Source organism: Arenimonas donghaensis DSM 18148 = HO3-R19 (assembly GCF_000743535.1).
In the GTDB taxonomy this organism is placed as follows: Bacteria; Pseudomonadota; Gammaproteobacteria; order Xanthomonadales; family Xanthomonadaceae; genus Arenimonas; species Arenimonas donghaensis.
The window spans coordinates 1-57,021 of the sequence record NZ_AVCJ01000005.1 but is presented as its reverse complement, the minus strand read 5'-3'; the positions used below and the strand labels follow the sequence as shown (position 1 = coordinate 57,021).

At 68.6% G+C, this 57,021-nt stretch carries 47 protein-coding genes, 1 tRNA gene and 2 pseudogenes (1 of these 50 only partly in view); 35 read left to right on the top strand and 15 right to left on the bottom strand.

Annotated features, from left to right (window positions below; translation table 11 throughout):
* The 3 genes from N788_RS04410 to N788_RS04400 form a co-directional block, all read left to right on the top strand.
* A protein-coding gene (locus N788_RS04410) for an efflux RND transporter permease subunit (protein ID WP_034221479.1) crosses the window boundary here: on the top strand, positions 1–1,134 show its 3' end. Its footprint begins 1,980 nt before the window's first position; 1,134 of the gene's 3,114 nt are visible here — the last part of the coding sequence; its start codon lies off the left edge, out of view; its stop codon occupies positions 1,132–1,134.
* 5 nt (positions 1,135–1,139) lie between these two features.
* Positions 1,140–1,760 (top strand): TetR/AcrR family transcriptional regulator, encoded by a 621-nt coding sequence (locus N788_RS13760; RefSeq protein WP_051924356.1) that lies wholly within the window; start codon positions 1,140–1,142, stop codon positions 1,758–1,760.
* Between the two features lie 91 nt (positions 1,761–1,851).
* Positions 1,852–2,748, top strand: a complete 897-nt coding sequence (locus tag N788_RS04400) for an SDR family NAD(P)-dependent oxidoreductase (protein ID WP_084695884.1) — start codon at positions 1,852–1,854, stop codon at positions 2,746–2,748.
* 40 nt (positions 2,749–2,788) lie between these two features.
* Here N788_RS04400 and queD read toward each other — a convergent pair whose 3' ends face one another.
* Positions 2,789–3,148, bottom strand: a complete 360-nt coding sequence (gene queD / locus N788_RS04395; protein WP_034221477.1) for a 6-carboxytetrahydropterin synthase QueD — start codon at positions 3,146–3,148, stop codon at positions 2,789–2,791.
* 44 nt (positions 3,149–3,192) lie between these two features.
* A complete protein-coding gene (locus N788_RS04390) occupies positions 3,193–3,717 on the bottom strand; it encodes a hypothetical protein (protein ID WP_034221475.1) in 525 nt (174 codons plus the stop codon).
* A gap of 236 nt (positions 3,718–3,953) precedes the next feature.
* Between N788_RS04390 and recC the strand changes: the two genes are divergently transcribed.
* Genes recC through N788_RS04370 form a run of 4 tightly spaced genes read left to right on the top strand, consistent with a single transcriptional unit; the run spans position 3,954 to position 13,262 of the window.
* The gene (gene recC, locus N788_RS04385) at positions 3,954–7,349 is read left to right on the top strand and encodes an exodeoxyribonuclease V subunit gamma (RefSeq protein ID WP_084695883.1); all 3,396 of its coding nucleotides are present in this window, start codon (positions 3,954–3,956) and stop codon (positions 7,347–7,349) included.
* Complete coding sequence (locus tag N788_RS04380; protein WP_034221473.1) at positions 7,346–10,909, top strand: UvrD-helicase domain-containing protein; 3,564 nt, start codon at positions 7,346–7,348, stop codon at positions 10,907–10,909. The genes recC and N788_RS04380 overlap by 4 nt, the downstream gene beginning before the upstream one ends.
* Positions 10,906–12,636, top strand: a complete 1,731-nt coding sequence (recD, locus tag N788_RS04375; RefSeq protein WP_034221471.1) for an exodeoxyribonuclease V subunit alpha — start codon at positions 10,906–10,908, stop codon at positions 12,634–12,636. The genes N788_RS04380 and recD overlap by 4 nt, the downstream gene beginning before the upstream one ends.
* Positions 12,633–13,262, top strand: a complete 630-nt coding sequence (locus N788_RS04370; protein WP_051924354.1) for a glutathione S-transferase family protein — start codon at positions 12,633–12,635, stop codon at positions 13,260–13,262. The genes recD and N788_RS04370 overlap by 4 nt, the downstream gene beginning before the upstream one ends.
* A gap of 16 nt (positions 13,263–13,278) precedes the next feature.
* Here N788_RS04370 and N788_RS04365 read toward each other — a convergent pair whose 3' ends face one another.
* Complete coding sequence (locus N788_RS04365) at positions 13,279–14,178, bottom strand: LysR family transcriptional regulator (RefSeq protein WP_034221469.1); 900 nt, start codon at positions 14,176–14,178, stop codon at positions 13,279–13,281.
* 106 nt (positions 14,179–14,284) lie between these two features.
* On the opposite strand from N788_RS04365, the gene N788_RS04360 reads away from it, so the two are divergent.
* Positions 14,285–15,343: a zinc-dependent alcohol dehydrogenase family protein gene (locus tag N788_RS04360; RefSeq protein WP_084695882.1), complete on the top strand. Its 1,059-nt coding sequence runs from the start codon at positions 14,285–14,287 to the stop codon at positions 15,341–15,343.
* 42 nt (positions 15,344–15,385) lie between these two features.
* Here the strand turns inward: N788_RS04360 and N788_RS04355 are convergent, their stop codons facing one another.
* A complete protein-coding gene (locus tag N788_RS04355) occupies positions 15,386–15,769 on the bottom strand; it encodes a hypothetical protein (protein WP_034221467.1) in 384 nt (127 codons plus the stop codon).
* A gap of 56 nt (positions 15,770–15,825) precedes the next feature.
* On the opposite strand from N788_RS04355, the gene N788_RS04350 reads away from it, so the two are divergent.
* From N788_RS04350 to prpF, 6 genes are all read left to right on the top strand, one after another.
* Complete coding sequence (locus tag N788_RS04350; protein ID WP_034221465.1) at positions 15,826–16,908, top strand: aromatic ring-hydroxylating oxygenase subunit alpha; 1,083 nt, start codon at positions 15,826–15,828, stop codon at positions 16,906–16,908.
* Positions 16,908–18,971: an oxidoreductase gene (locus tag N788_RS04345; protein WP_034221463.1), complete on the top strand. Its 2,064-nt coding sequence runs from the start codon at positions 16,908–16,910 to the stop codon at positions 18,969–18,971. Before N788_RS04350 ends, N788_RS04345 begins: the two co-directional genes overlap by 1 nt.
* Positions 18,972–19,116: 145 nt before the next feature.
* Positions 19,117–21,726: a Fe/S-dependent 2-methylisocitrate dehydratase AcnD gene (acnD, locus tag N788_RS04340; RefSeq protein WP_034221462.1), complete on the top strand. Its 2,610-nt coding sequence runs from the start codon at positions 19,117–19,119 to the stop codon at positions 21,724–21,726.
* A 29-nt stretch (positions 21,727–21,755) separates the two neighbouring features.
* Complete coding sequence (locus tag N788_RS04335) at positions 21,756–22,424, top strand: nucleotidyltransferase domain-containing protein (protein ID WP_244444086.1); 669 nt, start codon at positions 21,756–21,758, stop codon at positions 22,422–22,424.
* Entirely contained in the window at positions 22,408–22,671 is a 264-nt protein-coding gene (locus tag N788_RS04330; RefSeq protein ID WP_084695881.1) for a hypothetical protein, read from the top strand. Before N788_RS04335 ends, N788_RS04330 begins: the two co-directional genes overlap by 17 nt.
* Positions 22,672–22,684: 13 nt before the next feature.
* Positions 22,685–23,866, top strand: a complete 1,182-nt coding sequence (prpF, locus tag N788_RS04325) for a 2-methylaconitate cis-trans isomerase PrpF (RefSeq protein WP_034221458.1) — start codon at positions 22,685–22,687, stop codon at positions 23,864–23,866.
* On the opposite strand, the gene N788_RS04320 is transcribed toward prpF, so the two are convergent.
* Complete coding sequence (locus N788_RS04320; RefSeq protein WP_034221455.1) at positions 23,856–24,419, bottom strand: hypothetical protein; 564 nt, start codon at positions 24,417–24,419, stop codon at positions 23,856–23,858. The genes prpF and N788_RS04320 overlap by 11 nt on opposite strands.
* 135 nt (positions 24,420–24,554) lie before the next feature.
* Between N788_RS04320 and N788_RS04315 the strand changes: the two genes are divergently transcribed.
* Entirely contained in the window at positions 24,555–25,244 is a 690-nt protein-coding gene (locus tag N788_RS04315) for an SDR family oxidoreductase (RefSeq protein WP_034221452.1), read from the top strand.
* Here the strand turns inward: N788_RS04315 and N788_RS04310 are convergent, their stop codons facing one another.
* Both N788_RS04310 and N788_RS04305 read right to left on the bottom strand, forming a co-directional pair.
* On the bottom strand, positions 25,245–25,907 hold the full coding sequence (locus tag N788_RS04310; RefSeq protein WP_034221449.1) for a hypothetical protein: 663 nt from the start codon (positions 25,905–25,907) through the stop codon (positions 25,245–25,247).
* 98 nt (positions 25,908–26,005) lie between these two features.
* Positions 26,006–26,503 (bottom strand): DUF3293 domain-containing protein, encoded by a 498-nt coding sequence (locus N788_RS04305; RefSeq protein ID WP_034221446.1) that lies wholly within the window; start codon positions 26,501–26,503, stop codon positions 26,006–26,008.
* Positions 26,504–26,550: 47 nt separating this feature from the next.
* Here N788_RS04305 and N788_RS14315 point away from each other — a divergent pair, with 47 nt between their 5' ends.
* From N788_RS14315 to N788_RS04275, 6 genes are all read left to right on the top strand, one after another.
* Positions 26,551–28,902, top strand: coding sequence for an alpha/beta hydrolase fold domain-containing protein (locus N788_RS14315; protein WP_084695880.1), 2,352 nt, complete (start codon positions 26,551–26,553; stop codon positions 28,900–28,902).
* Positions 28,903–28,985: 83 nt separating this feature from the next.
* Positions 28,986–29,660: an ABC transporter ATP-binding protein gene (locus N788_RS04295; protein WP_034221443.1), complete on the top strand. Its 675-nt coding sequence runs from the start codon at positions 28,986–28,988 to the stop codon at positions 29,658–29,660.
* Complete coding sequence (locus N788_RS04290) at positions 29,644–30,657, top strand: HlyD family secretion protein (protein WP_051924352.1); 1,014 nt, start codon at positions 29,644–29,646, stop codon at positions 30,655–30,657. Before N788_RS04295 ends, N788_RS04290 begins: the two co-directional genes overlap by 17 nt.
* Positions 30,654–31,622: an HlyD family secretion protein gene (locus tag N788_RS04285; RefSeq protein ID WP_034221440.1), complete on the top strand. Its 969-nt coding sequence runs from the start codon at positions 30,654–30,656 to the stop codon at positions 31,620–31,622. Before N788_RS04290 ends, N788_RS04285 begins: the two co-directional genes overlap by 4 nt.
* Positions 31,619–32,872 (top strand): efflux RND transporter periplasmic adaptor subunit, encoded by a 1,254-nt coding sequence (locus N788_RS04280; RefSeq protein ID WP_084695879.1) that lies wholly within the window; start codon positions 31,619–31,621, stop codon positions 32,870–32,872. Before N788_RS04285 ends, N788_RS04280 begins: the two co-directional genes overlap by 4 nt.
* Complete coding sequence (locus N788_RS04275) at positions 32,869–34,122, top strand: ABC transporter permease (protein ID WP_244444083.1); 1,254 nt, start codon at positions 32,869–32,871, stop codon at positions 34,120–34,122. The genes N788_RS04280 and N788_RS04275 overlap by 4 nt, the downstream gene beginning before the upstream one ends.
* Before the next feature lie 4 nt (positions 34,123–34,126).
* Here N788_RS04275 and N788_RS04270 read toward each other — a convergent pair whose 3' ends face one another.
* Entirely contained in the window at positions 34,127–35,311 is a 1,185-nt protein-coding gene (locus N788_RS04270) for an aminotransferase class V-fold PLP-dependent enzyme (protein WP_034221437.1), read from the bottom strand.
* Positions 35,312–35,346: 35 nt separating this feature from the next.
* Here N788_RS04270 and egtB point away from each other — a divergent pair, with 35 nt between their 5' ends.
* The 4 genes from egtB to N788_RS14595 all read left to right on the top strand — a co-directional run bounded on the left by egtB (position 35,347) and on the right by N788_RS14595 (position 38,983).
* On the top strand, positions 35,347–36,642 hold the full coding sequence (gene egtB / locus N788_RS04265) for an ergothioneine biosynthesis protein EgtB (protein ID WP_034221435.1): 1,296 nt from the start codon (positions 35,347–35,349) through the stop codon (positions 36,640–36,642).
* On the top strand, positions 36,639–37,610 hold the full coding sequence (egtD, locus tag N788_RS04260) for an L-histidine N(alpha)-methyltransferase (protein ID WP_034221432.1): 972 nt from the start codon (positions 36,639–36,641) through the stop codon (positions 37,608–37,610). Before egtB ends, egtD begins: the two co-directional genes overlap by 4 nt.
* A gap of 23 nt (positions 37,611–37,633) precedes the next feature.
* Positions 37,634–38,359, top strand: a complete 726-nt coding sequence (locus N788_RS04255; RefSeq protein WP_034221430.1) for a flavodoxin family protein — start codon at positions 37,634–37,636, stop codon at positions 38,357–38,359.
* A gap of 258 nt (positions 38,360–38,617) precedes the next feature.
* Complete coding sequence (locus tag N788_RS14595) at positions 38,618–38,983, top strand: hypothetical protein (protein WP_051924351.1); 366 nt, start codon at positions 38,618–38,620, stop codon at positions 38,981–38,983.
* A 67-nt stretch (positions 38,984–39,050) separates the two neighbouring features.
* Here N788_RS14595 and N788_RS04245 read toward each other — a convergent pair whose 3' ends face one another.
* Positions 39,051–40,466: a dihydrolipoyl dehydrogenase gene (locus N788_RS04245; RefSeq protein WP_034221427.1), complete on the bottom strand. Its 1,416-nt coding sequence runs from the start codon at positions 40,464–40,466 to the stop codon at positions 39,051–39,053.
* 141 nt (positions 40,467–40,607) lie between these two features.
* On the opposite strand from N788_RS04245, the gene pyrC reads away from it, so the two are divergent.
* Together pyrC and N788_RS04235 are read left to right on the top strand one after the other, a co-directional pair.
* Positions 40,608–41,651, top strand: a complete 1,044-nt coding sequence (gene pyrC, locus N788_RS04240; protein WP_034221424.1) for a dihydroorotase — start codon at positions 40,608–40,610, stop codon at positions 41,649–41,651.
* 219 nt (positions 41,652–41,870) lie between these two features.
* Positions 41,871–42,677: an MOSC domain-containing protein gene (locus N788_RS04235; protein ID WP_034221420.1), complete on the top strand. Its 807-nt coding sequence runs from the start codon at positions 41,871–41,873 to the stop codon at positions 42,675–42,677.
* A gap of 57 nt (positions 42,678–42,734) precedes the next feature.
* On the opposite strand, the pseudogene N788_RS15045 reads toward N788_RS04235, so the two are convergent.
* Positions 42,735–42,965, bottom strand: a pseudogene (locus N788_RS15045) (proprotein convertase P-domain-containing protein); the annotation flags it as partial.
* Positions 42,966–43,097: 132 nt separating this feature from the next.
* A pseudogene (locus N788_RS04230) lies at positions 43,098–44,801 on the bottom strand (S8 family peptidase); the annotation flags it as partial.
* A 562-nt stretch (positions 44,802–45,363) separates the two neighbouring features.
* Between N788_RS04230 and N788_RS04225 the strand changes: the two are divergent.
* From N788_RS04225 to N788_RS14300, 3 genes are all read left to right on the top strand, one after another.
* Positions 45,364–46,476 (top strand): serine hydrolase domain-containing protein, encoded by a 1,113-nt coding sequence (locus tag N788_RS04225; RefSeq protein WP_051924350.1) that lies wholly within the window; start codon positions 45,364–45,366, stop codon positions 46,474–46,476.
* 87 nt (positions 46,477–46,563) lie between these two features.
* Entirely contained in the window at positions 46,564–47,235 is a 672-nt protein-coding gene (locus N788_RS04220) for a hypothetical protein (protein WP_034221413.1), read from the top strand.
* Positions 47,236–47,477: 242 nt separating this feature from the next.
* Entirely contained in the window at positions 47,478–48,353 is an 876-nt protein-coding gene (locus N788_RS14300) for a Dam family site-specific DNA-(adenine-N6)-methyltransferase (RefSeq protein ID WP_084695875.1), read from the top strand.
* Positions 48,354–48,628: 275 nt separating this feature from the next.
* On the opposite strand, the gene N788_RS15175 is transcribed toward N788_RS14300, so the two are convergent.
* On the bottom strand, positions 48,629–49,090 hold the full coding sequence (locus N788_RS15175; protein WP_425476475.1) for an HNH endonuclease: 462 nt from the start codon (positions 49,088–49,090) through the stop codon (positions 48,629–48,631).
* A 939-nt stretch (positions 49,091–50,029) separates the two neighbouring features.
* Between N788_RS15175 and N788_RS04210 the strand changes: the two genes are divergently transcribed.
* A complete protein-coding gene (locus N788_RS04210) occupies positions 50,030–52,480 on the top strand; it encodes an AAA family ATPase (RefSeq protein WP_338022626.1) in 2,451 nt (816 codons plus the stop codon).
* A gap of 3 nt (positions 52,481–52,483) precedes the next feature.
* On the top strand, positions 52,484–53,773 hold the full coding sequence (locus N788_RS04205) for an McrC family protein (RefSeq protein WP_034221407.1): 1,290 nt from the start codon (positions 52,484–52,486) through the stop codon (positions 53,771–53,773).
* Between the two features lie 292 nt (positions 53,774–54,065).
* Here N788_RS04205 and N788_RS04200 read toward each other — a convergent pair.
* Both N788_RS04200 and N788_RS04195 read right to left on the bottom strand, forming a co-directional pair.
* Positions 54,066–54,142 (bottom strand) — tRNA-Met (locus tag N788_RS04200).
* Between the two features lie 78 nt (positions 54,143–54,220).
* A complete protein-coding gene (locus N788_RS04195) occupies positions 54,221–54,865 on the bottom strand; it encodes a hypothetical protein (RefSeq protein WP_152560370.1) in 645 nt (214 codons plus the stop codon).
* A 130-nt stretch (positions 54,866–54,995) separates the two neighbouring features.
* Here N788_RS04195 and N788_RS04190 point away from each other — a divergent pair, with 130 nt between their 5' ends.
* The 3 genes from N788_RS04190 to bfr all read left to right on the top strand — a co-directional run bounded on the left by N788_RS04190 (position 54,996) and on the right by bfr (position 56,504).
* On the top strand, positions 54,996–55,550 hold the full coding sequence (locus N788_RS04190) for an RNA pyrophosphohydrolase (protein ID WP_034221401.1): 555 nt from the start codon (positions 54,996–54,998) through the stop codon (positions 55,548–55,550).
* A gap of 132 nt (positions 55,551–55,682) precedes the next feature.
* Entirely contained in the window at positions 55,683–55,886 is a 204-nt protein-coding gene (locus N788_RS04185) for a (2Fe-2S)-binding protein (RefSeq protein WP_034221398.1), read from the top strand.
* A gap of 147 nt (positions 55,887–56,033) precedes the next feature.
* Complete coding sequence (gene bfr, locus N788_RS04180; RefSeq protein ID WP_034221395.1) at positions 56,034–56,504, top strand: bacterioferritin; 471 nt, start codon at positions 56,034–56,036, stop codon at positions 56,502–56,504.
* Positions 56,505–56,559: 55 nt separating this feature from the next.
* Here the strand turns inward: bfr and N788_RS04175 are convergent.
* A partial coding sequence (locus tag N788_RS04175) for an Hpt domain-containing protein (protein ID WP_211250681.1) occupies positions 56,560–57,021 on the bottom strand: 462 nt, incomplete at its 5' end.

Below are 57,021 nucleotides of genomic sequence, written 5' to 3'. Positions count from 1 at the left end.
ATGGTGTTCGCGCTGGCGCCGCCGCCGGTGACCGAGCTCGGCACCACGGGCGGCTTCAACCTCTACCTCAAGGACAACCAGGGCCAGGGCCACGAGGCCTTGATGGCGGCGCGCAACCAGCTGCTCGGCCTGGCCGGGCAGAGCTCGATGCTGAGCCAGGTGCGACCGAACGGCCAGGAAGACTCGCCGCAGTTCCGCCTCGACGTCGACAACGACAAGGCCGCGGCGCTGGGCGTGTCGGTGGCCGAGATCAACAACACGCTGTCGGTCGCCTGGGGCGGTCGCTACATCGACGACTTCATCGACCGCGGCCGGGTCAAGCGCGTCTATGTGCAGGCCGATGCGCCCTATCGCATGGTGCCGGAGGACTTCAACCTCTGGTACGTGCGCAACAACCAGGGCGAGATGGTGCCGTTCTCCTCCTTCGCCACCTGGCACTGGGAGTACGGTTCGCCGCGACTGGAGCGCTACAACGGCGTGCCGGCGGTGAACCTGACCGGCATGGCCGCCGCAGGCGTCAGCTCCGGCGACGCCATGGCCGAGATGGAGCGCCTGGCCGAAGGGCTGCCGCAGGGTTTCGGCATCGAGTGGTCGGGCGCGTCCTACCAGGAACGCGTGGCCGACTCGCAGGTGCCGCTGCTGTACGCGCTGTCGCTGCTGGTCGTGTTCCTGTGCCTTGCGGCGCTGTATGAAAGCTGGACCATCCCGACCTCGGTGCTGCTGGTCGTGCCGCTGGGCATCCTGGGCACGGTGCTGTTCACCTGGCTGCGTGGGCTCGAGCGCGACGTCTACTTCCAGGTCGGCATGCTCACCACGGTCGGCCTGTCGAGCAAAAACGCGGTGCTCATCATCGAGTTCGCCAAGGCCAACATCGAAAACGGCATGGAGCTGGTCGAAGGCACCCTGGCCGCCATCCGCGACCGCCTGCGGCCGATCCTGATGACGTCCATTGCCTTCGGCTTCGGCGTGTTGCCGCTGGCCATCGCCAGCGGCGCGGGCTCCGGTGCGCAGCGCGCGATCGGCACCGGCGTGATCGGCGGCATGCTGGCCGGCACCTTCCTGGGCATCTTCTTCATCCCGCTGTTCTTCGTTACCGTGCGCCGCATCTTCTACCGCAAGGAAGCCGCGTCGTGAGCCCGATGCCGGCCGGTGGCGGCGCCAAGGCGCGGGCGCGCCAGGAAGCCCAGCGCGAACGCATCCTCGAGGCGGCGCGTGCGTGCTTCTCCGAGGGTGGGTTCCACGGCACCGGGATGTCGGCGATCGCGCGCGCGGCCGGCATGAGCCAGGGCCTGATCTACCGTTACTTCACCAACAAGGCGGCGATCATCCGCGCCATCACCGACGAGCAGCGCGAAGAGCGCCGCGAGGCCCTGGCCGGCATCGCCACCTGTTCGGAGCTGGTCGACAAGCTGCTCGAGAAGATCGACGCCTGGCGCGAGTCCGGTCCGCGCGAGCCTTGCGAGGGCGGCTTCGATGCCGCGCTGTTCCTGGAGGTGTCGGCCGAAGCCACGCGCGACGCCGACATCGCCGCGGTGGTCACCGCCCAGGAGCCGCAGATATGGACGGACTTCGAGGACCTGGTCCGCCGCAGCGCCGAAGCGGCCGGCAAGCCGCTGGATGCCGCCACGGTGCGCCGTCGCACGGTGGTGATGCGCTGCCTCGTGGACGGGCTGATCCTGTGTTACGTCCGCGACCCCCAGCAGGACCGCGAGGTCCTGCGACACAGCCTGCAGGAAGCCATCACCGCGCTTTGCCTGTAAGGCTTCAAGCCGCCGGGGCCTTTGCCCAGCGCTTGCCGAGGCACCCGCCCAAGCCTAGTCTTGCCCCAGCCCATCCGCTGGAGCCCGTGCGATGCGAACCTCGCTGATCCGCCTGTTGTCCGCGGCCCTTGTGCTGTTCCCCGTGGTCGCGCTGGCCCAGACGTCCATCTCCTACGAAGGCAAGACGGTGCTGGTCACCGGCTCCACCGACGGCCTGGGTCGCGAACTGGCCCGCAGCTTCGCCGCCGAAGGCGCCCACGTGATCATCCACGGCCGCAATGCCGAACGTGGCCAGGCGCTGGTGGATGAAATCGCCGCGTCAGGAAAAGGATCGGCGCGATTCGTCGCCGCTGATTTCTCGTCGATGCAGGCCGTGCGCGAATTCGCCGACACCATCGCCGCCGACACGCCCGAGCTCGACCTGCTGGTCAACAATGCCGGCGTCGCCTTCAACGACGGCGAGCGCCGCACGACCCAGGACGGCTACGAAACCCACTTCGCCGTGAACTACCTGGCCGGCTGGATCCTCGTGCACGAACTGCGGCCGGCCCTGAAGGCCGCCGCCCCCTCGCGCATCATCAACGTGTCTTCGGGCAGCTCGGCGCCGATCGACTTCGACGACGTCATGCTTGAACAGCCTGGCGCCGCCGGTCGCGGCTACGGGCAGAGCAAGCAGGCCCAGGCGACGATGACCAAGGCGCTGGCCGCGTCCTTCCTGGCCGACGGCATCGTCATGATTTCCCTGCACCCGGCCACGTTGATGAACACGACCATGGTCGAGGGCCTGGGCATCCCGTCGCGCACGACCGTGCAGGACGGCGTCGACCACGTGATGGGGCTCGCCAAATCGCCGACGCTGCAGGCCGGCGCGTTCTATCTCGAAAAGGGCGAGGCCCGCGAAACGATGGACCCGCAGGGCCAGGATCCCGACGCCCAGGCCAGGCTGCTGGCGCTGAGCAAGGAGCTCACCGGCGTCCCGGCCGACTGATCCAGCCCCCTGCAGGTGGGGCTTCAGCCCCGAAGCGCTTTCAACCCGGCCCGGTGTACCTGCACCCCGAGGTGCAGGTCTCATGCACGACCACGGCCGACAGGCCGGGCAGGGCCGGCTTGAGCTTGTCCCAGATCCAGATCGCGAGATTTTCGCTGGTCGGGTTGTCCAGGCCGTCGACGTCGTTGAGGTAGTGGTGGTCGAGCTGGTCGTAGAGCGGCTGGAAAGCCGCCTTGATGTCGCTGAAGTCCATCACCCAGCCGGTGTCGGCGCCCACTTCGCCCGAGACGTGCAGCTCGATGCGGAAGCTGTGGCCGTGCACGCGTGCGCACTTGTGGCCGGCCGGCACGTTGGGCAGCCGGTGTGCGGCTTCGAGGGTGAAACACTTGAAGATGTCCATGGCGGACATTGTAGCCCCGGGCCGCAGCCCGGGGCCGGGAGGACTCAGCGGATGGCCACGACTTCCTCGGTCTCGCCGCCGTCCGCCAGGCCGTAGCCGAAGTTGCTGATTTCGCCGTCCGCGTCCAGGGACAGGGTGAAGGCGACGAAGCGGGTTTCGCTGCCGTCGAGCTGGGCCAGGCCGGACCCGTCGAAGCGTCGGCCGCCATGCTCGAGCCGGGTGGTCTGGGCCGACACCAGCGAAAACGCCACCTGGGTATCCGCGAGCTCGGCGCGCAGCTGTTCCTGCACCGTGTCCTGCACGGTCCAGCCCGGCGCCACCGCAGCCCGCTGCTCAGCGCCAGGGAGGGCGTCCGGGCTGCGCGGCGGGGCGGTGGCGCCGACGTTCGCCGACAGGGCCAGGGCCAGTCCGGCGGCCGCCGCGAGACTGCCCAGGCCCATGAGGGCACGGGACCGGCCACGCGCGGGGGAGGGCGGCGCGACGGCGGCTGAGGCAGGGCGGGGGGCGAAGGACTGGGCAGCCCAGGCCAGGTCGGCGTCGGTCAGGTCGTCACGGATCAGCAGGGTCATGGCCAGGTTCCGGCGGAGGAGGGACGCAGGGAAGACAGCAGCTTCCGTGCCAAGGCCTGCCCCGCGATGGAAGTTATTGATCGGACATGACAATTGCTCGCGACCGCTACCGGCGGGGCGGCAAAATGCCCGACCCGCCGGCTACCCTGGATTGCGAAATGCAGGCACGCCCGGCGTCTCGGTCCCTGCGACCCGCGGCAGGCAGTCTGGCCAGGGCAATCGGCTAGGCTGTAGGGATGCTAGGGGACTGGAAACAACGCGCCAGCGAAGGAATCACGGTGTTCCGGGCCAGCCGGCTTGAAGCGCTGCTGGTACCGCTGGACCATTTGCTGGCCACCCAGCCGCCCGATGCGCTGCTGGCGCCGCAGACCGTGGTCGCGGCCCACCCGGGCATGCGCCAGTGGCTGGCGGGGGCGCTGGCGGACAGGCGCGGCGTACGCAGCATCGTCGCCAATCTCGACATCCTGCTGCCCAGCGGATTCCTCGACCGCCTGGCCGGCGATGTCCTGGGCGAAGGTGCGACCTCGCCCGCCGCCTGGCGCCGCGAACACCTGCGCTGGCGCATCTTCGCCCTGCTCGAGACCAGCACCGATCCCACCCTGCGCGCCGCGCTCGACGGTGCCGACGCCGAACGCCGGCGCTTCCAGCTGGCCGACCGCCTGGCGCGCATCTACACCCAGTACATGGCCTACCGGCCCGAGTGGCTGGCTGACTGGGCGCACGGCCGCGGGGCTTTTGACGGCGCAAGTTTCCATCCGGCGCTGTGGCAGGCACTGCAATCGGCGATCGGGAAGACCCATCGCGGCGGCCAGTTGGCCCTGCTCGAGCGCAAGCTGCGCCAGGAAGGCGTGCGCGTAGCCGCCACCGACCCCCTGCATGTATTTGGCCTGGCCCACCTGGCGCCGGCGGAACTGCGCGTGTTGCACGCGCTGGCGGCGCACCGGCCGGTGGTGCTGTACGTGCCCGACCCCTGCCGCGAATTCTGGGGCGGCCTGCGCAGCGAAGCCGCGCATCTGCGCGAACTCGCGGCCGACCCATTCTCCCGCGACGCGGAAACCACCTTCCTCGACCAGAACCATCCGCTGCTGGCGGCCTGGGGACGTCTGGGCCAGCATTTCATGCTGCAGGTGCAGTCGTTGGACGCGTCCCTGGACATGCGCCACTACCGCGATGAAGCCGACCACGATCGCCCGCCCGGCCCGCTGCTCGAACGCCTGCAGGAAAGCCTGCGCCGGCTCGCGCCTTCGCTGCTGTCGGAGGATCCGCGCACGCCGCAAGCGCGACGCGCCGATGCCTCACTGCGGGTGCACGCCTGCCACACCCGCCTGCGCGAACTCGAAGCCCTGCGCGATGCCTTGCTCCAGGCGCGCAGCGACGACCCCGGCATTGCCCCTTCCGACATCGTGGTGATGGCACCCGACATCCGCGCCTACCTGCCGCTGCTGCCGGCAGTCTTCGGTGTGCCGGGTGATGCCCGCGCGCCCTTGCCCTTCCACCTGGCCGACGTGCCGGTGGCCAGTACGGTGCCGCTGTTCGCCGCCTTCCGGCAGTTGCTGGCGCTGCCCGGCTCACGCGAAACCGCGCCGGCCCTGCTCGATTTCCTGGCCCAGCCCGACGTTGCCCGTCGCCTGGGCCTGGACGCCGATGCCCTGGCCCTGCTCGAACGCGCCCTGGCCGAAGCCCGCGCCGCCTGGGGCCTGGACCCGGCTGCGCGCGCCGCGCTGGGCGTGCCGGCCATCGAAGAACACACCCTGGCCTGGGCGATGGACCGCCTGCTGGCCAGCCTGGTGCACGGCAACGAAGACAGCGACGACCTGATGTCGGTCGCCGGCCAGCGCCTGGCGCCGGTCACCGGCGTCGCCAATGCGGCCCTGGCCCTGGGCGCGCTCGACCAGCTGCTGCAGTGGCTGGCGACGCTGCGCGACGACGCCTCGCGGCCGCGCGCCGCAAGCGCCTGGGCGGCGCGACTGGAAACGGCGGTCGATCAACTTTTCCAGGCCAGGCCCACCGACCCCGATGCACAGGACGCCATGGACGCGCTGCGCGCCGTAGTACGCGGCCTGGCCGCGGAGCCGGCCGAGGCCGGCCTGGATCCGCTGCTGGCCTGGCCCGTGGTGCGCGCCTGGCTGGAAGAACGTCTTGGCGCCGTGCCGGGTCGCCAGCGTTTCCTGGCCGGCGGCATGACCGTTTGCGGCATGGTTCCGCAGCGCGCGATCCCCTTCCGCGTGGTCGCGGTGCTGGGCTTGAACGAAAGCGAGTACCCGCGCCAGGACCGCGACGCCGGGCTCGACCCGATCCGTCGCGAAGGCCTGCGCCGCCTGGGCGACCGCGACACCCGCAACGACGACCGCTACCTGTTCCTGGAAACGGTGATGTCGGCACGCGACCGCCTGCACCTGAGCTGGATCGGCTTTGATGCGCGCGACGGCAAGCCGCGCAACCCCGCCGCGCCGCTGGCCGAGCTCATGGCCGCGCTTCCCGCCGGTGCCGGCCAAACGCCGCCGTGGCTGGTCAGGCACGCGCTGCAGCCATTCGATGCCGCATATTTCGGCGACGACCCGGCGCGCCGCAGCTTTTCAGATGCCTTTGCCGGCATGGTCGGCGGGGATGGCGATTCGCCGGCGCTACTGTCGCCGCGGCCATCCCCGGCCAGCGAAGAAGCCGCCGAGGTGGAGGTTTCCCGCGTGCTGGCCTGGTGCCGCGATCCGGCCAAGCTCGCGCTGGCCGACGGGCTGCGCGCGCGGCTGGATGCGCTGGGCGACCGCCGCCTGGCCAGCGACGAACCCCTGGAAGCGCGCCTGGGCGTTTTCGACCGGCAGGCGCGGCTGCTGTGCGAACAGGCCTTGGCCGAACCCGGCGTGCCGCTTCCCGAATCACCGCCCGAGGCGCTGGTGCTCGGCGGCGTGCTGCCGCCCGGCGCGCTGGGCACGCAGGCCTGGGTCCGCGAACGCGACACCGCCGAAGCGCTCGTGGCCTCGGCGCGCGCCCGCAGCGAACTCGCCGGCTTGCTTGAACCGGACCTGGCGCCGGAAATCGTGCCGGCCATCGCCCGCCAGGTCGGGCGTTTCAGCATCGGTGGCGAACTCGACCGCGTGCGTGAACGCAATGGCGTCCTGTTCGTTTGCGACACCTTCGCGCACAAGGATTCCGAAGCGGCGCTGAGCTTCCGCGAACGCCTGCCCTTGTTCATCCGCTGGGCGCTGTGCCGCCTGGCGCCGGAAAACGCCAAGCGCCGCGTGCGCATCGCTGCGCTGGTGGCCAAGGCCGGCAAGGCGCCCTGGCAGTCCGCGATCGCGGACTGGGATGAAGCTTTCCTGCAGGCCGATGCTACCGAGCGCGAGTCGTTGCGCGCGCAGCTCGAGACCCGCCTGGCTTTCATCATCGATGTCGCCACGCGCCCGGCCACCGACCCCTGGCCCTATTTCCCGCGCACCAGCTGGGCCCTGGCCAATGGCAAGGACGACGCCGGCGACGAGTGGCGCCGCGAACTCGACTACGCGCCGGGCTACGCGCGCCTGCTGGGCCGCGGTCTGGCGCCCGATGAAAACGAGGACTGGCGCCTGGCCCTGGCCGATGCCGCGACGGCGCTGCTCAACGCCATCCGCCTGGGCGACGCGGAGGAAACGGCATGAGCGCGCCGGTCACCGTCGCACACTGGTACGAACTGCCGTTGAACCCCGGCGGGCGCGCCCTGGTCGAGGCCAGCGCCGGCACCGGCAAGACCTGGACCATCGGCGTGCTGTGGTGGCGTCTGCTGCTTGAGCCCGCGCAGGCGCCGGGCGTCGAGCGCATCGTCGTCACCACCTTCACCGAAGCCGCGGCCCAGGAGTTGCGCGAGCGCTTGCGCGCGCGTTTGCGCCAGGCGCTGGAACTGGCTGACACGCGACCCGCCATGGACGCGGGCACGCCCGGCGATACGGCCTGGCTGCTGGCGCGCTGGCAGCAGCAGGAGGTCTTCGTCGAAGACCGCCGTCGACTGCGCCTGGCGCTCGCGGATTTCGACCGTGCGCCCATCGGCACCCTGCACGGCCTGTGCCGCGGCATCCTGGCCGAGCACCCGCTGGAAGGCGGGCAGGGCATCGAGGTGGCCGAGGCCGCATCTGGCCAGGCCCTGCTTGAAGAACTGGCGCACGACGCCTGGCGCGTGCTGCGACAGTCGGACACCGATGGCCTGGCCGATGCCGGCGTCGGCGAGCTGAGCCTGGCGAAGTTCACCGGCACGCTGTCCACGCTGCTGCGCCCGGGCGTGCGGCTGCCGTCGGGGGAGACCTTCGACGAGGCGCGGGCCGACCTGGCGGCATCGCTGGCGGGACCGCTGCGCGCCGTCGCGAACGACGTTTCCTGGTTCACGCGCAAGAACGCCAAACTGCTGGCGTGCCTGTCCGAAATGGCCGACTGGCTCGCCGGTGCCGACTGGCCCAAGGCCGACGAACGCCTGGGCGTGTTGGCGGAGTTCCAGCTCGAGGGCCAGGTGCGCCCCGAACGCCAGTCCGATTTCATGATGCTGCCGGCCGTTTCGCGCCTGCTCGATGAAGTGCCGCGCCTGTTGATGGCCCGCCATGGCCACGTGGCGCGCTTCTGGGCCGAACAGGTCGCGCGCGTATCGGCCTGGCGCGACCAGCGCCTCGCCGCCCGCGGCCAGCTCACCTTTGACGAAATGATCCGCCAGGCCCACGCCGCCGTCAGCACCCGGCCGGCGCTGGCCGATGCGCTGTTCGCCGACTGGCCGTTCGCGCTGGTCGACGAGTTCCAGGACACCGACGACCAGCAGTACGGCATCCTCGACCGCATCTATCGCGACGCTGGCGGCGAACCGCGTGGACGACTGGTGATGATCGGCGACCCCAAACAGGCGATCTACGGCTTCCGCGGCGGCGACGTGCAGGCTTACCTGCGCGCGCGCGCCCATGCCGACCATCGGCTGGCGCTCCACACCAACCACCGTTCCGCGCCGAACTACGTCGCGGCAGTGAACGGCTTTTTCGCAGACGATGCCGCGGGCCCGGCGCTCGACGCGCGCGGCGAAGGCGCGATCCGCTACGAGCCCGTGCTGGCCAGCGACCGCCAGGTTTCCACGCCCTATTGCATTGGTGGCCAGCCGGTGCAGGCGCCCCTGGTACTGCATTACCTCGGCCAGCCACCGGCTTCGCAGCCCGAGCGCAAGCAGGCGGCGATCGATGCCTGCGCCGACCACATCGCGGCGCTGCTGGCAGATGCCTCGCACACCATTGGCCGCAAGCACGACGACACGGTGGTTCACGAACGCCTGCGACCCGGCGACCTGGCCGTGCTGCTGCCGACCAACCCCGACATCGCCCGCCTGCGCGAAGCGCTGGGCCGGCGCGGCGTACCCTGCGTGGGCGGCAGCCGCGCCAGCGTTTTTGATTCCGAATGGGCATTCGAACTGCAGGTCGTGCTGCAGGCGTTGGCCCACGCCGAAGACGAAGGCGCCGTGCGCGCTGCGATGCTGACGCGGCTCTGGGGCGGCAGCCTGCACGACGTCGCCGCCCTGGGCGATTCGCCCGAGGCCTGGGAGGCAGCCAGCAATCGGCTGCAGCAGCTGCGCCTGGCCTGGCGCGAACGTGGCGTGCTGGCCACCGTGCTGGCGCTGGCTGCGGCTGCCGCGCCGCGCTTGCTGGCACACGCCGGCGGCGAGCGCGACCTCACCGACCTGCGCCACCTGGGCGAGCTGCTGCAGCAGCAGGCCGACCAGGGCCTGGGTCCGCACGCCCTGCTCGACTGGCTGGGCGAACAGCGCCAGCACGAAGACGGCGAAGCGCCCGACAGCGACCAGCGCCAGCTGCGCATCGAGTCCGACGCCGCGCGCGTGCAGCTGATGACCCTGCACCGGGCCAAGGGCCTGGAGTTCCCGGTCGTGTTCCTGCCGCTGCTTTGGGCGCATGCCTTGAACGAAAACCAGGACGGCGCGCCCTGGCTCCTGCCCGAAGCGGATGCCCTGGGGCGCCTCGCCCGCTTTGATGCCGCGGCCCGTCGCCAGGCCCGGCACGAGGCGCAGGATGAACGTTTTCGCGTGCTGTACGTGGCCCTCACCCGCGCCATCCACGCCTGCCATGTTTATGCGCTGCCGCCGTCGCGGCCGGCGACGGCGAAGAAGAACGCCTCGCCGAAATCCGATCCCGAACGGGCACCGCTAGACGCACTGCTCGAACGACTTGGCGTGGAGCACGACTTCCCCGTGATTCCGCACCTGCACTGGCAAGCCGGATGGCCCGCCGCGGCGCCCGCGCTTGCCCGTGATCAAAAACCGCCGGCATCACGCGAAGCCCTGCCGATGCCGCCGCCCGCGCGCCTGCGCCAGCGCCTGAGCTTTTCGACGCTGGTGGGCGGTGCCCGGATCGGCGGCGAAGAAGACAGCGCCGCCTCCGACGAATCCGAACCGGTGCTGGCCGCGGCTGCCGCCGTGCCCGATGAAGCACCGCACCCGGCGCTGCTGGGCCTGTCGGCCCTGCGAGGTCGCGCATTCGGCAACGCGGTGCACGCCAGTTTCGAAAATCGCGACACCGGGAAGCCGATGGCGGCGCAAACCGGCCTGGTCGCGAAACAGCTGGCCGACTTCGGCGTGCGTGCGCGCGGCGAACCGCTCGAAGTGCTCTTGCCGCGCCTGTGTGAACGCCTCGACGGTTCGCTGGCCGCCGAACTGCTGCCCGGCCTTCGCCTCGGCGAGGTGGCCGTGGCCGACCAGCGCGCCGAGATGGCCTTCCATTTCGCACTCGACGGCGCACGGCTCGAAGCGCTGCGGCAGGCCTGCGCCGCGCACGGCGAGCCCGACCTGGTGCCCGCCTTGGGTTGGCGCGAACTGCGCGGCCTGATGACCGGCAAGATCGATCTGGTGTTCGAGCACCGGGGACGCGTGCACGTGCTCGACTACAAGGGCAACTGGCTGGGCGAACGCCTGGGCGATTACGCCGGAGCCGCCCTGGCGCAGGCGATGGACCACAGCCACTACCGGCTGCAGGCGCTGATCTACACCATGGCGGTGCATCGTTACCTTGCACAGCGTCGCGCCGACTACGATCCCGGTCAGCACCTTGGCGAAGCGATCTACCTGTTCGTGCGCGCGGCTGGCCTGGCGCAGGGCGTGGGTGTGTGGAGCCACGCCTTTGCGCCGGCACTGCTCGAAGCCGTGGACGAGGCCCTGGCGGACGGCGCCGTCGCGGAAGCTGCCGCATGAGCCACCTCGACTACCGCCCGCTGCCCTTGCCCGAATTCGACGGCCGTCCGGCCGAGCGTGCGCTGGCCCGCGCCATCACCCGCTGGGTGTTTGCCCACGGCGGCAGCCCGCGCCTGGCTGACCTGGCCGCCCGCGCCACGGTCGCCGAACAGCGCGGCGACACTGCACTTGGCCCGCTCGATGCCGATGTGCGCGCCGACGTTGGCGGAGAGGCGCTGGTCGGCGACGGCCGTGTTCGCACGCCCTTCGTGCTCGACGCCAACGGCCGCTTCTATCTGTGGCGCAACTACCGCTTCGAAGGCGAGGTCGCCGCGGCGCTGCAGGCCCTGCACGCCGATGCGCGCCCGCTGGCGATGGCCGATGACGACCTGGCGGCGCTCTTCCCCGGCGGTGACCCGGCCCGGGACGGCGCCCAGCGTCAGGCCGTGCGGGCCGTCGGCGGCCGGCGGCTGCTGGTACTCACCGGTGGCCCGGGCACCGGCAAGACTACCACCGTGCTGCGCATGCTGCTGCGTCTGCTGCGCGACGGCATCGCCGCGCGCGACGGTATCGCGATCGCCGCGCCCACCGGCAAGGCGGCCCAGCGGCTGGTGCAGTCGCTGCGCCAGGAGGCCGCGCGCCTGCGCGAACAATTGCCCGCAGCCTGGGCCGGTGCCCTGGACGCGCTGCCGACCGACGAGGCGCGCACCGTCCATCGCCTGCTGGGCTGGTCGCCGGCGCGCCAGGCGTATTCGCGCAACGCCGGCCATCCCATCGACGCCGGCGTGGTCGTGGTGGACGAAGCCTCGATGCTCGACCTGGCCCAGCTGCGTGCGTTGCTGCAGGCGCTTCGCCCCGGCAGTTGCCTGCTGCTGGTGGGAGACGCCGACCAGCTCGATTCGGTGGGCGCCGGTTCGGTGCTGATGGACCTCGTGGCGACGTTGGAAGCGGGGGCGTCACCGGCCCTGGTGCGCCTGCGCCACAGCTTCCGCGCCGTCGAACCGCTGGTCCGCCTCAACGAAGCCGTGCGAGCCGGTGACGCCGTCGCCGTGGACGCTGCCCTCGTGGCCGCGGGCGGCACCGCCCGCCTGCATCCCCTGGAAGACACCAGTGCCCTGGCGCGGCGGCTGCGCAGCTGGGCCGATGCGCTTGCCGAGGCCGGGCCGCCGGCGCTGTTGACGGATGTCGACCCGGCCGCAGCGGCTTTGGGAGCGCTGCAGGCTCTGCCGACGCGGCAGCTGCTGTGCGCACTGCGCGAAGGCGCCTTCGGTGCCGACGTCGCCGCAGCCGCGATCGAAGCCAGGCTGCGCCAGCAGTGGAACGTGCCGGCCGGCAGCGACTGGTTCCCCGGCCGCGTCGTGATGGTGACCCGCAACGACTACGGCGCGCGTTTGTTCAACGGCGACCTCGGTCTGTGCCTGGCCGATGCCGACGGCCGGCTGCAGGTCTGGTTCGAGGCGCCCGACGGGGGCGCCCGCGCCTTTTCCCCCGGCGCGCTGCCCGCGCACGATCCGGCCTGGGCCATTACCATCCACAAGAGCCAGGGCAGCGAGTATGGTCACGTCGCCGTGTTGCTGCCGCCCGATCCCGAGCACCGCATACTCTCGCGACAGCTGCTCTACACCGGACTCTCGCGCGCCAAGCGTTCGGTGGAGGTGTGGGGCCCGCAGGCCAGCCTGGACGCGGCCCTGGCCCGTGTCGTACGCCGGGCCGGCGGCTTGCGCAAGCGATTGGGAGACCTCGATTGATCACGATCCTCGGCCGGCAAAGTTCGCACTACACCCGCCAGGTGCGCATGCTCGCGCACGAGCTGGGCGTGGACTACACGCTGTCCCCCATCCACGACCTGCTGGGCGACGACCCGCAGGCCTACGGCGGCAACCCGGCGCTGAAGCTGCCGGCGCTGCAAGTCGGCGACACCGTGGTCTGGGGCAGCGGCAATGCCATGCGCGTACTGGCACGCCAGCGGCCCGGCGACGAAGCCCGCGTCGCCTGGCCCGAACAGTCCACCTCGACCCTGGCCATGAACGCGCACGAAGTGCTCGCGCATGCGATGGCCGCGCAGGTGGACGTGGTGTTGCACGCGTTCGTGGCCAAGCGTCCGCCCGATGCCGTGTCGGCAAAACGCCGGACGAGCCTGATCAACTGCCTGGCCTGGCTGGACGCGAACCTGGACGCCGTGCACGCCGAACTGCCGGCCGACCGCATCCGTTGCTTCGACCTGGGGCTGTTCTGCCTGTTCGAGCACCTGGCGTTCCGCAACCCGATCGATACCTCGGCCTGGCGCACGCTCCAGGTTTTTTCAGCAGCCATGGCAAGGCGCGACGCCGCGTTGGCCACGCCCTACCGGTTCGACCCGCCGCCCGGCGGCTGAGGCAGCGCCCCGGCGCTCAGGGTTTGGCGCGATGGCCCAGCCGCGGGTCGGACGACAACGCGTCGAACAGGGCATCGGTCAGGGCCTTGACCCGCGCGACGCGCTTGAGGTCCGGATGGGTCAGCACCCACACCTGCGTGTCGAAGGCCGCCAGGGGCTCGCGCAGTTGCACCAGCCCGGCGCGCTGGCTGGCCAGCGGGCACAACACCCAGCCGACCCCGGCGCCCGCCGCCACGGCGTCGGCCAGGCTCACCATCGTGTCCACGCGCAGCCCCACCCGTTCGGCGGGCACGTGGCGCCGGATCCATTTCGCCGAATCGAGTTGCGCCAGGGCGTCGACATGCCCCACCCACTGGTAGTCGCGCTCGTCGGCGCCCGGACCCAGCGAGGCGAGATAGTCGCGCGAGGCATACAGGGCCGTTTGCACCACACCCACGCGGCGCCCCACCAGGTGTTCGGGAGGTCGGTTCGACCCGCGCACCGCCACGTCGGCTTCGCGCTTGGTCAGGCTCAGGAAACTGTTGCTGATCACCAGCTCCAGGCCCAGCTGTGGGTGCTGCCGCCGGAAATCCGCCAGCGGCGCGAGCATCAGCGATTGCAGCAAGGCGTCGGGCGCGGTCAGCCGCAGCGTGCCGCTGAGCGCCAGGTTGGCCCCGGTGATCCGTCGCTCGGCCGCGTCCACCTGCTCCGCCAGCGGCGCGACGTCCGCCGCCAGCGCCTGGCCGTGCGACGTCAGCGCGTAGCCGCTGGGAAGCCGGTCGAAAAGCCGGACCGCCAGGCTGCGTTCGAGGCTGCCCAGGCGCCGGAGCACCGTGGAATGGTTGACGCCCAGGGTCTTGGCTGCGGCCCCGACCGACCCCTTCTCACAGACGGCCAGGAAGAACTGGAGGTCGGACCATTGCAGTCGCTTTTCCATCGCCGGCCTATGCGAATTTGCATACACGGAATGCAGATAGTGCCAGTTCCGGGGCAGTCCTGCAGGGAATAGCCTTTGCCTCCCCTACTGGCCCTCTGGAGCCGCCATGTCCCGCGTATCCCCGCTCGCCCCGCACACCCCGCCGGCTACCTACAGTGCCTACACCCTCGGCCGCGGCGCCGGGCCCGACGCCCTGCGCCTCGAACAGCGCCAGTCGCTGCCCCTGGGCCCGGACGAGGTCCGCGTGCGCGTCCGCGCCGTGGCGCTCAACCATCGCGACCTGATGTTCGCCGATGGTCGCGTCGGCAGCGGCGGGCCGGCCATCGTGCCCGGTTCCGACGCCGCCGGCGAAGTGCTGGAGGTGGGCTCGGCTGTGCGCGAGTTCCAGCCGGGCGACGCCGTCATCTCCAGCTTCTTCCCGCACTGGCTCTCGGGCCCGGCGAACCCGGAGGTCACCGCCGGTGCCCTGGGTGGCAGCCTCGACGGCGTGCTGGCCGAACAGCGGGTGCTGCCCGCCTCGGCCTGGGTGCCGGCGCCGGCCAACCTGACCCCGGTGGAGGCCGCGACCCTGCCCTGTGCCGGCCTGACGGCCTGGCATGCCCTGTTTGGCCTCGATCCCTTGCCGCCGGGAGCCACCGTGGCCCTGTTGGGCACGGGCGGCGTCTCGATCTGGGCGCTGCAGTTGGCCAAGGCCGCGGGACTGCGGGTGCTGGTCACGTCGTCCGACGACACCAAGCTGGCGCGGGTGCGGGCACTGGGCGCGGACGCGACGGTCAACTACCGCCAGCATCCGGAATGGGGGAGCGGGTTGCGCGATCTCGCCGGCGAACAAGGCGTGGCGCGTGTCCTCGACGTCGGCGGCCCCGACACCCTGGCGCAATCCATCGACGCCGTGAAGCCTGGCGGCAGCGTTGCCGTGATTGGCCGGCTGGCCGGCGCGGAGCCGGCGCGCATTGATCCCGCCGAGCTGTTCCTGGGGGGCAAGCGACTGATCGGCCTGATGGTGGGCAGCCGCGCCATGGCCCGCGACCTGGTGCGGTTCGTCGAACAGGCGAATATCCACCCGGTCATCGATCGCGTTTTCTCTTACGCCGACGCGGCGGCCGCCTACGCGTATTTGGCCGGCTCGCAGCACCTGGGCAAGGTGGTCATCCGCTTGGATTGACCGGGCACCGCCCGGCAACCCGGCCCGCTTCGCGCCGCAGGTTCAGCGGTGCCGCGGCGCGCCAAGCCACCAGCCCAACCCGACTTGCAAGGGCAGGGTCAGCAGCGCGAGTGCCGTGAACCAGACGGGGAAGTCGCCACCGACGCTGGCCACGGCCCAGCCCAGGCCCAGGCCCAGCAGCAGGCCGGCAAGCCCGGCGTGGGCGGCATGATGACGCGTGGCGAGGGCCGTGGCCGTGGCGACCATCGCGATGCCGGATGCCGCCAGCCAGCCCAGGTCCCAGGCCAGGCGGCCGGTGCCGCCGGGCGGCAGCTGCAACGCCGCGGCCAGCCAGCTGCCGGCCAGGTTGAGCGCGGGCACGACCGCGACCGCCAGAACCAGCGCCAGGCAAGAGCGCAACCACCAGGGAGGGCCGGAAAGGGACATCGCGCCATGCTAGCGCGCCGACGCACCAATGCATCGGGCCGCTTACACTTCGGGCCATGTCCCGGGTCCCGCCCATGTCCCTGCAATACGCCACCGCGCTGCCGGCCGGCTTCTACGCCGGCGAGGCGGCCCACGTGCGTGACCAGGTCGCGGTCATCGCGCGCAGCTGGCAGCTGTTGGCCCATGCCAGCCAGCTGGCCGACCCTGGCGACCACGTCGTTGACCAGGTGGGCCGGCTGCCGGTCATCGTGGTGCGCGGAACCGATGGCGTGCTGCGCGCCTTCGCCAACGTCTGCCGGCACCGGGCGGGGCCCCTGGCGCTGTGCAACGGCAAGGGCGCCCGCGCCCTGCACTGCAAGTACCACGGCTGGACCTACACGCTGGAAGGCCAGCTGCGCTCCGCGCCGGAAATGCAGGACGCAGGGGCCTTCGACGTCGTCGACATCCGGTTGCCCGCCCTGCGCGTCGCCGAGTGGCAGGGCCTGGTGTTCGTGGCGGCCAGCGACGAGGTGCCGGCGTTCGAGGCGGTTTATGGCGGCATCGCCGAACGCATCGCCCCCATCGATCTGACGGCGCTGCGTTTCGCCCGCCGCGACCACTATGACCTGGCCTGCGACTGGAAGGTGTACGTGGACAACTTCCTGGAGGGTTACCACCTGCCGCACGTGCATCCGGGACTGTCGAAGGTGCTGGACTACCGCGCCTACGACACCGAGCTGTCGGACTTCAAATCGCTGCAGCATTCCCCGCTGCGCGACGCCGGTGGCGCCAATGCCTACGGTGACGGCGAGGCTTTCTACTGGTTCGTCTACCCGAACGTGATGCTCAACATCCTGCCCGGCCGGCTGCAGACCAACCGGGTGCTGCCGCTGGGCCCGGGCCGCTGCCGGGTCGAATTCGACTATTACTACGCGCCGGGTCCGGCGGGGGAGGCCCTGGCCGCGGCCGACCGGGACTTCAGCGATGAGGTGCAGGCCGAGGACATCGCCATCTGCGAAGCCGTGCAGCGCGGACTGGACTCGGGCAGCTACGAGGCCGGGCGGCTGTGCCCGAAACGCGAGTCCGGCGTCTGGCATTTCCACAACCAGCTGCGCGCGGCCTATGCCGCCGACGCGATGGCCGGCGGCCAGCCCGGCTGATGCGCGATCCCCGCTACGACCCCCTGTTCGAACCCATCCGCATCGGCCCGGTGACGGCCAAGAACCGGTTTTTCCAGGTGCCGCACTGCAACGGCATGGGCCACGCGATGCCACTCGCGCACGCGGCCATGCGCGAAGTGAAGGCCGAGGGCGGTTGGGCGGTGGTGTCGACCGAAGAATGTGAAATCCACCCCAGCACCGACCTCACGCCCTATGTCGAGGCCAGGCTGTGGGACGACCGCGACATTCCGGCGCTGGCGCTGATGTGCGAGAAGGTGCACGCGCACGGTGCGCTGGCGGCGGTGGAGCTCACCCATAACGGCCCCGCGGCCTCGAACCTGTTCTCGCGCGAAGTGCTGCTGGCGCCGTCGCACCAGCCAACCAAGTACGGCTACCCGCATCAGGCGCGGGCCATGGACAAGGCCGACATCCGCGACTATCGCCGCTGGCACCGCGAGGCCGCCGTGCGCGGCATGCAGGCGGGCATGGACATCGTCTACGTCTACGCCGCGCACGACCTGTCGCTGGCCATGCATTTCCTGCAGCGCCGCCGCAACCAGCGCACGGACGAATACGGCGGTTCGCTGGAGAACCGCGTGCGCCTGTTGCGCGAGCTGCTCGAGGACACCCGGGATGCCGTCGGCCATCGCTGCGGCGTCGCGCTGCGCTTCGCCACCGAGGAGATGCTCGGTCCCGGCGGCGTCGAGCTGGCCGAAGCGCGCGACATCGTCGGCCTGCTGGCCGAGCTGCCGGACCTGTGGGACGTCAACGTCAGCGCCTGGCACAACGACTCGCTGCCGTCGCGCTTCGGTGCCGAAGGCGCGCAGGAACCCTTCATCGATTTCGTCAAGAAGACCACCAGCAAACCCGTGGTCGGCGTCGGGCGTTTTACTTCGCCAGACACGATGGTCTCGCAGCTGCGCCGGGGCGTGATCGACATCATCGGTGCCGCGCGGCCATCCATCGCCGATCCCTTCCTGCCGCGCAAGATCGAAGAAGGCCGCATTGACGACATCCGCGAATGCATCGGCTGCAACGTGTGCGTTTCGGGCGACAACACCGTCTCGCCCATCCGCTGCACCCAGAACCCGAGCATGGGCGAGGAATGGCGCAAGGGCTGGCATCCCGAGCGCATCGCGCCCGCGCGCAAGCCGTCAAAGGTGCTGGTGGTCGGCGCCGGCCCGGCCGGGCTGGAAGCGGCGCGTGCGCTGGGCCAGCGCGGCTTCGAGGTGTCGCTGGCCGAGGCATCCAGGCAGCTCGGCGGCCGCGTCAGCCGCGAGGCGCGCCTGCCCGGCTTGGCCGAGTGGGCGCGGGTGCGCGACTGGCGGGTGGGCCAGATCAACAAGATGGCCAACGTCGCGACCTACCTCGACTCCCGACTCGAGGCCGCCGACGTGCTCGCATTCGGCGCCGAACACGTGGTCATCGCCACCGGCGCCCGCTGGCGGCGGGATGGCTTTGGTCGCAGCCATGGATTGGGCATCGAAGGATTCGCGGACAATCCGGCCGTGTTCACGCCCGACGACCTGATGGACGGGCGCTTGCCGGAAGGCGACGTGGTCGTGTTCGACGACGACGGCGGCTACCACGCGACCGTGCTGGCCGAGTTGCTGGCAAAGGCCGGTTGCCGCGTGCATTTCGTCACGCCCGAAGACGTGGTCGCGCCCTGGGGCCAGTACACGCTGGAGTACCGGCACGTACGCAAGCGCCTGGCGGCGCTGGGCGTCAGCGTGCATGTCTCCAGGATGGTGGCTGGCTACAGCGGCCGCAGGCTACGCCTGCAGGATGCCTGGTCGGAGGCGACGTTCGAACTCGGTGCGGACGGGGTGGTTTCGGTCACCTCGCGCCTGCCCGACGAACGCCTGTTCCTGTCCCTGCGCGAGCGCGAAGCAGACTGGAAGGACGCAGGGCTGGTGTCCGCGCATCGCATTGGTGACTGCGATGCGCCGGGGCTCATCGCCCATGCCGTGTATGCCGGCCACGCGCTGGCACAGGGGCTGGGCGAGGCGGCTGCCGATACGGTGCCGTTCCGCCGCCACTTCCACCACGCCCTCGGCCCATAGCGAGCGCCACCGTCTCATTCACCGGCGCAGCGTGCACGGGGCCGACGGGTTGTTTCGGCCTGTTTCCCCGACAGGCGTGAGCCGGGGTGCCCCGGGTGGCCACATCCGGGATAATGGCGGGCTCCGCGTTCCCGAGCCCGCCGCCATGAATTCCCAGCACCGCAAGCCGCTTCCCGGCACCTCCCTCGACTACTTCGACGCCCGTGCGGCGGTGGAAGCCCTGCAGGCGGGCGCCTGGGACGGGCTGCCCTACGTGTCTCGGGTGCTGGCCGAAAACCTGGTGCGGCGCTGCGACCCGGCGACGTTGGACGCGTCGCTGCGCCAGCTGATCGAACGAAAGCGCGACCTCGACTTCCCCTGGTTCCCGGCGCGCGTGGTCTGCCACGACATCCTGGGCCAGACCGCGCTGGTGGACCTGGCCGGCCTGCGCGACGCCATCGCCGACCAGGGCGGCGACCCGGCCCAGGTGAACCCGGTGGTGCCGGTGCAGCTGATCGTCGACCACTCGCTGGCGGTGGAGTGTGGCGGTTTCGACCCCGATGCCTTCACCAAGAACCGCGCCATCGAGGACCGCCGCAACGCCGACCGCTTCCACTTCATCGACTGGACCAAGCTCGCGTTCAAGAACGTCGACGTCATCCCGCCGGGCAACGGGATCATGCACCAGATCAACCTGGAGAAGATGTCGCCGGTGATCGGCGTGCTCGACGGCGTTGCGTATCCCGACACCTGCGTCGGCACCGACAGCCACACGCCGCACGTGGACGCGCTGGGCGTGATCGCCATCGGCGTGGGCGGCCTGGAAGCCGAGAACGTGATGCTGGGCCGCGCCTCCTGGTTGCGCCTGCCCGACATCGTCGGCGTGGAACTCACCGGCAGGCCGCAGCCCGGCATCACCGCCACCGACGTGGTGCTCTCGCTCACCCAGTTCCTGCGCCAGCAGAAGGTCGTTGGCGCCTGGCTGGAGTTCCATGGTGAAGGCGCCGCGGCGCTGACCCTGGGCGACCGCGCCACCATTTCCAACATGGCGCCCGAGTACGGCGCGACGGCGGCGATGTTCTTCATCGACGACAACACGCTCGACTACCTGCGCCTGACCGGCCGCACTGACGAGCAGGTCGCCCTGGTCGAGACCTACGCGAAGACGACCGGCTTGTGGGCCGACGCCCTGGCCGGCGCGAACTACGAGCGCACGCTGCAGTTCGATCTCTCGTCGGTCGTGCGCACGATGGCCGGCCCGTCCAACCCGCACGCGCGCGTCGCCACCAGCGAGCTGGCCGCCAAGGGCATCGCCGGCGACCTCGCGGCCGGCCAGGCCCAGGAAGCGCAGGGCCTGATGCCCGACGGCGCCGTCATCATCGCCGCCATCACCTCGTGCACGAACACCTCGAATCCGCGCAACGTCATCGCCGCCGGCCTGCTGGCGAAGAAGGCCAATGCGCTGGGCCTGAAGCGCAAGCCCTGGGTGAAGAGTTCACTGGCGCCAGGTTCCAGGACGGTCGAGCTGTACCTGGAAGAAGCCGGCCTTAAGTCCGAACTCGAGTCCCTGGGCTTTGGCATTGTGGCCTTCGCCTGCACCACCTGCAACGGCATGTCCGGTGCGCTGGACCTCCAGATCCAGCAGGAAATCATCGACCGGGACCTGTACGCGACCGCCGTGCTTTCCGGCAACCGCAACTTCGACGGCCGCATCCATCCTTACGCCAAGCAGGCCTTCCTGGCCTCGCCGCCGCTGGTGGTGGCGTACGCCATCGCCGGCACCATCCGTTTCGACATCGAAAAGGATGCCCTGGGCCACGACGCGGACGGGAACCCGGTGACGCTCAAGGACCTGTGGCCGAGCGACGCTGAAATCGACGCCATCGTGAAGACGGCAGTCAAGCCCGAGCAGTTCCGGAAAGTGTACGAGCCGATGTTCAATGTGGTGGTCGAAAGCGGCGAAAAAGTCAGCCCGCTTTACGACTGGCGCGCGCAAAGCACCTACATCCGCCGTCCGCCCTACTGGGAAGGTGCGCTGGCCAAGCCGCGCACGCTCTCGGGCATGCGCCCGCTGGCGCTGCTGGGCGACAACATCACCACCGACCACCTGTCGCCGTCGAACGCGATCATGGCCGCCAGCGCGGCCGGTGAATACCTGGCGAAGATGGGCCTGCCGGAGGAAGACTTCAATTCCTACGCCACCCATCGCGGCGACCACCTCACCGCGCAGCGGGCCACCTTCGCCAACCCGAAGCTGTTCAACGAGATGGTCGTCGAGGACGGCAAGGTGAAGCAGGGCTCGCTGGCGCGCGTGGAACCGGAAGGCAAGGTGATGCGCATGTGGGAAGCGATCGAAACCTACATGGACCGCGGCCAGCCCCTGATCATCGTGGCCGGCGCCGACTACGGCCAGGGCTCGAGCCGCGACTGGGCCGCCAAGGGCGTGCGCCTGGCCGGCGTCGAGGCCATCGCCGCCGAGGGCTTCGAGCGCATCCATCGCACCAACCTGATCGGCATGGGCGTGCTGCCGCTGGAATTCGAGGCCGGCACCACGCGCAAGACCCTGGGCCTGGACGGGACCGAAACCTACGACGTGCTCGGCACCCCGGCGCCGGGCACACGGCTCATGCTGGTGGTGAACCGCCGCGATGGCAGTCGCGTCGAAGTCCCGGTCACCTGCCGACTCGACTCCGACGAAGAGGTGTCCATCTACGAAGCCGGCGGCGTGCTGCAGCGCTTCGCCCAGGATTTCCTCGCCTCCAGCCAGGCCGCCTGAAGCGGGCGGACCACTGGCGGGACTTGAAAATGCCCATTTTGGGCATTAAAGTGCCCGAAATGGGCATGAAACCAGCCAGCAGGGTCAGTGAAGCCGCGGCAGCGTACGCACGGGCGAACCTGTCGGACGCGCTGTTCACGCAGACGCAGCAGCGTGTCCTTGCCTGCCTGTTCGGGCGGCCTGGCCGGCGCTTGGGCGTCAGCGAACTGATCCAGACGACCGGCGCAGGTAGCGGCGCCGTGCAGCGTGAACTCGCGCGGCTTGCCGGCAGCGGCCTGCTGTTGGTCGAACGACAGGGCAACCAGAAGCTGTATCGCGCCAATCCAGAGAGCCCCATCCACGACGAGATCGTCGCCATTGTCCGCAAGACGTTTGGCCTGGCCGGGCCACTGCGTGACGCCCTTGCGCCGATCGTGGACGAGCTCATCGCCGCCTTTGTCTACGGGTCGGTCGCCAAGGGCGAGGACACGGCCGCCAGCGACATCGACCTGATGATCGTCTCTGATTCCCTGGGATATGCCGAGCTCATGGCCGCGTTGCATCCCGTCATTGGCCAGTTGGGGCGTGATATCCATCCGACGATCTACACGCGTTCCGAGCTGGCGCGGCGAATCGGCGATGGCAATGCCTTTGTAAGCAAGGTCATGGCACAACCGAAGTTGTGGCTGGTGGGGGCCGAGCATGTCCTCGCCGCTTGAGAATCTGGCCGGCTGCCTGGCCGCCCTGCGCCGGCACGGTTATCGCGCCCGACATCGATATATCGTTTTCCAGGTGCTGCCGCATACCCTGCAGCTGGGCCCCGAAGTCTGGCGGGTCCTGGACCATGCACACGGAAAACGGAACCTCGCGGAATACGAAGGCCACGTGGAGGTCGAGGAGCGACTGGTGATCGACACCGTCGCAGCTTGCCAACGCGTGGCAGATACCCTGGATGCATTCACGTAAACGGCAGTTATCCATGACCCACGCACCTCAAACCAAGATCCCGGCCACCTACCTTCGCGGCGGCACCTCCAAGGGCGTGTTCTTCCGCCTCGACGACCTGCCCGAGGCTGCGCGGGTGCCGGGCCCGGCGCGCGACGCGCTGCTGATGCGCGTGATCGGCTCGCCCGACCCCTACGGCAAACACACCGACGGCATGGGCGGCGCCACCAGCAGCACCAGCAAGTGCGTGATCATCAGCCGCTCCAGCCAGCCGGGCCACGATGTGGATTACCTCTACGGCCAGGTGTCGATCGACAGCGCCTTCGTCGACTGGTCGGGCAACTGCGGCAACCTCAGCACCGCGGTGGGCCCCTTCGCCATCGCCAACGGTTTCATCGACAAGGCACGCCTGCCCGCGAATGGCGTGTTCCCGGTGAAGGTCTGGCAGGCGAACATCGGCAAGACCATCGTCTGCCACGTGCCCATCAGCCACGGCGAGGTGCAGGAAACCGGCGACTTCGAACTCGACGGCGTCACCTTCCCGGCCGCGGAGATCGTGCTTGAGTTCATGGACCCGGCGGACGAGGGCGAAGACGGCGGCGCGCTGTTCCCGACCGGCCACCTGGTGGACACGCTCGACGTGCCCGGCGTGGGCCAATTCGAGGCGACGATGATCAACTCAGGCATTCCGACGATTTTCGTGCGCGCCAAGGACATCGGTTACACCGGCACCGAACTGCAGGACGCCATCAACGGCGACCCGGCGGCGCTGGCGCGCTTTGAAACCATCCGCGCCTACGGCGCCGTGCGGATGGGCCTGATCAAGGACGTCGCCGAAGCGCCGAAGCGCCAGCACACGCCCAAGATTGCCTTCGTCGCACCGGCCACCGACCACGTCGTCAGCAGTGGCAAGGCGATCGCCGCCGGCGACATCGACCTGTGCGTGCGCGCGCTGTCGATGGGCAAGCTGCACCACGCGATGATGGGCACCTGTGCCGTGGCCATCGGCACCGCCGCGGCCATTCCCGGCACCCTGGTCAACGAAGCCGCCGGCGGCGGCGTCCGCCAGGCCGTGCGTTTCGGCCATCCCAGCGGCACCCTGCGCGTGGGCGCCGAGGCCACGCAGGTGGACGGCCGGTGGCAGGTGCGCAAGGCCATCATGAGCCGCAGCGCCCGCGTGCTGATGGAAGGCGCGGTGCGGGTGCCTATGGGCTGAGGGTGAGCTGGCTCTGGTTGTCCACCGACACGCGATCCTTGCAGTCGGCGCGCGACTCCAGGCCGCACGTAACGTCCCACAGGCGCAGGCCGGTGACGTGTTCGCAGGACACGCCGGTCACCTTGCCCTTGCGTGACTTGGTTTCCCCCGCCGCCACCTTGCCGCCGTAGAAACGCTGGTCCCCGCGCGCGTCCACGGCGCTTTGGGCCGTGACGATACCGTCCACGACCACTGGCCGCCAGAATGCGGCGACGAACTTGATCGGTTCGGACAATCCGTTGCGCACCTGGAAATCAATCTCGCAGGAAGTCACGCCCGCGGCACCCTTGCCATCCTGCGCACCGGCGATCAGCAATACGATGTCACCGCTGCCGCCCGATGCGCTGCCGCCGGCTGCCGCCGCCGGCTCCGGGGCGTGAAGCGCAGTATTGTCACCGGACTGTTCGCCGGCCGCTTGCGCGTCGTTTGGAAGGGCGACGTCGGCGTTGCCACACGAGATCAGGGGAAGGGCCAGCAACAAGGTGAGCCCGTTGCGCTTGAGAATGTTCGGCATTCTTTTCTCCGTAGGCGATGCACAGGCGATGCGCCTGCTGCGAATGACCCTGGGAAAGTACGTACCAGGGCGCTGGATCCGGCCAGCCTGGAATCTCCGGTAATATCGGGCGATTGAATTTGCAGGAGCGACAAGATGTCCCTGAGTGGCAAGGTCTATGCCGTCACCGGCGCGTTCGGAATCCTGGGAACGGCCGTCGTCAAATCGCTGCTTGAGCAGGGCGCGACGGTGGCCGCCATCGACCTGGCGGACGCACCGCGCGAACCCAAGGCCCTGGGCAATGCCCATTTGCATGGCGGCGTTGATTTGGGTGATGCGGCGGCGACGCAGGCGGCTTTCGATGCCATCGCCAAGGCCCACGGCGGCCTGCATGGCGTGGTGAACATCGCCGGCGGCTTCGCCTGGGAGAAAGTGCAGGGTGGTTCGCTCGACACCTGGGACCGCATGTACCAGATGAACGTGCGCACGGCGGTCGCCGCCAGCCAGGCGGCGCTGGCGCACCTGCCCGACGGTGGTCGCATCATCAACATCGGTGCGAACGGCGCCGTGAAGGCCGGCGCCGGCATGGGCGCCTACGCGGCATCCAAGGCCGGTGTCATGCGTTTCACCGAAGCCCTGGCCGAAGAACTCAAGGACCGCGGCATCACCGTCAACGCGCTGCTGCCGAGCATCATCGATACCCCGGCCAACCGAGCCGACATGCCCGACGCCGATTTCGGCGCCTGGGTGCAGCCGGCGCAGCTGGCCGCGGCCATCGTGTTCCTGCTGTCCGACAACGCCAGCGCCATCACCGGGGTCCTGCTGCCGGTCACCGGGCGGGTCTGATCACTCAGCGCGCGGACGGAACAGCCACCGCGCGTCCCCCGGCACGTCGTCGGACACGGTGATGCGGATGTGCTTGGGATACTGCTTGCCCGACGGTCCGGCGCGCAGTTCGGTGATCTCGTTGCGCATCAGGTTCCAACCGGCCTGAAACTGCACGGCGTAGTCGGTGACCTGCTCGAAGTTGTCGTCGCCTTCGCCGGTGTACGTGGGCAGCATGCACTCCGCCTGCAGTGCCGCCGCCTGGGAGACATTCACGTACTGGTACCAGCTGCCTGCGGCCGCGTTGCCCTGGCCGTAGCTGGAACGCCAGTCCAGCACTTCCTGCGAGCTGACCAGCTCGAGGCTGCCAAGCTCTTCCACGGCATCCTCGTCGGCTGCCAGGAACAGGCTGGTCGGCGTGAACGAGGCCAAGGGCTCACTCACCATGGGTTCGCCACTCTCCAGGCACGACGGGAAGGTGTCGCCCAGAGTTTGTTCGCTACTGGGTACGGCCGGCAGCTTGAGTTCAACGCTGCCGTCCGCGGCGACCTTGCCCATCCGCAGCGGGCCCATCGGGCCGTAGCTGAAGACATAGGCCTCGCCGCCATCCCAGTCGGGGATCCGGTCGGAGGCGAGGGCGGGCTGCAGGGCAAGCAGGGCTAACAGACAGAGCGACTGGCGCATGGTGTGGGTCCTCGGTGGGTGCGACCGCGAACCGGCCGGCATCCTACTTAACGCAAGTTGGCCGGCGTACCCGCCAGCGCCGTGGCAGTCCTGCCCAGCTACGGGGATGCCGGGAGGATGCCGGCGGGCCAGCAGGGGGGATCGCCTTCGCCTGCCAGGGGATAGCGGCAGGGCGCCAGCGTGGGTATCCCGTCGGCATCGATGCGCACCCAGGCGGCCTGGCGGAACCGCCGGGCCAGCGAATCCATCACGGCGTCGCCGCCGCCGATCACCATAAAACCGGGCTCGTTCCAGCCGCCGTCTTCGCTGCCGCCGTCCGAGTCCACGCGGGCCAGGCCGTGGGCATCGATGGCTTCGCGCAACGCCTGGTTGGCGGTGGCGTTCTCTTCCGGCGACTGCACCTGGCCGAAGGGATTTTCGCCGGTGACCAGGCCGCCATGGCTAGCGCCATGGCGTGCCAGCAGCGCCGCCAGGGCGGGATTGGCGCGGCCAATGTACAGGGGGATGGCCCGGTCGCCGTCGTATACGCGGTACACGGCGTCGGCGAAGGCCTGCATCATCGCGGCCGGGGGCGGGTAGGTGCGGACGGGGTCCATCGCCAAAGCTTACCCCGCCGCGACGGCGCCTCCCTTATGCTCCGTGGATGCCAACCCGCGACTCCTTACGCGCCGCCGCGCTTCGCGCCACGCTCCGATGGCTGGTCAGGCCGGTGCTCAGCCCGCGATTCACGCCGGCGTTCCAGCGCCGATGGATGGACCTCCTGGCCGGCATCGGCCGGTTGCCGCATGGCATCGCGATGGCCCCCGCCCGCCTGGGCGGGGTGGCCGCGCAAACCTGGCGCGACGCGCGTGCAGCGCCGGTCCGCGAAGGCGCCGTGCTGTTCCTGCACGGCGGCGGCTATACCACCGGTTCACCGCGCACGCATCGCACGTTGGCGGCCTGGCTGGCGCATGCCGCCGGCGTGCCGGTGTCGGTCATCGATTACCGCCTGGCGCCCGAGCATCCGTTCCCCGCGGCGCTGGAGGACGCCTTGGCCGCCTATGCCGCGCTGGCCGCCGAAGGCCCCGTCGTGGTCGCCGGGGATTCGGCGGGCGGCGGCCTGGCGCTGGCCCTCGCCCTGAAGTTGCGCGAGACGGGCCAGCCGCTGCCGGCGGCCCTGGTGCTGCTGGCGCCGCTGGTTGACCTGCGCGCGGACACGCCGCTGCCACCGGTGCCGGGCGAGGCGCTGCTCAGCGAGGCCTGGGCCCGCGCGAATGCGCGCCACTATGCCGGCAACGACCTGGCCAACGCGCTGGTGTCGCCGCTGCTGGCCGACCTGCGCGGGCTGCCGCCCACCCTGGTGCAGTTCGGCAGCGACGACCTGCTGCGTCCGCAGGTGGAAGCGCTGCTCGAAGCGCTGGCGCGAGCGGGCGTGCACGCCGAGCGCGACTTCACGCCGGGTCGCTGGCATGTCTTCCAGCTGCATGCCGGGCAGCTGCCGAGCGCGGATGCCGCGGTGGCGAGGCTGGGTCGGTTCGTCGCGCGTGCGCTGGATACCTTCCCTCGTCCCGCGCGCGTCCACCACACCGTGATCCTCGGCGCCGGCATGTCCGGCCTGTGTGCCGCCATCGAACTGCAGAAAGCCGGGCTGCACGATTTCGTCATGCTCGAACAGAGCCAGGGCATTGGCGGCACCTGGTGGGACAACCGCTACCCCGGTGCCCAGGTCGACGTGCCGGCACCGGCGTACGCGTTCTCCTTCGCGCCCAACCCGCACTGGCGCCAACGCTTCGCCGAGGCGGCCCAGATCCAGGCCTACCAGCAGGCGCTGGCGGAAAAACACGGCCTGGGCGCACGCCTGCGCCTGGGCACGCGGCTGGCCGAGGCCCGGTATGACGAGGCCAGCGGCCACTGGCGGTTTCGCACCGAAGGCGGCGAGCGATTCGAGTCGCGGTTTTTCATCTGCAGCACCGGGCCGCTGAGCCAGCCACGCTGGCCGGACATCCCGGGCCTGGAAGACTTCCGTGGCGAGCGCCTGCACAGCGCCCGCTGGGACGAGGGCGTGGCCATGCGGGGCAAACGCGTGGGAATTATCGGCACCGGCTCCACGGCCGTGCAGCTGGTGCCGCCCATCGCCGCGAACGCGACCCGGGTGCACGTCTTCCAGCGCACCGCCAACTGGGTGTTGCCGCGGCTCGAGCGCAAGTACCGCTGGTTCGACCGCGTGCTGGCGCGGCTGCCGCCCTATGCCGCGCTGGTGCGCCGGTCCTGGGTGGCGTTCCTGGAACTGGGCCGGCGCGGCTTCGAGGACGGCACGCTGATGCGGCGTCTCCTGCTGTGGCTGGCGCGCCGCCACCTGCAGGGCCAGGTGGCCGACCCCGCCCTGCGCGCGGCGCTGGTCCCCGGCTACCCCCTGGGCTGCAAGCGCATCATCTATTCCAGCGATTACTACCCGACCCTGGTGCAGCCGCACGTGGAACTGGTGACCGCCGGCATCGAGCGTTTCACCGCCACCGGCATCCGCTGCGTCGACGGCAGCGAACGCGAGCTGGACGTGCTGGTCTGCGCCACCGGCTTCGACACCGTGCACCTGCTGCAGTCGATCCAGGTGACCGGTCGCGGCGGCCGGACCCTGGCCGGCGCCTGGCGGGATGGCCCGGAGGCCTGGCACGGCATCAGCGTGGCGGGGTTCCCGAACCTGTTCCTGCTGCTGGGTCCGAACACCGCCACCGGCCACACGTCGACCCTGCTCTACATCGAACCCGCGGTGCGCCATGCCATCGCCTGCATGCGGGCCGTTGATGCCGGCGGCCACCGCGCCATCGAAGTGCGCGAGGACGTGATGCGCGCCCACAACGCCGGCCTGCAACAGCGCCTGTCGGGCTCGGTCTGGGCGCAGTGCCGTAGCTGGTACCGCATGGACAACGGCAAGGTCGTGGCGATATTCCCGGGATTCACCGCCGAATACCGCCGCGGACTGCGCCACCTGGCCGACGGGGCCTACCAGTTTCGATAGGTCCGGGAGGTGGGAATTTTCGGACTTGCGCCCCGGTCGCTTATCCCGCATAAGACCGGCTAGTCGAACGACTCCCGGACGGCATGATCCACATCGAAGGCATCACCCGCACCTACTCGGTGGAGGGTCAGCACATACCGGCCCTGGCGGGCGTGGACCTGCAGATCGGCCGCGGCGAACACGTGGCCATCACCGGCGCCTCGGGCTCGGGCAAGTCCACCCTGCTCAACATCCTGGGCTGCCTGGACCAGCCCAGCGCCGGCCGCTACCGGCTCGAGGACGCCGACGTCTCGGCGCTCGACGACGACGCCCTGAGCGAACTGCGCAACCGCCGCATCGGCTTCGTTTTCCAGTCCTTCCACCTGCTGCCGCGGCTGACGGTGCTCGAGAACGTGTTGTTGCCGCTGCGCTATTGCCTCGAAGCCGTGCCCGGCGTCGAAGACCATGCCCGCCACCTGCTCGAACGCGTCGGCCTGGCCGACCGCATGGCGCACCGGCCCCAGCAGCTTTCGGGTGGCCAGCAGCAGCGTGCCGCGGTGGCGCGCGCGCTCTTGCTCAAGCCGGCCCTGCTGCTGGCCGACGAACCCACCGGCAACCTCGATTCAAAGTCCGCGGCCGACGTGCTGGGCCTGTTCGACGAGCTGCACCGCGGTGGCCAGACCGTGGTGCTGGTGACCCACGATCCCGACGTGGCCGAGCGCGCGCCGCGCCACGTGCGCCTGCGCGACGGCAAGGTGGACCATGATTCGGCGCGCTGAAACCCTGGTGCTCGGCGCGCTGCTGGCGCTGGCCCCCGCGCTGGCGCAGGAGCCGGCGCCGGACGCCGCCGCGCCGCGCACCGTCGTCATCACCGGCCAGGTGCACGCGCCGGGCGCCGAGATCATCTACGCGCCGATGTCCGAATCCAGTCCCGTCACCCTGCGCTTCCTGGCCGAGGAGGGCGCGCAGGTGCAGCCCGGCGATCCCCTGGTGCGCATCGATCCGGGCGCCACGCTGTCGCAGCAGGAATCGCTGAAGGTGCAGATCGCCCAGGCCCGCGCCCGCATCGACAAGGAACTGGCCGAGCTGGCCGTGCGCGAAATCGACGCCGAGCTGGCCCTGGTCGACGCCGAGGCCGCGCTGGCCAAGGCCGAGGTCGATGCCGCGATCCCGGCCGACTACATCGCCCGCATCGACGCCGACCGCCACCAGGGCGAGCTCGAACGCGCCCGCCGCGAGCTGGCGCTCAAGGCCGAGGAGCTCACCGCCGCCCGCACCGCCGTCGCCCGTCGTCGCAGCGACGGCGCGCTGGAAATCGCCAAGCTGCAGACCGACCTCGACTACGCCGAGGCCGTGATCGCCATGGCCGAGCAGCGGGCCGTAGGCAGCGGCGTGGCCACGTTCTACTTCAACGCCTGGTCTGGCCAGCGCTACGAAGAAGGCAGCGCCACCAACTCCGGCCAGGCGATCGGCGAACTGGTGCGACCCGGCGAACTGGGCGTTCGCGCCTACGCGCTCGAACCCGATCGGCGCGGACTGGCCGTCGGCCAGCCGGTGACCCTGCAGTTCGATGCCATTCGCGGGCAGTCGCTGCCCGGCCGCATCACCGCCATCGGCGGCACGCCCCAGGCCAAGGCCGAGTGGGGCAGCGGCCGCTACTTCGTCGTGGACATCGCCCTGCCGGCCGACTACGCGCTGCCGCTGCGCCCCGGCATGAGCGTGCGGGTCGCGGCCACGACCGGCCCGGCCGCCGACAGTGCGGAGACCGCCCCGTGAACCGGACCTGCCTGCTGCTGCTGGCCCTGCTGTCGCCGCTCGCGGCCACCGCCGACACCCTGCAGCTCGAGGGTGAAATCGCCGCCCTCGACAGCGCCACCATCGCGCCGCCGTCGGTGCCGGGCGTCTGGAATTTCCAGATCACCGCGCTGGCCACCGATGGCAGCACGATCAAGGCCGGCACGCCCATCGTCACCTTCGACGGCACCGACCTGCAGCGCCGGCTGGTGGAGGCACAGGGCCAGCTCAAGCAAAAACAAAGCGAGCAGGCGACCCTGCTGCTGAACCTGGCCGAGCGCGAACGCACCGATCGCCTGGCCACGGCCGAGCAGGTGGCCAACCTGCAGAAGGCCGAGCGCAAGGCCGACCAGCCGGCCGAGCTGGTGCGTTCGGTGGACTACCGCAAGCTGGTGATAGAACGCGAGCAGGCCGCCCGGCGCAACGCGCTGATGCAGCGCAAGGAGGTGCTGGCCCAGCGCCTGCGCGAAGCCGAACGCGACCTCGTCGCCTCGGACGTGGCGCGCGCGCAGTCGGACGTGGACGAACTGACGCGGGCCCTGGCCCAGCTCACCGTGGTCGCGCCGCGAGATGGCGTGGTGGTGGTGAAGTCGAACTGGCGCGGCGAACGTTATGAAGTCGGCAGCCAGGTGTTCATGGGCCAGTCGGTGGCGGAAATGCCCGATCCCGGCACCCTGGTGGTGCGCGCCACCGTCGCCGAGCGCGACATGCTTCGCGTGGAACAGGGCCAGGCTGCACGCATCCGCCTGCAGGGCGGCGCCGGGCAGCGCCTGCAGGGTACGGTGGCCGACCTGGGCCGTGCCGTGCGCAGCAAGTCCCGCCTGGCGCCGGTGCCGGTGCTGGACGTATTGGTGCACCTGCAGGGCGATACCCGCGGGCTCAAGACCGGCATGCCGGTCGTGGTGGAAGTGGACGTGCCCGCCGTGGGCACCGGGGTGGCGCCATGAAGCGCCCGGGACTGATCCTGCTGGCCGCGCTGGCACTGGCCGGCTGCGGCGACACGGGGCCGGGTGGTCGCGCGACGGAAGTCGTGGCCGAGGCGCCGGTCGAATTCTGGGTGCGTGCCGAAGGCGAGCTCAAGGCCGCCAAGGCCACCCCGCTGCGCGTGCCGGGAACCAACTGGGCGCGGCGGCAGCTGGTGTGGGTGCTGCCGGACGGCAGCCCGGTGAAGGCCGGCGACGTCGTTGCCCGCTTCGAAGCGCCGCAGTCGAAGCTGCAGCTGGACAAGGCGCTGATCGACCTGCAGCGCAACGCCCTGGCCCGTGCCGGCAAGGAAACCGAACTCGACGTCGGCCTGGGCCGGGTCGACGTCGAGCTGGCGCAGGCCGAGTCGGCGCTGACCATCGCCCGGCGTTACGCCCGCGCCGACTTCGAGGCCATCGCCCGCAACACCATCCTCGATGCCGTGCAGGACGAAAAATTCCTGAGCGAGAAAACCGGCGTGCTGCGCTGGCGCCAGGACCAGTCCAGCCAGCGCGGCGCCGCCGAACTCAACGTGCTGGGCGTGCAGCGCGGCAGCCTTGAAGCCGATGCGGCAACCAAGCGCGAGGACCTGTCGGCGCTGGAGCTGCGCGCCGCGCACGACGGCATCTTCATGCTGGTGCAGGGCTGGAGCGGCGAACCGCCGCGCGTGGGCGAGCAGCTCTGGGCCAGCGGTGAATTCGCCACGCTGCCCGATGTCGAAACCCTGGAGGTCGAACTGCGCCTGCCGCAGCAGGAGGCCCAGGGCCTGGCCATTGGCCAGAAGGTCGAATTGGCGCCACTGGGCCACCCCGGGCAGCAGGCGCACGGCGAAATCACCTGGATCGCCAGCGCGCCGCGCGCGGTGAGCCGCCAGAACCCGGCCAAGTTCGTGTCGGCCAAGGCCAGCGTGCCGGCCGAGGCCGCCCGCGGGTACGCCTGGGTGCCCGGCCAGGCCTTCAGTGCACGCATCCTGCTGCTGGTCGCCGACCAGGCCATCACCGTGCCCAACGTGGCCTTGTCGGGCAATGGCGAACAGGCCGAGGTGAACGTGCTCGAAGACGGTGAGCCGGTCGCGCGGCCGGTGGTCGTGGGCGTGCGCGGCCCCTCGCGCACGCAGGTGCTCGAAGGCCTGGTGCCCGGCGACCGGGTGCTGCTGGCCGGCGATGATCCCGTTGCCGGCGACGAAACCGACGCCGGCGTGGCCACCGACCATCCGGCGGAGGTGGCACCGTGATCCGCTGGCACCACCTCAATGATCGCCTGGCCTGGCGCGAGGCCTTCGAGGAACTGGGCCGCCGCAAGCTGCGCACCGGCCTGACCCTGCTGGGCCTGGTGTTCGGCGTGGGCTCGATCGTGGCCATGCAGGCGGTGGGCGAGGGTAGCCGGCGCGAGGCCCTGCGCCTGGTCGAAGGCCTGGGCCTGACCAACCTGGTGGTCGAAGCCAGGACCTTCGACGAAACCACGCTGCGCGAACTGCGTGCACGCAGCCTGGGCCTGACCCGCGCCGACGCGCAGGCCGCCCTGGACGTGGTGCCGGGCGCCATCGCCATGGCCACCGAGAAAAAGCTGCGCACCGATTCGGTGGCCAGCGACCACGGCGCCAGCGACGCCCAGGCCAGCGCCATCTCGCCGAGCTTCTTCGAACTCGGTTCGCTGCACGTCGCGAAGGGCCGCGCGCTCACCGACGATGACGATGCGGCGCTGGCCGCGGTGGCGGTGCTCGGCCACCAGGCCGCGGCCAGCCTGTTCCCGCAGGGCGGCGCGGTGGGCCAGTACGTCAAGGTCAACCACGCCTGGCTCGAGGTGGTGGGCGTGCTGGCCGACCGCGACCTCAGCGCCGACCGCTTCCAGGGCGTGCCGCTGGGCCTGGAAAGCAACCGCGTGTTCGTGCCGCTGGCGTCCGGCCTGGCGCGCTTCCGCCTGCAGCCGATGGAAGACGAGGTCGACCGCCTGCTGGTGCGCGTGGACGCGCCCGAACGCATCGACCAGGGCGCGCAGGTGCTGGCGGCGCTGCTCGAACAGCGCCATGCCGGCGCCGACGATTACACCCTGGTCATCCCGGCCCAGCTGTTCGCCCAGCACCAGCAGACCCAGCGCATCTTCCGGGTGGTGATGAGCGCCATCGCCGGCGTCAGCCTGCTGGTGGGCGGCATCGGCATCATGAACATCATGCTGGCCAACGTGCTCGAACGCCGGCGCGAAGTCGGACTGCTGCGGGCGCTGGGCGCGCGCAAGGCCGACGTGGTGGCGCAGTTCCTGCGCGAGGCCGCGGTTATCTGCGTCGCCGGCGCGCTGCTGGGCGTGGCCTTCGGCATCGCCCTGGCCTACGGCATTGCCGCCCTGGCCGGTTGGGGCGTGGCCTGGGCGCCGCTGCCGATCACCGTCGCCGTGCTGCTGTGTACGGGCGTGGGCCTGGCGTTTGGCGTCTATCCGGCCAAGCAGGCCGCGGAACTCGACCCCATCGCCTCGCTGCGCACGGAGTAGGGAATCAGGCCGCGCGCGCCGCGGCCTCGACCACGCGGGCCATGTCCGCCGGTGCCACGTGCAGGTGGGGCGCGATGCGCAGCAGGCCGTAACGATTCGTGCAGGCGATGCGGTCCTGCTTCAGGGCCGCGAACACGGCGTCCATCCGGTCGGCCGGCGGACGCAGTGCAGTGAGGTGGGGAGCGTGCCCCGGGCTTCGCCAGTCCGACAGTCCGGCCTGGACCAGGCCTTGGTCGAGCGCGTCGGTGCAGGTCTTCAATGCCGTGGCGATGTTTTCCGGCCGCCAGTCCAGCACCTGGTCGATGGCCGCAAGCGCCATGGAAAGCGGCACCAGGCCGTCGAGTCCGCCGGCGTCGAAGCGGCGCGCACCCGCCGCGAAGGGCGTGGGCGGCGCCAGCGGGAAGCGCCAGTCGGGGCCGGCATCGCGGCCGTACCAGTGGTGTTCGATCGGCGAGCCCTGCGTGCGCCAGTGCGGCGCGACCCACAAACAGGCCAGGCCGCGTGCGCCCAGCAACCACTTGTAGCCGACCGACGCGATGAACGCGGGATGCCAGCGCGCCAGGTCCACCGGCAGCACGCCCAGGCTCTGGCTGAGGTCGAGCACCAGCGCGATGCCGCGCGATTGCAGCAGGGCGCAGATGCGGTCGAGGTCGAGCGTGGCGCCGTCGTCCCACCGCACCTGCGGCAAGGCCGCGATGCGCAGGCGCGGGCTGCTTTCGATCGCGGCCAGCACGGCGCTGGTCCAGTCCTGGCCGGATTCGCGACGAACACCCCGCAGCGCTGCCCCGACGTCGGCGCAGCGCGCCTGCCAGCACATCAGGTTCGAGGGGAACTGGCCGTCGAGCACCAGCACTTCGTCACCCGGACCCAGCGGCAGGTTGCGCGCGGCCGTCGCCAGGCCATAGGCCGCCGACGGCACCAGGGCGATCGCGTCGGCCTCGCCGTCGAACAACCGCGCCAGCCGCTGGCGCAATTGTTCGCGCAGCGCCTGCGGTGTCACGGGTGGCGGATTCCAGGGGCGCGCGGTGAGTTCCATGGCCGCCATCGCGGCATCGTGCACGCTGCGCAGGCGCGGACCCTGCGCGGCGCAGTCCAGGTAGAGACAGCCCTCGTCGGCCAGGAACGCGTCGGATTCGGCGTGCGGGATCGGCATGCCCCCAACTGTACGCTGCGTGCGGCGCGCAATCATGCTTCGTTCACCTGCCGGGGTTATGCTTCGGACCAATGCGAGTGAACGACTCCGCGACCGCAGACATCCGGGAACCCCCACCCGCGAAGCAGGCGCTGGCCACGCGCTACCAGACCGTTCGCGCCTGCAGCCTGGCGCTGGCGGCGCCGCTGTCGGCCGAAGACGCCATGCTGCAGTCCATGCCCGACGCCAGCCCGGCGAAATGGCATCTCGCCCACACCACCTGGTTCTTCGAACGTTTCGTGCTGGGCGCCGACCCCGCTTACGACGCGGTGGAGCCGCGCTGGGACCTGCTGTTCAACAGCTACTACAACAGCGTCGGGCCCTTCCACGTGCGCGCGCAGCGCGGGCTGCTGTCGCGGCCGACGCTGGCGCAGGTGCTCGAGTACCGGGCCGAAGTGGACGCGCGGCTGCTCGAGTCGCTGGACGCGGGCCGCTTCGACGACGCCACGCTGCAGGTGCTTGAACTAGGCACCCACCACGAACAGCAGCACCAGGAACTCCTGCTCACCGATATCAAGCATGCGTTCTGGTGCCATCCGCTGGGGCCGGCCTACCGCAGCGAGCTCGTGCACGCGCCGGGCGAGTCGCGGTTGATGCACTGGATCGGCAGCGAGGAATCGGTGGTCGAGCAGGGCGCCGCGCCCTGGCCCGCGTCGGGACGCTTTGCCTACGACAACGAATCGCCGCGCCACCGGGTGCTGGTGCCCGCGCATGCGCTGGCGAGTCGGCCGGTCAGCAACGCCGAATTCACCGACTTCATCGCCGAAGGCGGCTACGAAGATCCGGCGCTCTGGCTCAGCGACGGTTGGGACCGGGTGCAGGCCGAGGGCTGGCAGCGACCGCTGTACTGGCACGAAGACGGCGCCCGCGAGTTCACCCTGGCCGGCTGGCGCGAGCGGGATCCGCACGCGCCAGCCTGCCACCTGAGCCTCTACGAAGCTGACGCCTTCGCGCGCTGGGCCGGTGCCCGACTGCCGACCGAAGCGGAGTGGGAGCACGCCGCCGGGGGCCAGGCCATCGAGGGCAACCTGCTCGATGCCCAGGCCCTGCATCCGCAGGGCCGTGCCCGGGACGAGGCCGGCCTGCACCAGCTCTTCGGCGACGTCTGGGAGTGGACGGCGTCGGCCTACACCGCCTACCCGGGCTTCCAGCCGCTGCCGGGTTCATTGGGCGAATACAACGGCAAGTTCATGAGTGGCCAGGTCATCCTGCGCGGCGGCAGCTGCGCGACGCCGGCCAACCACGTCCGCGCGAGCTATCGCAACTTCTTCCCACCCCATGCCCGCTGGCAGTTTTCCGGGCTGCGCCTGGCCAAGGATCTCCCATGAACGCGACTGCCGATGCCGTCGAACTGACCGACCTCCATCCCAGCCGCGACGACCTGCTGGGCGACGTGCTCGCCGGCCTGTCGGCCACGCCCAAGCGCCTGCCTTCGAAATATTTCTACGACCGGCGAGGTTCGGAACTGTTCGAGGAAATCACCCGCCAGCCCGAGTACTACCTGACCCGGGTCGAGCTTGCGCTCATCCAGGACAGCGGCGCCGACATCGCCCGGGCGGTGGGCCCGCAGGCGCACGTGGTCGAGTACGGCAGCGGCAGTGGCCGCAAGACCCGCCTGCTGCTCGACGCGCTGCAGGACCCGGTGGCCTACACGCCAGTGGAGATTTCCCGAAGCGCGCTGGTCGGCAGCGTCGAGCGCCTGGATGCGGAGTTCGGCCCCGTGCAGATGCTGCCGGTGCTGGGCGACTTCACCCAGGCCATCCCGCTGCCGGAACCTGAGCGCAGCGCGCGCCGGGTGCTGGTGTTTTTCCCCGGCTCGACCCTGGGCAACCTCACCGACGCCGAGGCCGTGCAGCTGCTCAAGGCCATGCGCGAAACCATGGGCCCGGACGGCCGCGCGCTCATCGGCATCGACCTGCAAAAATCAGCCGACCTGATCGAAGCCGCCTACAACGACGCCGCCGGCGTCACCGCCGCGTTCACCCTGAACTTGCTCACGCGCCTGAACCGCGAGCTGGGCGCCGACTTCGACCTCGCGGCATTCCGCCACCGCGCCGTCTACCTGCCCGGGGCCGGCCGCATCGAGACCTACATCGACAGCCTGCGTGAGCAGACCGTCACCCTGCACGGCAAACGTTTCAGCTTCGCCGCCGGTGAAGCCATGCAGGTCGAATACAGCCACAAGTACACCGACGAAGGTTTCGCCGCCCTGGCGGCGCGCGCCGGCCTGGCGGTGACCGAGGGCTGGAGCGATCCCAAGGACTGGTTCGGCCTGCGCCTGCTGCAGCCCGCCTGAAAACCGCAGCCACCGGAGGCCCCATGGCCCGCAAGGAACCCAAGCCGCCCGCGGACTACGACGACCTGCGTGCCCTGTTCCTCAACTGCACGCTCAAGCCGTCCGGCGAGGCGTCGCACACCGAGCGCCTGATCCACGTGGCCGCCGGCGTCATGCGCGCCAACCAGGTGGCCGTGGAGGTGTTGCGCCCCGTGGACCTGGTGCTGGCCCCGGGCGTGCAGCCGGACATGACCGAACACGGCGCCGAACGCGACGACTGGCCGGCGCTTTCCAAGAAGGTGATGGCGGCCGACATCCTGGTGCTGTGCACGCCGATCTGGCTGGGCGATTCCAGTTCGGTCTGCCGGCGGGTGGTGGAGCGCCTGTATTCGGAATCGGGCAAGCTCAACGACGCCGGCCAGTACGCCTACTACGGCCGGGTCGGCGGCTGCCTGGTGACCGGCAACGAAGACGGCATCAAGCACTGCGCGATGAACCTGCTGTACTCGCTGCAGCACCTGGGCTACGTCATCCCGCCGCAGGCCGACGCGGGCTGGATCGGCGAAGCCGGGCCCGGCGATTCCTATGGCGACAACGGCGCCGGCTACGACAACGAGTTCACCCAGCGCAACACCACCTTCATGGCCTGGAACCTGATGCACCTGGCCCGGATGCTCAAGGACGCCGGCGGCATGCCGGCCCACGGCAACCAGCGCAAGGCCTGGGACGCCGGCTGCCGCTTCGACCATCCCAATCCCGAGTACCGCTGACGGCCGGGCCACGCCCGTGCCTGCAAATTGAAACCCCGCCGCGTGCCCCGGGCTGCCGAATGCAAGGCAGCCCACCCGCGCCCGCGCGCGAGCCTGAACCGGCAGACGCCCCGGGCGCCTTCGCCCCCGCGCCGTTGCGCGCTGCGGCCGGAGGTTCATGAACCGTCGTGCTGGCGCCGGCCGCTGGCACGGGGATTGCTCCTTGTTCCTTGCACCCCCCGGCCATGAAGGCCAATTCCCCCCAAAAGGAGCAACACCATGAGCAACCAGAACGCCAAACCGACCAACGCCGAAGAGCGCAACCACAACCGCGACCCCCAGGCCGTCCCCGTGGACGCGAGCGAACAGGAGCGCTACTGGCGTGGGCAGTACGAGCGCGAGCCGTACTTCGAGAAGGACTACGGCTACGACGACTACGGCCCGGCCTACAAGGTGGGCTGGGATGCGCGGGCGCGCGCCGGCAACCGGTCCTTCGAGGACGCCGAGGCCGACATGCGCCGCAGCTGGGAGGAAACCAAGGGCAAGTCGCGCCTGGCCTGGGAAAAGGCCAAGGGCGCCGCGAAGGCCGCCTGGAACCGCGTCGAGCGTGCCATGCCGGGTGACGCCGACAACGACGGCAAATAAGCCATAACCAAGCACGCCCCCCGCTGGCCCGCGCCACCAAGGCGCGGGCCTTTTTTCGCCGGATCGCTCAGTCCAGGGCCTCGGTGCCCATGGCCGGGCAGTTGGCCAGGTCGCTACGGTCGGGGCTGTCATCAACCTGCTTGCCGGCGTCGCGCAGGGCGGTGCGCAGGCCTTCCTCGAGCACCGGGTGGTAGAAGGGCATGCGCAGCAGGTCGAAGACGGTGAGCTTCTGGTCCACCGCCAGGGCCAGCAGGTGGGCCAGGTGGTCGCCCGAGGGCGTGCACAGCTCGGCGCCCAGGATGCAGCCGGTGTCGTGGGCGGCATAAACGCGCAGCAGGCCTTCGTTCTTCTGCGCGGCGCGGGCGCGGCCCTGGCGGCGGAAGTCGACTTCGCCGACCACCGTGTCTTCGGGCAGGTCGGACAAGCGCCTGCCGACGAAGGCCGTGGTCGGATCGGAAAACACCACGCCCAAGGGCGTGCGGCGCTGGTAGCAGATCGGCTCGTCGGCCATGGCATTGCGACCGGCGATGAAACCTTCGTCCGCGGCCTCGTGCAGGATCGGGGCGTGGCCGTTGACGTCGCCGGCAATGAACACGGGCGTGTCGCCCAACTGCAGCCGGCCGGGCTCGAAATCGGGCCTGCCCTTGTCGTCCAGCGCCACCCCCAGGGTTTCCAGCCCCAGGCCGTCGAGGTTGGGGCGCCGGCCGATGGCCACCAGCACGGCGTCCACGTCCACTTGGGTCTTGCCGGCGACCAGCCGCACGCCCTCGCCATGTGCGTGCAGTTCGACCTCGGCGCCGGTGTGCAGAGTGAATTCCTGCGAAAGCTGCTCGCGAAGCACCTGGTTCACCTTCTCGTCGTGCAGACCGCCCAGCATGTCGTCGGTGGAAAAGGCGGTGACTTCGATGCCCAGCCTCGCCAGCGCCTGGGCCATCTCCACGCCGATCGCACCCAGGCCGACCACGCCCATGCGCCGTGGCAGGTCGCGCCGTTCGAACAGGTCGTCGGTGGTGAACACACGCTCGCCCAGCGCCGCCCAGGGCTTGGGCAGCACCGGTCGGGATCCGGTGGCGATGATGATGCGGCGGGCACCGTACTCGCGCCCGTCCACCGACACGCGGTCGGGGCCGAGCAGGGTGGCACGGCCTTCGATCACCTTGTCGCTGATGCCGTCGGTGGCCTTGAGCACGCCCGACACGTAGAAGTCGCGCAGCTTGCGCACGCGTTCGAGCACCGCCGGGATGTCCACGGCCAGGGCTTCGGCGCCGCCCACGCCGAACGCCGCCAGCCGCTTGCGGGCGTGGAAAGCATTGGCCGCTTCGATCAGCACCTTCGAGGGCATGCAGCCCACGCGTGCGCAGGTGGTGCCGAAGGGGCCGGCATTGACCAGCAGGAAGTCATCGGTGCGGCGACGCACTTCGCGCAGGGCGGCGAGGCCGGACGTGCCGGCACCGAGGATGATCACGTCTTTGGGGGAAGCCATGGGCAGCTCGCTGGATGGGGGGTGCCACCATCGTGACCGAACAGCCTGCATGCAGGCAAAACAGGGCAGGGACGGGCAGCTCCGGCCGCCACCGCGACTTCATGCGAAAATGGGCGCCTTGCCTTGCTACCCGTGGCCACGATGACCTCACTGACGATTACCCGCCCCGACGACTGGCACCTGCACTTGCGCGACGGCGACATGCTGGCGCGGGTGCTGCCCGACACCGCCCGCCAGTTCGCGCGCGCCATCGTCATGCCCAACCTGGTGCCGCCGGTGACCACCGTCGCCCTCGCGGGCGCGTACCGCGGGCGCATCCTGGCCGCGCTGCCGGCGGGCATGGCGTTCGAGCCGCTGATGACCCTGTACCTGACCGAACGCACCTCGCCGCAGGACATCGCCGAGGCCAGGGCCAGCGGTTTCGTGCAGGCGGTGAAGTGGTACCCCGCGGGCGCCACCACCAATTCCGACGCCGGCGTGTCCGACATCGACCGCTGCCACGCCACGTTGCAGGCCATGCAGGACCACGATCTGCCGCTGCTGGTGCACGGCGAAGTCACCGGTGCCGACGTGGACGTGTTCGACCGCGAGGCGGTGTTCATCGAAACCCTGCTCAAGCCGCTTCTGCAGCGCTTCCCGAAGCTGCGCGTGGTGCTCGAGCACATCACCACCCGGCAGGCCGCCGAGTTCATCGCCGCTGCGCCGGCCAACGTCGCCGCCACCATCACCCCGCACCACCTGCTGATGAACCGCAACGCGCTGTTCACCGGCGGCCTGCGCCCTCACCACTACTGCCTGCCGGTGCTCAAGCGCGAAGAACACCGGCGTGCGCTGGTGGCCGCCGCCACCGGCGGCAGCCCGAAGTTCTTCCTGGGCACCGACAGCGCCCCGCACACCCGCGGTGCCAAGGAATCGGCCTGCGGCTGCGCCGGCATGTACAGCGCGCACGCCGCGCTCGAGCTGTACGCCGAAGTCTTCGAAGCCGAAGGCGCGCTGGACAAGCTTGAAGCCTTCGCCAGCTTCCACGGCCCGGATTTCTACCGCCTGCCGCGCAATACCGACCGCATCACGCTGGTGCGCGAGGCGTGGACCCTGCCCGCCCAGCTGGGCGAGGGAACCGACGCGCTGGTGCCGCTGCGGGCCGGCACCGAGCTCGCCTGGCGGCTACAGTCGACGGCCGGCTGAAGCCGACCGCACCGGGGAGGGCTTCGAGCGCAGCTCGCTTCCCGGTTTCCGGCGCGTCTTCCGGCACCTGCTGCGCGATGCCGGCGAAGGCGCCGATACCGCGCTGTGGCTGGCCGCCACGCGACGGCAATCGGAACCGCTGATTCTGCCCGGGCCCCTGCGGGCCGCTGGCCTGGCTTCGGCTAAAGTGTGCCGACCTTTCCGCGAACCAGGACCGACATGGCCGCGCTGGCCGACATCTTCATCCACCCGGTGAAATCCTGCGCACCGCTGGGCGTGGAGCAGGCGAACGTGCATTCGCGCGGGCTCGAACACGACCGGCGCTGGATGCTGGTGGACGTCGACGGCAAGTTCGTCACTGCCCGGCAGCAGCCGCGGCTGCTGAGGGTGCATCCGGTCCCGACCGACCGCGGCCTGCGCCTCGAGGCGCCGGGCATGCCGGCGCTCACCCTCGAAGCCGCGCCCGCCGGCGAGACGCTGTCGGTCCGGGTCTGGAAGGACGAGGTGGATGCCCTGGCGGCGGATGCCGCGGCGGACGACTGGTTCAGCACCTACCTGGGCCGGCCGGTGCGCCTGGTGCACATGGATGCCAGCGTGGTGCGACGCAATGGCTCCTCGCACGCCCAAGCCGGCGACGAAGTCAGCTTCGCCGACTCGATGCCGCTGCTGCTGGTGTCGCAGGCTTCGCTCGACGCGCTCAACCGGCGCCTGGACCGCCCGGTGCCCATGGGCCGTTTCCGTCCGAACCTGGTGGTGGACGGCGTGGACGTACACGCGGAAGACAGCTGGACGCAGGTGACCATCGGCGACGTCGTTTTCGACGTGGCCAAGCCCTGCGTCCGCTGCGTGCTGGTCACCATCGACGCCTTCACCGGCGACAAGGACGCCGGCGGCGAACCCTTGCGCACGCTCACCACCTATCGCCGCGGCGAGAAGGGGGTGAGTTTCGGGCAGCTGCTGATTCCCCGCTCGGGCGGCCGCCTCCGGGTCGGCGACAGCGTGATCCCCAGCCAAACCAAGGCGTGAGCCAAAAAAAGACCCCGGCCGAAGCCGGGGTCCTGATTTGCCGGTGTCAGTCGTGGATCAGAACGTGACCGACCAGCTGTTGATGTAACCGGTGTCGCCCGCCGCGTTGTCGTTCACCCGCAGCTTCCAGGTGCCGTTGAGCGCTTCGGACGACAGGTTCACCGTGTAGGTGCCGATGATGTTGTCGGCACTGCCGCCGCTGCGGTTGTGCAGGTTGTACAGCGAGCCGTCCGGCGCCACCAGGTCGACCTTCAGGTCGCCCTTGTAGGTATGGACGATGTTCACCGCGACCGACGCGTTCGACGGGGCATTGCCGCTGCGGCCGGAGACCGAAATCGGGCTCTCGACGGTGGCGTTGTCCGAGATCGTGTAGTCCGCGGTGTTGCTGTAGGTCTGCGGCTGGCTGCCGCCGCCGGTGGTGTAGTTGCCCACCAGGCTGACACCGGAGAACGTGCTGTAGGCCTTCACGCGCACGTGGTAGGTGCCGGCCGACGGGGCCGCGATGGTGCAGGTCTCGTTGTTGCCGCTCAGGTACGGGCGGCAGACATACGAGGTGTCGGTCGGCGCGGTGCCGAACTGCACGTACAGGTCCGCGTCACCGGTGCCACCGGACATGGTGAAGGTCAGGTTGCTGGCGCCCGAGGGCACGGCCATCGTGTAGTTGAGCGAATTGCCGGTGCTGGCCGACAGGCCGGTCACGGCGACACCCTTGGTCAGCGTGCCACCACTCGGCGGCGGCGGCGGGGGCGGCGGCGTGCTGCCACCGGCCAGGTCCACCAGGGCGCGGGCATCGATGATGCCGGCACCGCAGCCACCCGAACAGGAACCCGACAGCGCGTAGGCGGTCGACTTCAGGTTGGCTTCCACCTGCGCAGGGGTCCACAGCGCCAGGCCCAAGGCCAGGCGGCGGCTCTGCGCCAGGGCGACGGCACCGGCCACGTGCGGCGAGGCCATCGAGGTGCCGTTGTACGAGGCATAGGACTCGCTGCCCGGACCCTGGGTGCCGCTGTTGAGCGTGGACAGGATGCCCGAACCCGGGGCCGACACGTCGATCGAGGTGCCGTAGTTCGAGAAGCTCGAACGGGCGCTGGCGCTGGTGACCGAGGCGACGTTGACCACGTTGTTGCAGCTGGCCGGCGTGAAGCCCGAGGCGTTGGCATTGCTGTTGCCCGCCGCCACGACCACGGTGGTGCCGCGGCTGACCGCGCTGTTGATCGCGTTCTGCGTGGTGGTGTCGCAGGAACCGCTGCCGCCGAGCGACATGTTGATGACGTCGGCCGCGTTGGCCGCGCTCAGGGTCGGCACGCCGGACACGGTGCCACCGGAAGCCCAGATGATGGCGTCGGCGATGTCGGACGTGGAGCCACCGCCGCGACCCAGCACGCGCACCGGCATCACCTTGGCGCCCCAGGCGGTACCGGCCACGCCCTTGCCGTTGTTGGTGACCGCGGCCACCGTGCCGGCCACGTGCGTGCCGTGCCAGCTGGACGGGTTGCCGCCGTAGTAGTCGCCCGGGTCGGAGGGGTCGGAATCGCGGCCGTTGCCGTCGCCAGCCGTGGTCGTGTTGCTGATGAAGTCGTAGCCGCCGACGATGTTGGCATTGAGGTCGGAGTGGCTGACGTGGCCGGTGTCGAGCACCGCCACGATGATGCCCGAGCCGTTGGCCACGTCCCACGCGGTGTTGGCGCGGATGCCCGCGTCGGCGTCGGTGTAGCCCCACTGCTGGCTGTAGCTGGTGTCGTTGGGCGTCAGCGTGTGCTTCATCACGCGGTCGATCTGGACGTATTCAACGTTCGGATTGGCGGCGATCTGGCGCATCAGGGTTTCGGCTTCGGCCGGGCTGAGCTTCTGCGACGCGGCCACGACGTCGGCGCCCAGGGACATGCGGCGGACGTGGCTGGCGGCCAGCGGTTTGCCGGCGTCACGGCCGTTTCGCTGCAGGCGGGCGGCCTGGACCAGCTGGTTGGCGTTGACCGCGGCGATTTCCAGCGAGCGCTTGAGCTCGGCCGGGTTGGACGCCTCGGGCGTGCCGGCCTTGTACTTGACGATGAACTGGTCGAACTGCGTGTCCGAAGCGATGGCGCTCAGGTCGACCCGAGGGGCGGGCTGGACGCCCGCGGCCATGGCTGCCTGCGCTGCAAGGGCGAAGGAAGTAGCCACGACGATACCGCGCAAACGAAGATTGCGAGTGTTGTTGCTCACGTTGGTGGATCCCCGAAAAAGGAAAACAGCGATTGCCGCAAAGCGGCCGTGTTTTGCATCCCTGCCCCGGGTCCCCTGGGCTGCCACCCGCTTACGTGAGCCTTGAAGGCTTCTCGTGTCAGCAGAAGGTTGCACGCCACCCCGGACGTGTAACGCAGAGGTCATCTGCATGACACGTGGCCGACGCTAGCCCGGGGAAATTTGGCCGTCAAGCCGCACTGCCGCAAAAGCGCCGGGACCCGGGCCGGGCGGGCAGGGAGGCTTCGCGGAGGCCTGAAATCAAGCGCTTTTCCACGCCCCCCGGCCGGGCCCGCCAAACCCGTCCGGGCAGGCGACGGCCGGCCCAGGGCGCAAATGCGCGAATCCGGGGCGCGCCACGGCTACCAGCGGCCCGGGCCGGCGGCAAGTGGCGTCGGCTGGCGTGCCGGGGTCGCGGGGCGTGGGTATGCTCCAGCGCACCCTCCCCCCCATTGCGAGCCCCTCGATGTCCGCCCTGCGCTCCTTGCCCCTCGTGCTGGCCCTGGCGGCCAGCCCGGCCTTCGCGGCCGACAGCCCCGCGCCGTTGCTGGCCTGCCTGGATGCGCAGTTCGCGGCCCTGCCGATGGACCCGGCTACCGACGTCGGCCTGAGCGTGGCGATGCTGCCCATGCATGACGATTGGTCGTGGCAGGGCGCGCGTGGCGTTGCGGACCGGGAAGCCGGCACGCCGCTGACGCCGGAGCATGGTTTTCGCATCGCCAGCATCACCAAGACCTTCACCGCCGCCGCGGTACTGCGGCTGGTGGAGCAGGGCCGGCTGGGGCTGCACGACCCGATCGCCAAACATCTCGATGCCGACGTCGTGGCCGTGTTGGAATCGGGTGGCTACGACCCGCAGGCCATCCGCCTGCGCCACGTGCTCAACCACACCTCGGGAATGCGCGAGCACGTCACCGAAGACTTCCTGGCGCGCCACGGCGACGGTTCCGGATACCAGAGCACCGCGCGCGAACAGGTAAAGCTGGCCATGGCGGCCGGGGCGCCGTTCGCCGCGCCGGGCGACGAGTTCCACTATTCCGACACCGGCTACGTGCTGCTGGGCCTGGTCATCGAGCGCCATACCGGCAAGCCGCTGCACGAAGCCCTGCGCAGCCTGCAGGCCTGGGAGGCCAACGGCCTGGCGCACAGCTGGTTCGAAACGCTCGAGCCGGCGCGGGCGCCGCAGGCCCACCAGTACTGGCAGGGTCGCGACACCCGCCCGTGGCACGCTTCCTTCGACCTGTACGGCGGTGGCGGCATCGTGGCGCCGCCGGGCGACACGGCCGCCTTCCTGCGGGTGCTGCTCAAGGGTGGCCTGTTCGAACGCCCGGGCTCGCTGAAGTTCATGCGCACGCCCGGCGTCACCGGCGCCTGGAACGACTACGGTGCGGGCCTGTTCAACCTGGAGGTGGACGGGGAAACCATGATCGGCCACAGCGGCTACTGGAACACCTTCGTCTTCCTGTCACCCGACGACGGCGTGATCTTCGCCGGCGCGGTGGGCGAAAAAACCGCGCTGCCCTACGGACCGCTGCTGGGCGCCTTGCGCACCGCCTACCGGACCTGCGCGCCGGGCTGAGGTCGGGCCGCAAGAAGAGGGGCTTCCTGCCGCACCGGGATTGAGCAATAGTGAGTCGCCCCGCGCTGGCGAGCCCTGGAGAGCCTGTTGGACAAGACCTTTTCCTCGCCGGCCCGGCGACACGCCTGGCTCCTGATGCTGGTCGCCGTGGCGTCCTGCAGTTCGCAGGACCTTCCTTTTGTTGCCGCGCCCTTGCCCGATGCCTCGCTCGCACGGCCTTACCCGGGCTGCACGATCGTCAGCGTGTCCCCCGCCGAGGCGCTGCCGGAAGAAGGTGGCCGGGGCGTGCGCCGCGCCCTGATGCGCCACGAAGCCGACTGCCTGCCGGATTTCCCCCAGCCTTCCGACTGGCACGAGCCCTACCGCATCACCTTCGAGCAGGAATTCAGCGAAGTGCGCCAATCCCCGGGCGGCGTGGACACCTGGGTGGGCGGCGAGACGCGCTTCCTCGACGACTCGGCCGGACCGAGGCGACAGGTAGAGGCCGCCACCGAAGGCATGGGAAAGAATTGCGCCCTGTTGCTGGACAAACTGCAGGCCGACGCCGCGCCGTGCATCACGGCGATCGACCCGGACACCGGCCGCCAGTTCCAGGCGGCGCTTGACGACTTCCGCGCGAAATTGAACTTCCAGATCAATGCGCACGGCGAAACGCATCTCGCGGCGATCCGCATGGGGCGTGACCAGTTCTGCCTGGAAAACTGGTGGCAGGTGCAGCGCCAGCTGGAGGGGCGATTCGACCAGTGTGTCGTGAAGTGAGTTAGTGCCCTTGGTGCAAGGGCCTAGAACGCGACACTAGTGGGGCGACTGCCTTTGGAATCTCACTGATTGACCTCACGACGTCGCTCAGGTTGAAAAGGATGCCCCTCTGAGTTCCTGGTGCGCTAGGTTCCTATCAATTCTTGGGGCGCTTCCTTACGCCGACTCAAGAGGAATGGATAGGGTCATCGCAGGCAAGGAGATGTAGAATCCACCAGAGTTGAGTCAAGGCAAGAAGGCAGATGAAGCCATTTCTTAAGTGGGCCGGAGGGAAGCACAAACTAGTGCCGCGAATCCGCGAATTGCTTCCAGACGGCAGTCGTTTAATAGAGCCTTTCGCAGGATCAGGAGCAGTTTTTCTCGGGACGGACTTCGAAGCAAACCTGATCGCCGATGTTAATCCCGATATCGTATCGCTCTTTACGCAGCTAAAATATCAGCCGGACGAAATTATAGTTGAAACAACGAAGCTTTTTATCCCAGAGCATAACTCTCAGGATGCCTACTACCAGTTGCGAAACGAGTTCAACAAGATTGAGGCCGGAGTTCGGAAGGCTGCGCTGTTCGTATACCTGAACCGCCACTGCTTCAATGGGCTCTGTCGCTACAACGCATCTGGCAAGTTCAACGTTCCGTTCGGTCGATATGCGTCACCAAGGCCTCCGCTAGAAGAGATGTGGGGGTTTGCTGAAAAGGCACAAAAGGCAGAGTTCATTTGCAGTGACTTTAGGTTAGTGCTCTCCCAAGCTCGAGACGGAGATGTCGTTTACTGCGACCCTCCGTACGTGCCGCTAACTGAAACTGCAAACTTCACGACTTACGCAAAGGGTGGCTTCGGTATCTCCGATCAACGAGAACTTGCCGATATGGCGTTGGCGCTGAGTCTCCGAGGGGTTTCAGTTCTTATCTCAAACCACGATAACGACGAAACCCGCGCTCTTTATAAGCACGCTCAAATTAGCGCATTTGACGTCCAGAGGTTCATTTCGCGAGACGCCCGCAATCGAAACATTGCGGCCGAGCTAATTGCCGTTTACGGAGATGGGTGTGGCGCAACTGTAGCGGATGAGTCGAAGTGCTCGGTGAAAAGCTGTTCAAGTAATCCAGCGCCCGCATAGGGCGCGAGGGTAGTGCCATGGGTGCCTGCACTTGGACTTTCTGCACTAGCTCGCTCTTTTGGTGAGGAGGTAAGCTAGTTCCGCAATCAACAAGCCTTCTGCGCAACTGTAATTTCATTGCAGACTCTGTCCGAAAACTATCAATCCTTGCCCACGGCTACCACCACATTAACCAGCGCTTGGGGATCGACTCTTGATGCTTACCACTTGGCGCGTGTAGTCGGCACATAAATGAACTCTTTCCTTTTCCTTGGTCAAAGCTTGCAGCAGCTAAACTATTCGCGCAGCAATTGGCGCAACTGCTCAATGTTTGAGACGTCTTCTAGGCGATGAATCATCCTGTGGCAATTGGGACATAAAGCGGCAAAATCGCCCGCGGCTACTGGTCGCGACTCACCCTCCGCTAGCTTGCTGAGCGGGATCAAATGATGCGCTTCAATGTATCCACTCCCAATTTCGCCATATCTGTCTTCCATTCGGATTCCACAGCACTCACAGGAATCTCCGAGACTTTTCTTAATTTGTCGGACGATGGATGGATCTCGTTCCAGGCGGCGGTGATGCCCAAAGCGCTTGATCTCTATCAAGTCTCGTGGCGGCCTCTCGACGCTGTCTCTGTCATTTGAGTAAGTGATTAGGTCCTCCTTGTATAGAGCCTGCTCCTCCACATAGTCACGAAAGCCGCGACTGTATGCGCAAATAGCGCACTTGTGCCTTCCTTGCCCGGCCTGGCTCATAGGAAGAGCGGCAAGCACTTCAACGGGAGCGCTCTCTCCTTCCGCGCATGCCTCATTGCGACCGGAGACAGGCGTTTCGCTTAGCGCGGCTGAACGCCCCGCTTCATACGCGCAAATAACACATTTGTGGCGCCCGCTTCCGGCTTGCGAGGTGTGCAGAAACTCTACTAATCCAAGAGGTGCGGACTTTTCGTGGTCACAGGTTTGCAGTTTCTGAGTCATGAGTTTGATCTCGGTACAAGATAATCTGTACTACTTCGAGGGTCAGTGGCTGTTTCGAAGTGCCGCGATGGGCGAGTTTATCGCTCTGGGTGGGCTTTGCGAATCCCTATTCCCGAGTGGTCCAGCGGCCTGTCGCCGACCAATTTGGAGGACAAGCTGGGCATCCAAATTCTAGTCCGGCCTGTTGATGGGCGAGCAAAACAATGTTGCCGTGAGCGGCAAATTAACCCCACCGGCGTAATGAGCTTGGTTGACGAGCATTGGCACGTTTCCGGCGACCAAGAATCTAGGGCCGGCTTGAACCAGTGGGCGTGACTAGCTCAGCTCGCCGTGAGTTGAGAAAAATTCTCACTCAAGCGAGGTTTCTAGATGTGTCTGGTGTTTCGACTGCGACTAGGCGTTAATCTCGTTCGCCAGCTGCGCTGTGGCGGAAGTCGCCCAAGAATCAAAATGCTACGCAACTTGGACTGTTTGGGTCACCTGAAAATTACTAGTGATTCGAGCCTACGATGCAGTATCGATCTCGTCAGCCAGGGGATCGATTTGCGGAGTAGGGCTAGTGGAGCCTGTTCGCGTATCGATTGGACTTTTGCCGAAAATTAGCAACTCTCAATTCAACTTGCTGTCTAACGGAGCGCATTTGAGATGGCCTTTAGCACTAACGATGCGCTTTGGGAGGATTTCCTCCAGACTTGGCCGATAGAACGCCTTCGCACAATGTCTCTGGCCGAATACACCGCGGTTGGAGACAAGGAGACTTTCACCTACTGGATGGAAAGCCGGCTGGACGAATACGGCAGTATCTGGGGCGGCTCGGCGTTCAAGTTCGGCATCTATTCGCGAAACGATACCACCGACAAGGAGGGCGATGCGTCGCTCGCCTACGACGCTCAGTACGGCTGGTATCGCAAGTTCGGCGACACCCCGCAAGCCGCCTTCGACGTAGTCCGAGGACACGTGGTCGCAGTCGCCGAGTCGGCGCGGGCCGGTCGGCTTGACGAAATCGACAAGAGCCCGCTCGGCGCCGCCTACCGCTGGAAGATCGCGTTCCACTACCAGTCACAACAGGCACCACTGGTGGCCTGCATCTACCTGCGCAAACCGCTACTGCATTTCTTGCAGATGCCGCTGTCGGACAGCGCCGCGCCGCAGAGCGTTCTGTACCGGATGCTGGCCGAGCACCGCAAGCCCGAAGAGGGCGTCGTCGCTTTCAGCGAACGGGTGTGGAAGGACTGGGTCTACAGCAACCCGCTGGAGATCAAGCTGAGCGAAGGCGCGGTCAAGAATGGCTACTTGACGGTCAACCTGGTGTCGGCGCCGTTCCCGGAGTCGATGTACGGGGGCGCCACCGATGCCGAGGCCGGCGACACAGCCCGTTTCGTAACCGACACCGGCCAGTTTTTCGACTCCGATATCCGGGTGACTGGTGCAGGCGGCAGCGGCCGCCTGCGCAAGCGCCTGAACGGCTACTTTGGCAGCATTGGCGCCAAGGCCGGCGACATCATCCGCATCCACCAGCAAGCGGACGGCAGCTACCGCATCGAGGCTAAGGCCGACGTGACGCCGCAGCCAGCCGCGATCGCGGGTGTACCTGCACCCATTCTTCAGTCGATCAAACCCAAGAAGCCGTCCATGACGCCGCTTAATCAAATCCTTTACGGACCGCCGGGAACCGGCAAGACCTTCGAGACGGTCGCCAAGGCGTTGGAGGTGCTCGATCCTGCCTTCCTCGCCGAGAATGGTGATCCGGATGATCGTCCGCAACTCAAGAAGCGCTTTGACGACTTGGTCAAGGAAGGGTTGATCGAGTTCGTGACTTTCCACCAGAGTTTCAGCTACGAGGACTTTGTAGAGGGCGTGCGCGCCGCAACCGACGAAGAATCGGGTCAGTTGCGCTACGAGGTGACCGATGGCGTGTTTAAGCGCTTGTGCAACTCGGCACGCACGCGCGTGATCAAGGAGGCCGGCCTCCCTATCGACCTTGCCGGACGCCGCATTTGGAAGCTGTCGCTAGGTGACTCCGCGACGGAAGGCCACATCTACGAGGAATGCGTCGAGAATGGCATTGCGCTGATGGGATTTGGCGGTGGCGCGGATTTCTCCAGTTGCCGCTCACGCGAGGAAATCCAGAGAGTTTTTAGCTCGGTCGGCGAGCCGTTGGCTTTGGGCGACTATCCGATCACCGCGATCAATACCTTCGTAAATCAGATGAAGCAGAAGGACCTCATCGTCGTCTCGGAAGGCAACCTAAAGTTCCGTGCGATTGGCGAGATCACCAGCGACTACCGGTGCATCGATCGAGACAATGGCGACACCTACGCGCAGTGCCGGAGCATCCGCTGGCTGCGCGTTTACAACCCGGCATTGCCGCTGGAAGCGCTAATGGAGAACCGCTTCAGCCAGATGACGGTGTACGAATTGCGGTCGGGTTCGATCAACCTTGACAAGCTGCGGACATTGCTGAAAGGGCGCGAGAGTGGCGAGGAGGCAGTGAAACCACGGGTCCTGATCATCGACGAGATCAACCGCGGCAATGTCTCGCGTATCTTCGGCGAACTTATCACGCTGATTGAACCTTCCAAGCGCGCCGGCGCCCCGGAAGCGCTGCAATGTGAATTGCCATACTCGAAGAAGCCTTTCAGCGTTCCGGGCAATGTCCATCTGATCGGCACGATGAACACCGCGGACCGATCACTGGCGGGCCTCGACATCGCCCTGCGGCGGCGCTTCGAGTTCATCGAGATGCCACCGCGCCCGGAGCTTCTGTCGGGTGTGGTCGTGGCTGGTGTGGACCTTCAGAGCCTGCTCGCCACCTTGAACCGTCGCATCGAAGTGCTTCTGGATCGCGACCATATGCTGGGGCACGCCTACTTCATGTCGCTGCAGAACGACGACGACCTGGCCAGCCTGGCGACTGTCTTCCGCAACCAGGTATTGCCGCTGCTCCAGGAATACTTCTTCGAGGACTGGCAGCGCATCGCCTGGGTGCTCAACGACCATCGCAAGCCCGCTGGATGCCGTTTTGTGGTGCCACCGCCATACAGTGCCGAAGCCCTTTTCGGCGCCGGGGCCGAGGTTCCCTCCGAGGCCAGGTTGTGGCGGCTGGATCCGCGAGCCTTTGGCCGGCCCGAGAGTTATTTCGGGATCATTGAGGCCGCGAAGGCCTGATCCATGCGATCGGTCGTCGTCCGCGAGTACGCCCGCCTAACGACTTCGCCATTGGCGCAGATGTCGCTCGACGAGGCTCATGTCCCGGACAGCGCGTTCGAGTGGTTGTGCAAGGAAAGTGCGCGTCTGCGTCAGTCCGGCGCCTCGCTCGTTCAGCTTGAGGATCGTCGCTGGCTGCGTCTGGACAACTACGTAGGAGTCCTCGAGACGCCTTGTGGTACGCGGATTGAGATCTTGCCAAAGTGCGTGGAAGGCATGGACGACGAGGAGCGCGCGCGGAGACTGCTGCGCAAGATGCTTGCGCGTTGCCTCAATCTTCCGACACGCGAAACTGGTCCGACGCACATTCAGACGTTCTCCGCTCCGCTGACGGAATGGGTGATGGGCCAGTTCCTCTCCGAACTCGACCGCTTGGTTAAGCGGGGAGTCCGCTTTGACTACCGATCGGTTCAGGAACAGCAACGTTTTCTGCGCGGTCGGTTGGATGTAGACAGGCAACTTCGGCAGCCGCCGGGACGACAACACCTGTTCCATATCGAGCATGATGTATTCGATGCGGATCGCCCCGAGAACCGCCTGCTGCGTACCGCTCTGGATCGGGTGTGCCGAATCACGCGGGATCCAAGCAACTGGCGACTGTCACACGAGCTCGCGACGTTCCTGGCACCCGTGCCGACCAGTAAGGACATGGCGAGTGATTTTCGTCGCTGGCGGGACGACCGCCTAATGGCCCACTACCGCCCGGCCCGCCCGTGGTGCTCGTTGATTTTGAACGAGCAAACGCCCATGTCGATTCTGGGCGAGTGGTATGGAGCAAGCCTGCTCTTCCCCATGGAGAGGGTATTCGAACGGTATGTGGAAGCCTGCCTACGTAGGATGCTTCCACCCGATGCTGTTTTGACCCCCTCTGCGTCGAGCAGGTATCTGTGCAGCCACAAGGGCGAGTCGTGGTTCCTGCTCAAGCCGGATTTCCTTGTCCAGCGTGGACAACAGCGCGTTGTGCTGGATACAAAATGGAAGAGACTGGACGAGTCGTTTGGCGGCAACGGGGACAAGTATGGACTCAGCCAGAGCGACTTCTACCAGCTATTCGCCTACGGGCAGCGCTACCTCGATGGGAAAGGGACGTTGGTTCTGGTCTACCCCCGTACGGCCACCTTCCAAGCTCCGTTGGATGATTTCGTCTTCGACGCGCAGCTCAGGTTGGTAGTGGCGCCATTTGATCTTGAGGAGGGGCGCCTTGCTGTCGACGCCTTGCCCTGGGAAGCCGGCTTCTCAGCGGATGCAGCCTGAGCTAGAAGCGGCGCCAAACTCGAAAGTATTAGGGCTTTCGGTCTAAGGTCGTGTGACGCACATGGGTGCTGGGGTCGTCACGGAGTCCCTAGCTCCGGGGGACCAAAGCACGTCGCCTGACAGGGTCATGTGGACAAACTGCTTGCCACAGAAGTGATGGAGTCGTTTCGGCTGGCCCCAGGGTGTCGACGCTGGCACAGAACTGCCACAGAAACTGTCACAGGCCTCTTTGGCATCGAAACCGGGCCGCGGGGAAGCCACAAAAAAACCCGCAAATTCGCGGGTTTAGTGATGGTGGCTATGGGTGGACTCGAACCACCGACCCCGTCATTATGAGTGACGTGCTCTAACCGGCTGAGCTACATAGCCAACGTGCCGCTATCCGTTGCGGATAGGGCCGCGAATTCTGGGGCCTCGCCGGGCCGCTGTCAAATTCCCGCCGCGTTTTCAGCCCTGGAATTGCCCCGGCCCGTCGGCCGGGCAGGCGGCCACCGGCCGCGGGTCTTCGGGCACCGGGCCGCTTTCAGCCTGCCAGCACTCGTCGAAGATCGAGCAATAACACATGCTCAGCACGGTGCCCGGGCGCCGGATGGCGGCCTGCAGGGCGCGCACCAGCGGCGGGTGTTGGGTTTGGAACACGGTGACGCTTTCGCCCGGGGCCAGCACCCGCTGGCTGATGAAATCGCGGCCGTAGGGGCTGTCGGCCGGCTGGTCCAGGCGGGTCAGCAGGCCCGGCCAGTCCGGCACGGGTTCGCCGTCCAGGGTCATGCGCAGGCTGCGAACCTTGGCCGGGCCGACCCCGGTATTTGTGAACGACAGCGACAGCGCGGCCGTGTCGCCCAGGTCGAAGTCGTTCATCTGCACCTGGATGTAGGGCCAGACGGCCGCGGCGGTTTGCCGGCGCACTTCGTTGGATTCACGCAGGGTGGCGAACAGCGCCAGGATGGCGATCAGCGCGCCGGCCACCGACAGCAGGGTCTGCCAGAAGGTCAGCCGCACCATGCGTTGCTCGGTGCGGGCCAGGGCGGCCAGGGCGTCGGCGCCGGTGGGTTCGCCGGGTGGCGTCGTCGGCGGAATCGAATCGTTCGTCACGGGCACGGGCCTGTCGTGGCGGCGAGGGCCGGAAACCAGATGCTATCGCATGCCTGCGCCGGGTCGCGCTTGTGGCTGCTCCGCGCGCTGTGGCAGTCTGGTCCCAGTAGATTCTTTGGAGTCCCGTCCCGTGGTCGATCCGGACGGTTTTCGCCCGAACGTGGGCATCGTGCTTATGCACGGCGACGGTCGCCTGTTCTGGGCCCGGCGGGTCAACCGTGACGGTTGGCAATTCCCGCAGGGCGGCATGAACACCGACGAGACGCCGCTCGAGGCCATGTATCGCGAGCTTCGCGAGGAAGTGGGCCTGGCCCCCGAGCACGTCGAAGTCCTGGGCGCCACGCCCGGCTGGCTGCGCTACCGGCTGCCCAAACGCTGCATCCGCCGGGGCAACCGGCCGGTCTGCATTGGCCAGAAGCAGGTCTGGTTCCTGCTCAAGCTCACCGGCCAGGAAGCCGACCTGAAGCTCGATCTCACCGAAAAGCCCGAATTCGACAGCTGGCGCTGGGTGGATTTCTGGTACCCGGCCGAGCACGTGGTCAGCTTCAAGCGCGAGGTCTATGTGCGGGCGCTCGAGCACCTGGCCCCGCACGCCCGCCAGGTGGCGGGGGAGGGGGCTGTCCCACCGGCGGGTGAGACGGTTCGTGCCCTGGTGGCGGCAGCGGCGGGCGGCCGGCACCGCTAGCGCGGCTTTCGGGACTGAAGTCCCTCCCACAGGGGTGCGGCTGAAGGGCTCCCGGCCGGGGTGGCGAAAGGTAGTTGACAACCATTCGCATCTGGGGTGGAATGCGAACCGTTCCCATTATCGCGGCCCGCCATGTACGTCTGCATCTGCCATGGAGTCACCGACCACGACATCCGCCGGGCCGCCGAGGCCGGGTGTGCGTCCGTGGCCGAGCTGACCATGCGAACGGGGCTGGGCAGCGGCTGCGGCAGCTGCGGCGACATGGCTGCCGAAATTCTCGACGAGGCCCGCGCAACGCGGGCGTTCCCGCTGCCGGTGTTTGCGGCGGCGGCTTGAGGCATAAGCCAGCGCTTCGCGGCTGAAGCCGCTCCTACAGAAAGTGAGCCCTCCGGTGAGGGTGAAAACGCTAAGCATTCCTGTTTCGGCATGGGCTGGCGGGAAGGGGTACCCTGCGCGACGTATCCACGGAACAGGAGGCCAGCCATGAAAGGCGACGCCAAGGTCATCGAGCACCTCAACAAGGCGCTCTACAACGAACTCATCGCCATCAACCAGTATTTCCTGCATGCCCGCATGTTCAACAACTGGGGCCTGAAGGAGCTGGGCGAACACGAGTACAAGGAATCGATCGACGAGATGAAGCATGCCGACATGCTCATCGAACGCATCCTGTTCCTGGACGGCCTGCCGAACCTGCAGAACCTGGGCAAGCTGCGCATCGGCCAGACGCCGAAAGAAGCGCTGGAATGCGACCTCAAGCTCGAGCACGACGCCGTGCCCGACCTCAAGGCCGGCATCGCGCACTGCGAACAGGTCGCCGACTACGTGTCGCGCAAGGTCCTGGCCGACATCCTCGAGTCCGAGGAAGAACACATCGACTGGCTCGAAACCCAGCTCGAACTGATCGGCCGCGTCGGCGAACAGAACTACCTGCAGTCCAAGATGGGCAGCTGAATCGGGGAAAGGGGGCGGCGGCTGCCAGGTTGAACCTGGGGGCCGCCGCCCCTGTCTATTTCAGGAGCGCGTTGAGCGCCAGCGCGGCGCGACGGAACTCGCTTTCCAGCACCGCCACGGCCACCGCCGGGCGGGGCAGCACGCCCTGGCGGGCGCCCAGTTCGATGCGCTTGGCCGCGGCCGACAGCGCCATCGCGCCCAGGTTGGCGCTGGCCGACTTGAGCGTATGCGCCGGCGCCACCATGGCCGGCATGTCGCTGGCCGAGGCCGCGGTTTCCAGCGCGCGCACGTGTTTGGGGGCGTCCTCCAGGAACAGCCGCACCAGGCTCAGGTACTCGTCGCCCATCACGGCGCGCAGTTCGTCCACCACCTCGCTGGCCAGCACCGGCGGCGGGCTGGGCGGTGCGTCGCCGCGGTGTTCGGCCGACATCGGCTCGGGCCGGGGCGCCGGACTGGCCGCCGGGACAGGCCCCGGCGACGGCGGCTGTGGCGCACGTGGCGCGATCGCGCCGGGCGC

What these genes read in the sequence shown, in the direction of transcription:
- N788_RS13760 (WP_051924356.1), top strand. Translation starts at nt 1,140, where the DNA reads ATGCCGGCCGGTGGCGGCGCCAAGGCGCGGGCGCGCCAGGAAGCCCAG.
- N788_RS04400 (WP_084695884.1), top strand. Translation starts at nt 1,852, where the DNA reads ATGCGAACCTCGCTGATCCGCCTGTTGTCCGCGGCCCTTGTGCTGTTC.
- queD (WP_034221477.1), bottom strand. Translation starts at nt 3,148, where the DNA reads ATGGACATCTTCAAGTGTTTCACCCTCGAAGCCGCACACCGGCTGCCC.
- N788_RS04390 (WP_034221475.1), bottom strand. Translation starts at nt 3,717, where the DNA reads ATGACCCTGCTGATCCGTGACGACCTGACCGACGCCGACCTGGCCTGG.
- recC (WP_084695883.1), top strand. Translation starts at nt 3,954, where the DNA reads ATGCTAGGGGACTGGAAACAACGCGCCAGCGAAGGAATCACGGTGTTC.
- N788_RS04380 (WP_034221473.1), top strand. Translation starts at nt 7,346, where the DNA reads ATGAGCGCGCCGGTCACCGTCGCACACTGGTACGAACTGCCGTTGAAC.
- recD (WP_034221471.1), top strand. Translation starts at nt 10,906, where the DNA reads ATGAGCCACCTCGACTACCGCCCGCTGCCCTTGCCCGAATTCGACGGC.
- N788_RS04365 (WP_034221469.1), bottom strand. Translation starts at nt 14,178, where the DNA reads ATGGAAAAGCGACTGCAATGGTCCGACCTCCAGTTCTTCCTGGCCGTC.
- N788_RS04360 (WP_084695882.1), top strand. Translation starts at nt 14,285, where the DNA reads ATGTCCCGCGTATCCCCGCTCGCCCCGCACACCCCGCCGGCTACCTAC.
- N788_RS04355 (WP_034221467.1), bottom strand. Translation starts at nt 15,769, where the DNA reads ATGTCCCTTTCCGGCCCTCCCTGGTGGTTGCGCTCTTGCCTGGCGCTG.
- N788_RS04350 (WP_034221465.1), top strand. Translation starts at nt 15,826, where the DNA reads ATGTCCCGGGTCCCGCCCATGTCCCTGCAATACGCCACCGCGCTGCCG.
- N788_RS04345 (WP_034221463.1), top strand. Translation starts at nt 16,908, where the DNA reads ATGCGCGATCCCCGCTACGACCCCCTGTTCGAACCCATCCGCATCGGC.
- acnD (WP_034221462.1), top strand. Translation starts at nt 19,117, where the DNA reads ATGAATTCCCAGCACCGCAAGCCGCTTCCCGGCACCTCCCTCGACTAC.
- N788_RS04335 (WP_244444086.1), top strand. Translation starts at nt 21,756, where the DNA reads ATGCCCATTTTGGGCATTAAAGTGCCCGAAATGGGCATGAAACCAGCC.
- N788_RS04330 (WP_084695881.1), top strand. Translation starts at nt 22,408, where the DNA reads ATGTCCTCGCCGCTTGAGAATCTGGCCGGCTGCCTGGCCGCCCTGCGC.
- prpF (WP_034221458.1), top strand. Translation starts at nt 22,685, where the DNA reads ATGACCCACGCACCTCAAACCAAGATCCCGGCCACCTACCTTCGCGGC.
- N788_RS04320 (WP_034221455.1), bottom strand. Translation starts at nt 24,419, where the DNA reads ATGCCGAACATTCTCAAGCGCAACGGGCTCACCTTGTTGCTGGCCCTT.
- N788_RS04315 (WP_034221452.1), top strand. Translation starts at nt 24,555, where the DNA reads ATGTCCCTGAGTGGCAAGGTCTATGCCGTCACCGGCGCGTTCGGAATC.
- N788_RS04310 (WP_034221449.1), bottom strand. Translation starts at nt 25,907, where the DNA reads ATGCGCCAGTCGCTCTGTCTGTTAGCCCTGCTTGCCCTGCAGCCCGCC.
- N788_RS04305 (WP_034221446.1), bottom strand. Translation starts at nt 26,503, where the DNA reads ATGGACCCCGTCCGCACCTACCCGCCCCCGGCCGCGATGATGCAGGCC.
- N788_RS14315 (WP_084695880.1), top strand. Translation starts at nt 26,551, where the DNA reads ATGCCAACCCGCGACTCCTTACGCGCCGCCGCGCTTCGCGCCACGCTC.
- N788_RS04295 (WP_034221443.1), top strand. Translation starts at nt 28,986, where the DNA reads ATGATCCACATCGAAGGCATCACCCGCACCTACTCGGTGGAGGGTCAG.
- N788_RS04290 (WP_051924352.1), top strand. Translation starts at nt 29,644, where the DNA reads ATGATTCGGCGCGCTGAAACCCTGGTGCTCGGCGCGCTGCTGGCGCTG.
- N788_RS04280 (WP_084695879.1), top strand. Translation starts at nt 31,619, where the DNA reads ATGAAGCGCCCGGGACTGATCCTGCTGGCCGCGCTGGCACTGGCCGGC.
- N788_RS04270 (WP_034221437.1), bottom strand. Translation starts at nt 35,311, where the DNA reads ATGATTGCGCGCCGCACGCAGCGTACAGTTGGGGGCATGCCGATCCCG.
- egtB (WP_034221435.1), top strand. Translation starts at nt 35,347, where the DNA reads ATGCGAGTGAACGACTCCGCGACCGCAGACATCCGGGAACCCCCACCC.
- egtD (WP_034221432.1), top strand. Translation starts at nt 36,639, where the DNA reads ATGAACGCGACTGCCGATGCCGTCGAACTGACCGACCTCCATCCCAGC.
- N788_RS04255 (WP_034221430.1), top strand. Translation starts at nt 37,634, where the DNA reads ATGGCCCGCAAGGAACCCAAGCCGCCCGCGGACTACGACGACCTGCGT.
- N788_RS14595 (WP_051924351.1), top strand. Translation starts at nt 38,618, where the DNA reads ATGAGCAACCAGAACGCCAAACCGACCAACGCCGAAGAGCGCAACCAC.
- N788_RS04245 (WP_034221427.1), bottom strand. Translation starts at nt 40,466, where the DNA reads ATGGCTTCCCCCAAAGACGTGATCATCCTCGGTGCCGGCACGTCCGGC.
- pyrC (WP_034221424.1), top strand. Translation starts at nt 40,608, where the DNA reads ATGACCTCACTGACGATTACCCGCCCCGACGACTGGCACCTGCACTTG.
- N788_RS04235 (WP_034221420.1), top strand. Translation starts at nt 41,871, where the DNA reads ATGGCCGCGCTGGCCGACATCTTCATCCACCCGGTGAAATCCTGCGCA.
- N788_RS04225 (WP_051924350.1), top strand. Translation starts at nt 45,364, where the DNA reads ATGTCCGCCCTGCGCTCCTTGCCCCTCGTGCTGGCCCTGGCGGCCAGC.
- N788_RS14300 (WP_084695875.1), top strand. Translation starts at nt 47,478, where the DNA reads ATGAAGCCATTTCTTAAGTGGGCCGGAGGGAAGCACAAACTAGTGCCG.
- N788_RS15175 (WP_425476475.1), bottom strand. Translation starts at nt 49,090, where the DNA reads ATGAGCCAGGCCGGGCAAGGAAGGCACAAGTGCGCTATTTGCGCATAC.
- N788_RS04210 (WP_338022626.1), top strand. Translation starts at nt 50,030, where the DNA reads ATGTCTCTGGCCGAATACACCGCGGTTGGAGACAAGGAGACTTTCACC.
- N788_RS04205 (WP_034221407.1), top strand. Translation starts at nt 52,484, where the DNA reads ATGCGATCGGTCGTCGTCCGCGAGTACGCCCGCCTAACGACTTCGCCA.
- N788_RS04185 (WP_034221398.1), top strand. Translation starts at nt 55,683, where the DNA reads ATGTACGTCTGCATCTGCCATGGAGTCACCGACCACGACATCCGCCGG.
- bfr (WP_034221395.1), top strand. Translation starts at nt 56,034, where the DNA reads ATGAAAGGCGACGCCAAGGTCATCGAGCACCTCAACAAGGCGCTCTAC.